At 60.9% G+C, this 43,303-nt stretch carries 59 protein-coding genes and 1 tRNA gene; 48 read left to right on the top strand and 12 right to left on the bottom strand.

The features are described 5' to 3' along the window. Positions 1-199: 199 nt before the first annotated feature. Positions 200-658, bottom strand: coding sequence for a DUF371 domain-containing protein (locus OK438_07360; protein ID MDA4125245.1), 459 nt, complete (start codon positions 656-658; stop codon positions 200-202). After that, on the bottom strand, positions 659-931 hold the full coding sequence (locus OK438_07355; protein MDA4125244.1) for a hypothetical protein: 273 nt from the start codon (positions 929-931) through the stop codon (positions 659-661). Between the two features lie 59 nt (positions 932-990). Between OK438_07355 and OK438_07350 the strand changes: the two genes are divergently transcribed. Together OK438_07350 and OK438_07345 are read left to right on the top strand one after the other, a co-directional pair. Beyond that, positions 991-1,242, top strand: coding sequence for a hypothetical protein (locus OK438_07350; protein MDA4125243.1), 252 nt, complete (start codon positions 991-993; stop codon positions 1,240-1,242). Then, on the top strand, positions 1,191-2,186 hold the full coding sequence (locus OK438_07345; GenBank protein ID MDA4125242.1) for an ornithine cyclodeaminase family protein: 996 nt from the start codon (positions 1,191-1,193) through the stop codon (positions 2,184-2,186). Before OK438_07350 ends, OK438_07345 begins: the two co-directional genes overlap by 52 nt. 7 nt (positions 2,187-2,193) lie before the next feature. Here the strand turns inward: OK438_07345 and thsB are convergent, their stop codons facing one another. After that, positions 2,194-3,831, bottom strand: a complete 1,638-nt coding sequence (gene thsB / locus OK438_07340) for a thermosome subunit beta (GenBank protein MDA4125241.1) — start codon at positions 3,829-3,831, stop codon at positions 2,194-2,196. A gap of 150 nt (positions 3,832-3,981) precedes the next feature. Here thsB and OK438_07335 point away from each other — a divergent pair, with 150 nt between their 5' ends. From OK438_07335 to OK438_07300, 8 genes are all read left to right on the top strand, one after another. Beyond that, positions 3,982-4,674, top strand: coding sequence for an aquaporin (locus OK438_07335; GenBank protein MDA4125240.1), 693 nt, complete (start codon positions 3,982-3,984; stop codon positions 4,672-4,674). 45 nt (positions 4,675-4,719) lie between these two features. Next, entirely contained in the window at positions 4,720-5,202 is a 483-nt protein-coding gene (locus tag OK438_07330; GenBank protein ID MDA4125239.1) for a GAF domain-containing protein, read from the top strand. Between the two features lie 64 nt (positions 5,203-5,266). After that, positions 5,267-6,043: a Fe-S cluster assembly ATPase SufC gene (gene sufC, locus OK438_07325; GenBank protein ID MDA4125238.1), complete on the top strand. Its 777-nt coding sequence runs from the start codon at positions 5,267-5,269 to the stop codon at positions 6,041-6,043. 50 nt (positions 6,044-6,093) lie between these two features. Then, complete coding sequence (gene sufB / locus OK438_07320) at positions 6,094-7,503, top strand: Fe-S cluster assembly protein SufB (protein MDA4125237.1); 1,410 nt, start codon at positions 6,094-6,096, stop codon at positions 7,501-7,503. Positions 7,504-7,530: 27 nt separating this feature from the next. Further along, positions 7,531-8,943, top strand: coding sequence for a Fe-S cluster assembly protein SufD (gene sufD, locus OK438_07315; GenBank protein ID MDA4125236.1), 1,413 nt, complete (start codon positions 7,531-7,533; stop codon positions 8,941-8,943). A 5-nt stretch (positions 8,944-8,948) separates the two neighbouring features. Continuing rightward, on the top strand, positions 8,949-9,257 hold the full coding sequence (locus tag OK438_07310) for a Rieske 2Fe-2S domain-containing protein (protein ID MDA4125235.1): 309 nt from the start codon (positions 8,949-8,951) through the stop codon (positions 9,255-9,257). Between the two features lie 18 nt (positions 9,258-9,275). Further along, entirely contained in the window at positions 9,276-10,514 is a 1,239-nt protein-coding gene (locus tag OK438_07305; protein MDA4125234.1) for a cysteine desulfurase, read from the top strand. Then, positions 10,511-10,918, top strand: a complete 408-nt coding sequence (locus OK438_07300; GenBank protein ID MDA4125233.1) for an SUF system NifU family Fe-S cluster assembly protein — start codon at positions 10,511-10,513, stop codon at positions 10,916-10,918. Before OK438_07305 ends, OK438_07300 begins: the two co-directional genes overlap by 4 nt. On the opposite strand, the gene OK438_07295 is transcribed toward OK438_07300, so the two are convergent. From OK438_07295 to OK438_07280, 4 genes are read right to left on the bottom strand one after another with little or no spacing between them, the layout of a single operon-like run. Next, the gene (locus OK438_07295) at positions 10,915-11,676 is read right to left on the bottom strand and encodes a succinate dehydrogenase iron-sulfur subunit (GenBank protein ID MDA4125232.1); all 762 of its coding nucleotides are present in this window, start codon (positions 11,674-11,676) and stop codon (positions 10,915-10,917) included. The genes OK438_07300 and OK438_07295 overlap by 4 nt on opposite strands. Further along, positions 11,673-12,026 (bottom strand): succinate dehydrogenase, encoded by a 354-nt coding sequence (locus OK438_07290; protein ID MDA4125231.1) that lies wholly within the window; start codon positions 12,024-12,026, stop codon positions 11,673-11,675. The genes OK438_07295 and OK438_07290 overlap by 4 nt, the downstream gene beginning before the upstream one ends. A 5-nt stretch (positions 12,027-12,031) precedes the next feature. After that, positions 12,032-12,490 (bottom strand): hypothetical protein, encoded by a 459-nt coding sequence (locus OK438_07285; protein ID MDA4125230.1) that lies wholly within the window; start codon positions 12,488-12,490, stop codon positions 12,032-12,034. A gap of 41 nt (positions 12,491-12,531) precedes the next feature. After that, positions 12,532-14,247: a succinate dehydrogenase/fumarate reductase flavoprotein subunit gene (locus OK438_07280; protein MDA4125229.1), complete on the bottom strand. Its 1,716-nt coding sequence runs from the start codon at positions 14,245-14,247 to the stop codon at positions 12,532-12,534. 438 nt (positions 14,248-14,685) lie between these two features. On the opposite strand from OK438_07280, the gene OK438_07275 reads away from it, so the two are divergent. The 27 genes from OK438_07275 (at position 14,686) to OK438_07145 (ending at position 31,273) form a co-directional block, all read left to right on the top strand. Next, a complete protein-coding gene (locus OK438_07275) occupies positions 14,686-15,147 on the top strand; it encodes a 50S ribosomal protein L22 (protein ID MDA4125228.1) in 462 nt (153 codons plus the stop codon). 3 nt (positions 15,148-15,150) lie between these two features. Next, the gene (locus tag OK438_07270; protein ID MDA4125227.1) at positions 15,151-15,825 is read left to right on the top strand and encodes a 30S ribosomal protein S3; all 675 of its coding nucleotides are present in this window, start codon (positions 15,151-15,153) and stop codon (positions 15,823-15,825) included. Then, the gene (gene rpmC / locus OK438_07265; GenBank protein MDA4125226.1) at positions 15,782-15,988 is read left to right on the top strand and encodes a 50S ribosomal protein L29; all 207 of its coding nucleotides are present in this window, start codon (positions 15,782-15,784) and stop codon (positions 15,986-15,988) included. The genes OK438_07270 and rpmC overlap by 44 nt, the downstream gene beginning before the upstream one ends. Next, positions 15,985-16,221: a ribonuclease P protein subunit gene (locus OK438_07260; protein MDA4125225.1), complete on the top strand. Its 237-nt coding sequence runs from the start codon at positions 15,985-15,987 to the stop codon at positions 16,219-16,221. Before rpmC ends, OK438_07260 begins: the two co-directional genes overlap by 4 nt. Next, positions 16,200-16,544: a 30S ribosomal protein S17 gene (locus OK438_07255; protein MDA4125224.1), complete on the top strand. Its 345-nt coding sequence runs from the start codon at positions 16,200-16,202 to the stop codon at positions 16,542-16,544. Before OK438_07260 ends, OK438_07255 begins: the two co-directional genes overlap by 22 nt. Next, complete coding sequence (locus OK438_07250) at positions 16,544-16,978, top strand: 50S ribosomal protein L14 (protein ID MDA4125223.1); 435 nt, start codon at positions 16,544-16,546, stop codon at positions 16,976-16,978. The genes OK438_07255 and OK438_07250 overlap by 1 nt, the downstream gene beginning before the upstream one ends. A 10-nt stretch (positions 16,979-16,988) precedes the next feature. Further along, on the top strand, positions 16,989-17,279 hold the full coding sequence (gene rplX, locus OK438_07245; GenBank protein ID MDA4125222.1) for a 50S ribosomal protein L24: 291 nt from the start codon (positions 16,989-16,991) through the stop codon (positions 17,277-17,279). After that, complete coding sequence (locus OK438_07240) at positions 17,280-18,008, top strand: hypothetical protein (GenBank protein MDA4125221.1); 729 nt, start codon at positions 17,280-17,282, stop codon at positions 18,006-18,008. Continuing rightward, entirely contained in the window at positions 18,005-18,532 is a 528-nt protein-coding gene (locus OK438_07235; GenBank protein ID MDA4125220.1) for a 50S ribosomal protein L5, read from the top strand. The genes OK438_07240 and OK438_07235 overlap by 4 nt, the downstream gene beginning before the upstream one ends. Next, the gene (locus OK438_07230) at positions 18,529-18,690 is read left to right on the top strand and encodes a 30S ribosomal protein S14 (GenBank protein ID MDA4125219.1); all 162 of its coding nucleotides are present in this window, start codon (positions 18,529-18,531) and stop codon (positions 18,688-18,690) included. Before OK438_07235 ends, OK438_07230 begins: the two co-directional genes overlap by 4 nt. Before the next feature lie 10 nt (positions 18,691-18,700). Next, entirely contained in the window at positions 18,701-19,093 is a 393-nt protein-coding gene (locus OK438_07225; protein ID MDA4125218.1) for a 30S ribosomal protein S8, read from the top strand. After that, positions 19,083-19,628, top strand: a complete 546-nt coding sequence (locus OK438_07220; GenBank protein MDA4125217.1) for a 50S ribosomal protein L6 — start codon at positions 19,083-19,085, stop codon at positions 19,626-19,628. The genes OK438_07225 and OK438_07220 overlap by 11 nt, the downstream gene beginning before the upstream one ends. Before the next feature lie 35 nt (positions 19,629-19,663). Then, a complete protein-coding gene (locus OK438_07215; GenBank protein MDA4125216.1) occupies positions 19,664-20,059 on the top strand; it encodes a 50S ribosomal protein L32e in 396 nt (131 codons plus the stop codon). Then, a complete protein-coding gene (locus OK438_07210; protein ID MDA4125215.1) occupies positions 20,043-20,477 on the top strand; it encodes a 50S ribosomal protein L19e in 435 nt (144 codons plus the stop codon). Before OK438_07215 ends, OK438_07210 begins: the two co-directional genes overlap by 17 nt. Further along, on the top strand, positions 20,477-21,058 hold the full coding sequence (locus OK438_07205; protein ID MDA4125214.1) for a 50S ribosomal protein L18: 582 nt from the start codon (positions 20,477-20,479) through the stop codon (positions 21,056-21,058). Before OK438_07210 ends, OK438_07205 begins: the two co-directional genes overlap by 1 nt. Then, complete coding sequence (locus tag OK438_07200; protein ID MDA4125213.1) at positions 21,058-21,687, top strand: 30S ribosomal protein S5; 630 nt, start codon at positions 21,058-21,060, stop codon at positions 21,685-21,687. The genes OK438_07205 and OK438_07200 overlap by 1 nt, the downstream gene beginning before the upstream one ends. Before the next feature lie 116 nt (positions 21,688-21,803). Further along, entirely contained in the window at positions 21,804-22,163 is a 360-nt protein-coding gene (locus tag OK438_07195; GenBank protein MDA4125212.1) for a 50S ribosomal protein L30, read from the top strand. 1 nt (position 22,164) lies between these two features. Next, the gene (locus OK438_07190) at positions 22,165-22,566 is read left to right on the top strand and encodes a 50S ribosomal protein L15 (GenBank protein MDA4125211.1); all 402 of its coding nucleotides are present in this window, start codon (positions 22,165-22,167) and stop codon (positions 22,564-22,566) included. 20 nt (positions 22,567-22,586) lie between these two features. Continuing rightward, a complete protein-coding gene (secY, locus tag OK438_07185; GenBank protein MDA4125210.1) occupies positions 22,587-24,014 on the top strand; it encodes a preprotein translocase subunit SecY in 1,428 nt (475 codons plus the stop codon). Positions 24,015-24,018: 4 nt separating this feature from the next. After that, positions 24,019-24,588, top strand: coding sequence for an adenylate kinase (locus tag OK438_07180; protein MDA4125209.1), 570 nt, complete (start codon positions 24,019-24,021; stop codon positions 24,586-24,588). Then, a complete protein-coding gene (locus OK438_07175) occupies positions 24,585-25,475 on the top strand; it encodes an EMC3/TMCO1 family protein (GenBank protein ID MDA4125208.1) in 891 nt (296 codons plus the stop codon). The genes OK438_07180 and OK438_07175 overlap by 4 nt, the downstream gene beginning before the upstream one ends. A 16-nt stretch (positions 25,476-25,491) precedes the next feature. Next, positions 25,492-26,052, top strand: a complete 561-nt coding sequence (locus OK438_07170; GenBank protein MDA4125207.1) for a cytidylate kinase family protein — start codon at positions 25,492-25,494, stop codon at positions 26,050-26,052. Continuing rightward, positions 26,030-27,043, top strand: a complete 1,014-nt coding sequence (locus OK438_07165; protein ID MDA4125206.1) for an RNA-guided pseudouridylation complex pseudouridine synthase subunit Cbf5 — start codon at positions 26,030-26,032, stop codon at positions 27,041-27,043. The genes OK438_07170 and OK438_07165 overlap by 23 nt, the downstream gene beginning before the upstream one ends. Before the next feature lie 81 nt (positions 27,044-27,124). After that, positions 27,125-27,245, top strand: a tRNA-Ser gene (locus OK438_07160). 63 nt (positions 27,246-27,308) lie between these two features. Next, positions 27,309-28,784, top strand: a complete 1,476-nt coding sequence (guaB, locus tag OK438_07155) for an IMP dehydrogenase (GenBank protein ID MDA4125205.1) — start codon at positions 27,309-27,311, stop codon at positions 28,782-28,784. A gap of 19 nt (positions 28,785-28,803) precedes the next feature. Beyond that, positions 28,804-30,000, top strand: coding sequence for an adenylosuccinate synthetase (locus tag OK438_07150; protein ID MDA4125204.1), 1,197 nt, complete (start codon positions 28,804-28,806; stop codon positions 29,998-30,000). After that, positions 29,990-31,273, top strand: coding sequence for a lyase family protein (locus OK438_07145; protein MDA4125203.1), 1,284 nt, complete (start codon positions 29,990-29,992; stop codon positions 31,271-31,273). The genes OK438_07150 and OK438_07145 overlap by 11 nt, the downstream gene beginning before the upstream one ends. On the opposite strand, the gene OK438_07140 is transcribed toward OK438_07145, so the two are convergent. Together OK438_07140 and glmS are read right to left on the bottom strand one after the other, a co-directional pair. Then, positions 31,263-32,282 (bottom strand): deoxyhypusine synthase, encoded by a 1,020-nt coding sequence (locus tag OK438_07140; GenBank protein MDA4125202.1) that lies wholly within the window; start codon positions 32,280-32,282, stop codon positions 31,263-31,265. The genes OK438_07145 and OK438_07140 overlap by 11 nt on opposite strands. A gap of 37 nt (positions 32,283-32,319) precedes the next feature. Next, positions 32,320-34,086, bottom strand: a complete 1,767-nt coding sequence (gene glmS, locus OK438_07135) for a glutamine--fructose-6-phosphate transaminase (isomerizing) (GenBank protein ID MDA4125201.1) — start codon at positions 34,084-34,086, stop codon at positions 32,320-32,322. A 151-nt stretch (positions 34,087-34,237) separates the two neighbouring features. On the opposite strand from glmS, the gene OK438_07130 reads away from it, so the two are divergent. Further along, positions 34,238-35,188, top strand: coding sequence for a helix-turn-helix domain-containing protein (locus OK438_07130; protein ID MDA4125200.1), 951 nt, complete (start codon positions 34,238-34,240; stop codon positions 35,186-35,188). A gap of 3 nt (positions 35,189-35,191) precedes the next feature. Here OK438_07130 and OK438_07125 read toward each other — a convergent pair whose 3' ends face one another. From OK438_07125 to OK438_07115, 3 genes are read right to left on the bottom strand one after another with little or no spacing between them, the layout of a single operon-like run. Then, entirely contained in the window at positions 35,192-35,599 is a 408-nt protein-coding gene (locus OK438_07125) for a 30S ribosomal protein S11 (GenBank protein MDA4125199.1), read from the bottom strand. 6 nt (positions 35,600-35,605) lie between these two features. Next, on the bottom strand, positions 35,606-36,175 hold the full coding sequence (locus tag OK438_07120; protein MDA4125198.1) for a 30S ribosomal protein S4: 570 nt from the start codon (positions 36,173-36,175) through the stop codon (positions 35,606-35,608). Between the two features lie 3 nt (positions 36,176-36,178). Continuing rightward, positions 36,179-36,682 carry a 30S ribosomal protein S13 gene (locus OK438_07115; protein ID MDA4125197.1) on the bottom strand — a complete coding sequence of 168 codons (504 nt, stop codon included), beginning with the start codon at positions 36,680-36,682 and terminating at the stop codon, positions 36,179-36,181. 191 nt (positions 36,683-36,873) lie between these two features. Between OK438_07115 and OK438_07110 the strand changes: the two genes are divergently transcribed. Genes OK438_07110 through OK438_07065 form a run of 10 tightly spaced genes read left to right on the top strand, consistent with a single transcriptional unit; the run spans position 36,874 to position 43,209 of the window. Then, positions 36,874-37,512 carry a DNA-directed RNA polymerase subunit D gene (locus OK438_07110; GenBank protein ID MDA4125196.1) on the top strand — a complete coding sequence of 213 codons (639 nt, stop codon included), beginning with the start codon at positions 36,874-36,876 and terminating at the stop codon, positions 37,510-37,512. Then, the gene (locus tag OK438_07105; GenBank protein MDA4125195.1) at positions 37,509-37,862 is read left to right on the top strand and encodes a 50S ribosomal protein L18e; all 354 of its coding nucleotides are present in this window, start codon (positions 37,509-37,511) and stop codon (positions 37,860-37,862) included. Before OK438_07110 ends, OK438_07105 begins: the two co-directional genes overlap by 4 nt. Continuing rightward, positions 37,852-38,292, top strand: a complete 441-nt coding sequence (locus OK438_07100; protein ID MDA4125194.1) for a 50S ribosomal protein L13 — start codon at positions 37,852-37,854, stop codon at positions 38,290-38,292. The genes OK438_07105 and OK438_07100 overlap by 11 nt, the downstream gene beginning before the upstream one ends. Beyond that, positions 38,280-38,726, top strand: coding sequence for a 30S ribosomal protein S9 (locus OK438_07095; protein MDA4125193.1), 447 nt, complete (start codon positions 38,280-38,282; stop codon positions 38,724-38,726). The genes OK438_07100 and OK438_07095 overlap by 13 nt, the downstream gene beginning before the upstream one ends. 6 nt (positions 38,727-38,732) lie before the next feature. Then, positions 38,733-38,945 (top strand): DNA-directed RNA polymerase subunit N, encoded by a 213-nt coding sequence (locus tag OK438_07090; protein ID MDA4125192.1) that lies wholly within the window; start codon positions 38,733-38,735, stop codon positions 38,943-38,945. A 16-nt stretch (positions 38,946-38,961) separates the two neighbouring features. Further along, entirely contained in the window at positions 38,962-39,630 is a 669-nt protein-coding gene (locus OK438_07085; GenBank protein MDA4125191.1) for a 30S ribosomal protein S2, read from the top strand. A gap of 33 nt (positions 39,631-39,663) precedes the next feature. Beyond that, complete coding sequence (amrB, locus tag OK438_07080; protein ID MDA4125190.1) at positions 39,664-40,506, top strand: AmmeMemoRadiSam system protein B; 843 nt, start codon at positions 39,664-39,666, stop codon at positions 40,504-40,506. Between the two features lie 2 nt (positions 40,507-40,508). Then, complete coding sequence (gene mvk, locus OK438_07075; GenBank protein ID MDA4125189.1) at positions 40,509-41,438, top strand: mevalonate kinase; 930 nt, start codon at positions 40,509-40,511, stop codon at positions 41,436-41,438. Between the two features lie 23 nt (positions 41,439-41,461). Then, positions 41,462-42,169, top strand: coding sequence for an isopentenyl phosphate kinase (locus tag OK438_07070; GenBank protein MDA4125188.1), 708 nt, complete (start codon positions 41,462-41,464; stop codon positions 42,167-42,169). A gap of 8 nt (positions 42,170-42,177) precedes the next feature. Next, complete coding sequence (locus tag OK438_07065) at positions 42,178-43,209, top strand: polyprenyl synthetase family protein (GenBank protein MDA4125187.1); 1,032 nt, start codon at positions 42,178-42,180, stop codon at positions 43,207-43,209. The last annotated feature ends 94 nt before the right edge of the window (positions 43,210-43,303 follow it).

Genomic DNA, 43,303 nt, shown 5'->3' with positions numbered 1-43,303 from the left:
TCGTTCGCCGATTCGTTCGCCCTGCCTTCGATGAACACGCCCCCCTTCCTCGAGTCGGTGATCTGCGCCTCGGTCTTCATGCAGGTCGTGTTGACAGAGATGCTGTCGTGGTAGGGGAGCCTGAGCTTCCAGTCCTTCAGGCCGTGGTACTTCACCAGCGCCTGCATGGTAAACGCAACAGCCCTGTAGGTGGCCAGGGTCAGCTCACCTGAATCTCCAACGCCCCAATTGTCCGGGGGTCCCTCAGGCACGCTACGAGCCTCGCCGGAATGTCCCTCGCCGCGGCCGCAGCACCCAACGCGATCGTCCTGTCGCTTGTGAACCGGCTCTTCCTAATCACAATGTCCCGTGGATGAGAAAGGGTAAGGCTCGGGTCTCCCTGGGCTGTGAACTGAAACCTCTCCTCTCCGGCCCGCAGGATGAATGTTACCTTCGACCCTCTGCGACGAATGGCCTGCTTGAAAGGTTCGCTGAGCCCTGCACACCCTTTGGAAGCACCTACCCCTATTATACAGTCTCCCCTCGGAGTGAGGTGCTCCTCAGTCGTAACTTCGATCGTGGTGGGATGAAGGGAGCTCACCATCGGGTGTCCCCTGAACAGGACTGTCTCCGTCTGAATTTCCACGGGGACGAACGCAGCTCGTTGTACTGGCTTCACCTACGCACCCCCCTGCGGTTGTATCCCGTTGCAGTGGGAGCACCTCACCCCGCCTATGGGCACTAGGGAGGTGCAGAAGACGCAGAACCTGTATCCATCGGGGGGGCGCACCTGGCCGCGCCCTTCGGGGAGCCAGAATGCGACGGCCGACATTATCCCACCTCCGACCACCATCGGGAATCCCCAGACCGAGAAGATTGGGAGTTCCAGAAAATAGAAGGCGGCCCCCGTAGCCATGACGAGGAGGCCTGAACCGAGCAGCGGCGGACGCATGCCATCGACTGGCAGGTGATGTCTTTATAGATTCGACAGTCCTTAGGCCCATTGTTTCCGTGACCACCGAATACGAGCGACTCCTCTCATCAATGGTCCTGGAGAGGAAGGCCAAACTAGCGGGGCTGACCGGGAAGAAGGGGAAGGCCAAGGAGTTGGCCGCGATGGTCTCAGACATCAGATCTATCGAGGTCGAACTCCAGCGGTATCAGCAGGGAATGGCGATCTTCAGGACGAAGAACCTGCCGAAGGTGGGCAGGTGGGGCAAGGCCGAGGCCGAAGAGAAGAAGGAAGAAACCCCAACCAGTTGACGCTGCTCCTCTCCGAGAGGGATGTCGAAGGCCTCCTCAAGATGGACGAGGTCGTCTTCAGCGTCGAGGAAGCGTTCCGACGCCAGTCCGAGGGGGAAGCCGAGAACTTCATGCGGACGCGGACCAAAGGAAGGGCATCGATCCTCAGCGTCATGCACGCCTCGCTTTCCTACCTGGGTAGGGGTGGGCTGAAGTGCTACACTTCGTCGAGGAAAGGGACCAGGTTCGCGTTCATACTCTTCGACTCTTCCGATTCCAAGCCCCTTGCAGTGATGGGGGCCGACGTCCTAGGCCGATACAGGACCGGCGCGGCCTCCGCAGTGGCCACCAAGCACCTCTACGGCAGGAGGTCAGCCCGGCTCGCCGTCTGCGGCTCGGGGAAGCAGGCGCTCACCCAGGTCCTTGCTCTGGCTTCGGTCGTCTCAGTCCACGAGGTAAGGGTCTGGAGCCCCACCAGAGAGCACCGAAAGTCCTTCGCTGAAGCCTTGGGAGCCCGCGGGTTTGACTCCACCGCCTTCGACTCCGCCGCAGAGGCCCTCGAAGGCGCGGACGTAGTGTCGGCAATCACCTCGTCGACCCAGCCTTTCATCGACGGGGTGTCGATCAGAAAAGTGTCCCACCTCAACATCTGCGGGTCGAACACCCCGGACCGCTTTGAGATCGCCCCCTCCGCACTGGGCGCCTTCGGCACCATAGTAGTCGACGACCTTGCCCAGGCAAAGGTCGAGTACGGAGACCTGATCCAGGGGGTGAAGGCAGGCACGACGGACTGGGGGAAGATGGTAGAGCTGAAGGATGTAGTGGGAGGAAGGATGAAACCCAGGGGAAAGACCTTGTTCAAGTCCGGGGGCGTCGCGCTCGAAGACGTGGCCGTGGGAAGCATGGTCTACGACAAGGCCGTGAAGACCGGCCGCTTCAGCAGCTTTGAATTCGAACTCGGCTGACCGGCGCCTAGCCCATCGGAGGCATGCCGCCCATTCCGCCGCCGCCTGGCGGCATCGGGGGCGCCCTCATCTTGCTGGCCGCGATTACGTCGTCAATCCTCAGGATCATCGAAGCCGCCTCGGTTGCCGCTCGGAGGATCTGAAGCTTCACCGCCAGGGGCTCCCAGATTGACTTTGCATACATGTCCGCCACCTTCCCGTTCATGGCGTCTACCCCGTACCACTTGCCCTCCTTTCCGTGCCTGGCCCTGAGGTCCACCTGAGTGTCAATTGCGTCCATCCCAGCGTTCTCGGCCAGAGTCATGGGGACCGACTCCATGGCATCGGCGAACTTCAGCGCGGCCAGCTGCTCTCTTCCGGACAACTTCTGTGCCCAAGCCCTCAGCTGGACTGAGACTTCTTCCTCGGGTGCCCCTCCGCCTGCGACTATCGCTGGAAGTTCCACAACGTCCTTCGTCACCATCAGGGCGTCGTGCAGCGCCCTCTCCGCCTCGTCGACTATTCGCTGAGTCCCGCCTCTCACGAGCACTGTGACCGCCTTCGGGTTCTTGCACCCCTCGATGAAGACCCACTTGTCATCCTCTATCTTCCTCTCTTCAACAGTCTTCGCGTATCCGAGGTCCTTCGCCGTAAGGTCGTCGAGGTTGGTGACCATCCTCGCTCCTGTAGCCTTCGCAAGCTTCGACATGTCGCTCTCCTTGACCCGCCTCACCGTCAGAATCCCTTGCTTTGCTAGGAAGTGCTGGGCCAGGTCGTCGATCCCCTTCTGGCAGATGAGCACGTTCGCCCCTGACTCCTTGACCTTCTGGACCATCCCCTTCAGGATGTTGCTCTCCTCGTCCATGAACTGCTGCATTTGTTCAGGGTCGTTGATCCTGATTTCTGCGGAGAACTCGGTCTTCTCTATCTCCAGGGCTGAGTTGATCAGAGCAATCTTTGCCTCTTCTATCTTCTTGGGCATTCCTGAGTGGACCACCTCTTTGTCCAGGACTATTCCCTTGATCAGCCGTGTGTCTGTAATGGAGCCTCCGGGCTTCTTCTCCACCTTGACGTTGTCGATGTCAACCTTGAACCCCTTCTCCGCCTTATCTGCGACGAGGAGGATGGCGTCCACGACCACGCCCGCGAGGTGAGGCGAGTCTTCGTTGACCAACTTCGTCAGCATGCTGGTGTTCGCTATCTTGAGCAGGTCCGCCCTGCTGGTCGGGTCGACCTTCTCAGCCATTTCTTCCAGGATGCTCTGGGCCTTCTCCGCTGCCCTGGAATACCCCTCCACTATCACCACGGGGTGAACGTCCTTGTCTATCAGGTCCTCAGCCTTCTCCAGGAGCGCCCCTGCGAAGACCACTGCAGACGTCGTCCCGTCTCCAACCTCGTTGTCAGTCGCCTTGCTTATCTCCACCATCATCTTCGCTGCCGGATGCTGGATGTCCAGTTCCTTCAGCATCGTGGCGCCGTCGTTGGTGATCGTGACGTCTCCCATCGAGTCGACCAGCATCTTGTCCATCCCCCTGGGTCCCAGTGAAGTCCTGACGACCTCGGCTATGAGCTTCGCGGCCGATATGTTGTTCCTTTGAGCCTCTCGACCTCTGGACTCGCCGGAGCCTTCCTTCAGAATGATTACTGGCTGGCCTGTGGCTGACATATGTCTCGCCTCGGTATACAACCACATGGTTATATGTGTTAGGGCGTCCGAGGCCTCTCTCGAACAGTCCGTCGCATCCTGGACGGAAGCCTGCCAGGAGCGCCCGCGCAAAGTCTTAAGAACGGTTCTTGAAGCGATTTTCCCCGGTCAATGTCCTCCGTCCCTCTCTCCAAGAAGGTCGCCGCAGAGTTCGTAGGCACCTTCGTCTTCATCATCGTCGGCGCAGGCTCCGCTATCGGCGCCTACTCCCTCGGGAAGCAGGATCCCGCATCCTCTCTCTTGGTTGCGGCCCTTGGAAACGGCCTGGGCCTTGCCATGGCAGTCTCCGCGACCATGGGCACCTCCGGTGGCGTCCTGAACCCCGCGGTCGCGCTCGGGCTCCTGGTGGGGAAGAAGCTGGCCCCCAGGGACCTTGTCCCGTACATCCTGGCCGAACTCGGGGGCGCCATCCTCGCCGGACTCGTGCTGGTAGGTTCCTTCCCGTCGCCGATCGGGTCTCCGGTCAACTGGGGGGCTCCCACCCTCAGCCAGATGCTGAGCTCCTGGCAGGGCATCGGGATCGAAGCTCTCCTGACGTTCATCCTGGTGATCGCAGTCTACGGGACGGCCGTCGACCCCAGGGCTCCCAAGATCGGCGGCCTTGGCATCGGGCTCGCGGTAATCGCAGATGTGCTCCTGGGGGGCAACCTGACAGGCGCGGCGATGAACCCGGCCAGGGCCATGGGCCCCATGATTGCCGGTGGATTCCTCCCGAGCTACTGGTACATCTACTGGGTCGGCCCGGTAATCGGCGCTCTGGCGGCGGGCCTCGTCTACGCTTTCGTCATTGAGAGCAGACAGTAGAGAGGGTCGGGAATAAATACGGCCTTCGAAAGGCGCTCTGATTCATTGAAGTCGTCCATGGTCAAGTTGACGAGAGAACAGGCTAGAGAGGTCCTGGGCAAGGTCGACGCCGCTCTAGGGGAGTCCAAGGGCCGCGAGGCGAGAGAGCGCGTCGCAAAGACTTTGAATTCAATTGTCCCGACATATTCCTGGGTCGGCATCTACGCTGTCGAGGGAAAGGACCTCGTCCTCGACGCCTGGGCAGGGCCAGCTGCGACCGAGCACACCCGCATACCAATCGGGAAGGGCATCTGTGGATTCGCCGCGAAAGCCGGGAGGACGGAGATAGTCTCGGACGTCAGCAAGGACCCGCGCTATCTTCAGTGCTTCCTCTCCACAAGGGCTGAGATAGTCGTCCCGATCTTCAACGGAACCAGCGTAGTGGGGGAGATAGACATCGACAGCGACCAGCTCGACGCCTTCTCCACCCTGGACAGGGAGCTGCTCGAGGCGGTCGCCAGGAAGACCAGCGAACGCTGGTCCGCATGAGACAGAGCGTATAACCTATGTTATACGTTTAAAAGGCAGATTTGCGGAGTTTCGATTCCAAACCATGAAGCTCGAAATCAAGGACCTTCACGCATCCGTGGAAGGAAAGGAGATCCTAAAGGGCGTGAACCTGACCGTCGCACAGGGAGAGACACACGCGCTGATGGGGCCCAACGGGTCGGGCAAGAGCACCCTCGCCTACACCCTCATGGGGCACCCGAAGTACCAGGTCACGTCCGGACAGATTCTCATCGACGGCGAGAGCATCGCCGGCCTTTCTCCCGACAAGCGGGTCAGGAAGGGGCTCTTCCTCGCGTTCCAGTATCCAGTCAGCGTTCAGGGAGTGAGCATGTTCTCGTTCCTCCGGGCCGCCTACAACAACTCGAGGCCTGCGGGTTCGGAGACTCCCACAATATTCGATTTCAAGGAAACCGTCGCCGAGAAGCTAAAGATGCTGAGCATGGACGAGTCATTCCTGACGCGGTATCTGAACGAAGGGTTCTCGGGGGGGGAGAAGAAGAGGGCGGAGATCCTACAGATGGCGCTGATGCAGCCGAAGTTCGCAGTCCTGGACGAGACGGACTCCGGGCTGGACATCGACGCCCTGAGGATCGTGGCCGAAGGCATCAACAAAGTCTCTGGCCCTGAAATGGGCACCCTGCTTATCACCCACTACCAGCGGATCCTGAAGTACGTCAAGCCGCAGTTCGTGCACGTCCTGCACCAGGGGAGGGTCATCAAGTCGGGGGGAGAAGAGCTGTCGCGTCTCCTCGAAGAGAAGGGGTACACCTGGATAGAGGGCTACGGTGGCGAGGAAGAAATCGCCCCGGCGACCCCATAACCCTTTTAACTGGGAAAATAACCTATGTTATATTCGAGTGTGAGACGTTAGTGCCCACCAAGGTAGACATCGTAACTGAAGATTACAAGGAGAAGTACGGTTTCAGCGACCCCATCGAGGAGTACGCGGTCAAGGGGGTCAAGGGGCTCAGCGAGAGGGTTGTCCAGGAGATAGTCCGCCTCCACGACGAGCCTGCCTGGATGGAGCAGACCAGGATGAAGGCACTCAAACACTTCCTTGACCGGAAGGCCCCCGCATGGGCGCCGGAGCTCGCCGACATCGACTACCAGGACTTCTACTACTACGCAAGGCCGACCAAGAAGGCTGCCGACTCCTGGGACCAGCTCCCGGCGTACATCAAGAACACCTACGACAAGCTGGGGATCGGAGAGGCGGAGAAGAAGTTCCTCGCGGGTGTGGGAGCCATCTACGAGAGCGAGGCCGTCTACCACAGCATCCAAGGAGAGCTTTCGAAGCAGGGGGTAGTATTCACCGACACCGTGACCGCCCTGAAGGAATATCCGGAAATCATGAAGAAGTACTTCGGCACCGTGGTCCCCTACCAGGACAACTACATCGCTGCCCTCCAGACTGCGGTGTGGAGCGCTGGAAGTTTCGTCTACGTCCCCGAAGGCGTCAAGGTCAGCATGCCTCTGCAGGCATACTTCAGGATAAACGAGCGGAACATGGGGCAGTTCGAACGGACCCTGATCGTCGGCGAGCCCTACAGCGAAGTCACCTACATGGAAGGGTGCAGCGCCCCGGTCTACTCGTCTCAATCTCTGCACTCGGCGATAGTCGAAATCATCGCCCAGAAGGGGTCGCTGGTGAAATACACGACGCTCCAGAACTGGTCGAGGGACGTCCTCAACCTCGTCACCAAGCGGGCCCACGCCTACGAAGACTCGACCGTCTCCTGGGTCGACTTCAACGGGGGCTCGAGGCTGACTAGGAAGTACCCGTCGATCTACCTGCTCGGACCGCGAGCCAAGGCCGACATCATCTCAGTGGCCTATGCAGGGGCCGGTCAGGTCCAGGACACAGGGGGCAAGGCCATCCATCTCGCCAGGGACACCACCTCCAAGATCATCTCGAGGTCAGTATCGAAGGACGGGGGGCACACGGCCTACAGGGGCCTCCTCCACATCGCGAAAGGGGCCAAGAACGTGAAATCGAGCGTGCGCTGCGACGCCCTGCTCATCGACGAGAGGAGCACGACAGCGACCTACCCGTACATGGAAATCCAGGAAGACGACGCGACAGTCACCCACGAGGCGAGCGTCGGAAAGGTCGGAGAGGAGCAGCTCTTCTACCTCATGGCCAGGGGAATCTCAGAGGGAGACGCCCTTAGCATGGTGGTAAATGGGTTCCTCGAACCGTTCGCCAAGGAGCTCCCAATGGCCTACGCCGTCGAGTTCAACCGCCTGATGTCCCTCGAAATGACGAACGCCGTAGGTTGAGGACCTGCGGTCGGGCATGATTCAGACATGTCGCAGACAGCATTGGGCTCTTTCGACGCTGACATGGTCAGGACGATCTCGGACTCTCTGAATGAACCCCGATGGCTGACCGACGCAAGGCTCGAAGCCTTCGCGGAGTTCGTGAAGCTTCCCCCCGAGAAGAACCCGCTCTACACGAAGTACGCCAGCATCTCTAGCTTCGACCTCGGGCAGTTCCGGCTTTCACCGGAGAAGACCCCTGTCGACTTCCGAAGTTTCTTCAGCGGCTTCCTCACTGGGAACGAGAGCAACATCCTCCTCCAGGGCAACGAGACCCAGGTCCACGCAGAGCTGGACGAGGAGACCTCCTCGAAGGGTGTGAAGCTCGTCTCAATACACGAGGCCCTCCAGACCGACGAACAGCTCGTCCGGAAGCTCTTCGAAAGCAGGCTCGTGAAGTCCGCAGCCGACAAGTTCGCAGCCTTCGTCAACGCCTTCTTCAACACCGGGACCTTCGTCCACGTCCCCCGGGACGTCGTCCAGGTCAAGCCCCTACGAAGGATGCTGCTGCTCGACTCTCCCAGGACCAGCATCATCGACCAGACATTCGTGGTCGCGGAAGAGGGATCTAAGCTCGTCTTCCTCGAGGAGCTCTATTCGAAGGGACCCTCCGGCCCTTCCCTGACTGCGTCGAACCTGGAGATCCGCGCAGGGCCCGGCTCCCATGTCGACTTCTCTTCCATCCAGCTCCTGGACCCTCAGGCCGTCCATGTCTCCAACCGCGCCATCGAGACAGCCAACGACTCCCGGGCGACGGTGAGCGCCCTCTCCCTCGGGGCTTCCGTCTCCCGCTCGAGGATGAACTTCCTCCTCAACGGTAGGGGTTCCCTGGCCGAGGGGTTCGAGATCTTCTTCACCGACTCGAAGCAGAGGTACGACTTCGAGACCAACCTCCTCCACAACTCCCCTGACACCACCGGCTCGACCCAGGCCCGGGGTGTCCTCAAGGGCGAATCCCAGACCATTTTCAAGGGCATGATCAAGATCGTCAAAGCGGCGAAGAACTCACGCTCCTACCTCGCGCACCACGCGATGATCCTCGAAAGGAGTGCGAGGTCCGACGCCATACCCGGACTCGAGATAGACAACAACGAGGTGAAGGCTACTCACTCCGCCTCCGTCGCCCAGATAGACGACGAGCAGCTGTTCTACCTCGAGGCAAGGGGCCTCCCTCCCGACGAAGCTAGGAAGATGGTCGTCCTCGGCTTCTTCGAGCCTGTCCTGTCGCGGGTCCCAATCGAACAGACGCGCGAGGGGGCCAGGTTCATGATCGAAGGCAAGTGGCAGGGTGAGAAGAGAAGACTCGTCGACAGGGAGACCCTCCTCGCCGCGACCGGAGAAACGACCCCCGAGGCAAAGCAGTCAGAAGACATCTTCGAGCGCCACTACAAGTATCGATGATCTTCATGGGAGAGTTCGTTCCCGCGATGAAGTCCTCCGACCTTGCCGAGGGCTCCATGGCCGGCCTGGACGTAATGGGGGTCCACGTCCTCCTCGCACGGATTGGGGGGGAAGTCTCGGCTGTGAGCGGCATCTGCACCCATGAAGAGACAGACCTTGGTCGGGGGTTCATGCTGGAGGACAGGGTCGTGTGCCCGCTGCACCTCTCTCAGTTCAGCCTGAAGACGGGCGAGGTCCAGAACCCGCCCGCGACCGTCCCCCTTCAGCGTTTCAATGTTAAAATAGAAGGCGAGACGATTTTCGTAGAGGTCTGAGAGGAGACAAGAAGTAATTTGCTCGAGACCGAGCCGCTCGATGTCGAAAGGATAAGGCAAGACTTCCCCATCCTTGGCAGGAAGGTTCACGGCAAGAGGCTGGTCTACCTCGACAACGCAGCGACCACTCAGAAACCGAAGCAGGTCATCGACGCGCTCGTAGACTACTACTCGCGGTACAACTCCAACGTCCACAGGTCCGTCCACACCCTTGGAGAAGAGGCGACGGCCGCCTACGAAGCTTCGAGAACGAAGGCGGCGCGCTTCATAGGAGCGTCCCCGAAGGAGCTTATCTTCACGAGGGGAACAACCGAGGCGACCAACCTCGTCAGGTTCGCCTGGGGGGAGAAGTATGTGAAGGAGGGCGACCTGCTGGTTACCACGCTTATGGAGCACCACAGCAACATCGTGCCCTGGCAGCTCCTCGCCAAGCACAGGGGAGCCACCCTGAAGTTCGTGGGTCTCCAGACTGACGGGACCCTGGACATCGCCACCTACGAAGAGCTCCTGAAGGAGTCCCCGAGGTTGGTGGCAGTCACACATTGCTCGAATGTCCTAGGCACGATAAACGATGTTGCGAAAATCTGCTCGATGGCGAAACGAGCAGGCGCGACCAGCATTGTGGACGGAGCACAAGCGGTCCCCCACATGCCCGTGGACGTTTCGTCGATAGGCTGCGATTTCTACGCCTACTCCGGCCATAAGATGCTTGGGCCCACGGGAATCGGCGCCCTCTTTGGCCGAGAGGAGCTGCTCCAGGAGATGGAGCCCTTTCAGGGAGGGGGAGAGATGATCCGGGAAGTCTTCCTGGACCATTCCACCTGGAATGACGTGCCCTACAAGTTCGAGGCAGGGACCGTCAACATTGCCGACTCGATCGGGCTCGGGGCGGCCATCGACTACCTAGCTGGGCTGGGGATGGGAAAGGTGAGGGAGCACGAACTCTCGCTTCTGAAGTACACGGCCGAGACGCTGTCAAAGCTCAAGGGTTTCCATGAATACGGTCCCTCTGATGTAAGTGTGCGAAGCGGCGTCGTCTCGTTCAACTTCGCGGACGTCCATCCACATGACCTCGCGACGATCCTCGACGAAGAGGGAATAGCCATACGCTCCGGGCACCACTGCGCTCAGCCGCTAATGAGGTGGCTCGACGTTGCGGCGACGAGCAGGGCGAGCTTCTACCTCTACAACTCCACCGACGACGTTGACGCCCTGAAGGGTGGCCTCGAGAAAGCCGGGAGGATCTTCAAGGTATGAGCAGCGCGGACATCTACAAGGAGCTCATACTGGACTACTACAGGCACCCGAAGAACTTCGGGAAGCTCGAGAAATACGATATCGATGCCCATGACACCAACCCACTCTGTGGGGATGAGGTGGACATGCAGATCAGGGTGGGCGAAGACAACAACATAGAAGATATCCGTTTCTCAGGCAAAGGATGCGCCATCAGCCAAGCCTCCGCCTCGATGCTGACAGAACTGGCGAAGGGGAAGCAGCTCGAATGGGTCAAGGAGGTCTCGAAGGAAGACATGCTGAAAATGCTCGGGAACCCGGAGCTGGGGCCTTCCAGGATCAAGTGCGCCCTCCTGGGAATGAAGGTCCTGAAGATGGGCGTCTACGGCTACCTCGGCAGCAAGCTCGACTTCACCGGGGACTAGGCCGAAGGCTTCCAGACCTTTGCACCCTCACCCGCCTTCCTGGGCGCCTTCGCTGCCATCACATGTCTCTTCAGAAGCTGGATTCCGAGCGCGGGGTCGACCCCCTTGGGGCAGACGGCCGAGCACGTGCCCGCGAAGTGGCACCTCCATACCCCGTGAGTCGTGTCGACGTTCTTGAGCCTCTCTTCTCCCCCCTCGTCCCTTTCGTCGGTGAGGTACCTGTACGCCTGAGCAAGGGCCTGGGGTCCGGGGAAAAGCGAGTCAGTCGACGCAGTGGGGCAGGACGAAGAGCACAGCCCACACTTGATGCAGTAGGTGAACTGGAGTATCTCCTCCAGTTTCTCAGGGCTCATCAGGTACTCGGCAGTCGGATTATCGACTTCTCCCTCGTCGGCCCTGATGATGTAGGGCCTGACCTCCTTATGTCTGTCGAAGAATGACTCTAGATCCGTGGCCAGGTCCCTGATAATGGGGAAGTTGTCCATCGGCTGGACTACGACCTGCTCGCCCTTCAGCTCCTCCACCTGCGTATAGCACGCCAGCCTCGCCTTCCCATCGATCTTCATCCCGCACGATCCGCAGGACGCCTGCCGGCACGAGAACCTCATGCCGATCGAATGGTCTTGGTAGTCCCTGGCATGGAGAAGAGCGTCCAGGACGGTCATCCCCTCCCTGAATGGGACCCTGTATTCAGCGAAGGTCGGTTTGCTGTCGACAGACGGATTGAATCTCTGCACTGCCAGCCTGACTTCCCTCATGCCCCAACCCCTCCCAAGACGGCAAGGATTATTGTCCGCGTCCCGTAGCCGACGAAGGCTACGATGGCGATCGCAGTCCCGATGTCGACCCATTTGCTCCAGGGTGCCGACTGGCGCCATTCGTGGAGCATTATCCTCACCCCGTTGAACCCGTGCACGAGCACAACGACGAGCAGCGCTTCCAAGAAGACTAGGTAGAATCCGTTCCTATAGATTGATAGAATGTTGGTGAACGATATGGCTGTGGCGTAGGGAGCCAGGACCCCCTGCATGAGGAGGTGTAAAGCAACGAGCAGAACGGCCGCGACCGCCGTCACATACTGTACCAGCATTAGCCTAGATTCTCTCATCCCAATCACTTGAAGAGGATCGAGGCTGCCAAGAGTGCGGCCAGTACTCCCATAACTACTGCCAGCCAAAAGATGGGCCTTTGAACGGACTTCAGCGTCTTGGGGGTGTATGGATAGTCTATCGCCGAAGGCTTCTTGAAGAACAAGCCGAACTCCGCCAGTATCAGCCTGATTCCGTTGATTCCATGAAAGGTCACCATGAGCACGACCAGTACGAGAATCAGATGGCCGAAGGAGTTTTCAACAATGTTCGAGATGAACGCCCAGCTCGACTGGCTAGGTCCGCCCCCGATAGGGCCGCCGACGAAGAAGCTCGTGTCTCCTAGATGCCCGATCACGTACAGGAGTACCGCAACCCCAGACAGCCTCTGGAAGACGTAAGCCCACCTCTCGAGATTATGTTGGTATGGACCGAGCCATCCGGCTACTCCCCTCTTGTTCTTCGCTCGCTCATTTTCATCCATTTCAGTCGACTCCATTCAAACTAGTCCACTCTTGCGGATTCTCAGTAATGCCTCTCCATCGGCTTGTATCTTGTAACCGTCACCGGCGAATACTCGAGGGCAGGCCCTGCATCCTTCTGGTATGCCAGTGTGTGCTTCAGCCAGTTCTTGTCGTCCCTCTTGGGAAAGTCCCTGCGCGAATGCGCCCCCCTCGACTCTGTTCTGGCCAAAGCGCAGCTTACGACGACCTCTGCGACGAGGAGCATGCCCTCGAGTTCCAGCACGTCGCTCAGGTTCGTGTTGTAGATGCGGCTCTTGTCTTCGCAGTGCAGGTACTCCTCCTTCTTCAACTCCCTAATCCCCTTGAGTGCTTCTGAGAGCCCCTCGCCTGTCCTGAAGACGAAGACGTTCTTGGCCATTAGCCTCTGCAGCTTGTCTCTCACTTCGTACGGGTTTGTGCCTCCCCGCCCGTGGAAGATCCCGTCGAAAATCCTCCCCGCCTCGATCATGATGGTTTCGTTCGAGGGCTGCGGAGTGCTCTTCCCCTCGACATACTTTGCGGCTTCCGCGCCCGTAATCTTCCCCCAGACCAGACACTCGGAGGTTGAGTTCGCTCCCAATCTATTGGCGCCGTTGATGCTGACGCACGCCGCTTCGCCCGCAGCCCAGAGCCCCTTGAGCCTCGTCGCTCCGTCTATGTTGGTGTCTATGCCTCCCATCACGTAGTGACATACTGGTCGGACGGGCAACGGCTTTTCGATGGGGTCGATGCCCTTGAACTTGATAGCTATTTCTCTTATTCCTGACAGCCTTGACTTGATCTTCTCGGCACCTATTGGTGCGAAGTCGAGATTCAGATAATCGAGCCCGGTCTTCTCGTCCTTGAACCCTCTTCCTTCTTCTATTTCTGTCATCATGCCTCTCGAGACGACGTCTCTCGAAGCGAGTTCGAGCTTCTCGGGTGCGTATTTCTTCATGAACCGATCACCGTCCTTGTTCAGCAGCAATCCTCCCTCGCCCCTGACTGCTTCCGTAATCAGTATGCCAGAGGGTATCAATCCGGAGGGATGAAACTGGATGAATTCCATGTCCTTCAACGGTATCCCCGCTCTATATGCTATGGCCATGCCGTCAGGGGTCGAGCTGTACGCGTATGTCGCGAAGCTGTACAGCCTCCCCGACCCGCCCGTTGCCATTATCCCAGCCTTGCCAAGAATCGCGGCGAAGTTCCCTGTCTTCCTCTCTATGGCAGTGATCCCCATGAACTGTCCCCCTTCGGCCAGGATGGATGTGGCGAACCATTCCTGGTAGAAAGTTATGTTGTCGTACTTCGTCGCAGTGTCGTACAGGGTCTGCATCTCGAAGAATCCCACCTTATCCTCTGCGAAGGTAGCTCTGGGATAGCTGTAGCCGCCGAAGTTTCTCTGCGCAATCCTCCCGTCCTCCCTTCTGGACCAGGGCATTCCCCAGTGCTCCAGTTGGTAAATCTCCTGCGGCATTAGGCTTACGAACCGGTCGACGGCGTCCTGGTCAGCGAGGTAGTCCGATCCCTTGACCGTATCGAAAGCGTGCGACTCGAGCGAGTCACCGAGCTCCGGGTAGAGGACCGCGGCCGTCCCTCCCTCCGCGCTGATGGAATGGGACCTCATCGCTTGCAACTTCGTCACGATAGCAATGTCAGCTTTGCCGCCGCTGACTCGCGCAGCTTCTATGGCGGCCCTCAGGCCCGCGAGTCCGGAACCGACGATCACGATATCGTGCTTTAGACTCTCGACCATCGGCGTTCGCCTGTTTCGCCCGCAATTCTAAACACTTAGCCTTTGCTTTTTCGAAGTCTGCTTGTCTCGGGATTGCTCCGGAAACGACGTCAGAGTCTCTGTTCCGATAGACTGAATCACAAACATGGTCAGAGAGTTGGCAGACTTTTGGCAGGAACGTTGGGGCAGGGCAACCCAGAACGCGCCCCGAGAGATCCTTCTGACGAGCCTCTCTCGGGGAAACTGGCCCGACCCTTATTTTCGGGACCAACCTCCTGGACCTGAGTTTCTCACCTCCTGACTCTCGGGAACATGTCTAGATTCGAGGTGGGCCGACAGTGCTGCGTTCCATCGCCCTCGCGCCCCAGACGGCCTTTTCCTGTTGGTTTGAAACCCCGTTTCACATGGATAAGCTTTTAACCGCTTCAGAAATCGGAAGTAGGTTACGAGAGGGATAAAGTGCCTCAATATGGCTACAGTTTCGAGGGTTTCGACCCCGCGGTCCACGTCAGGGCTAGCGGGAGAGAGGTCAACATATCCCCGAAGGCAGCCCGGGAGATAGCCGTCGCGATCAAAGGGATGACTGTCGCAAAGGCCATCGACCACCTAGAACTCGTCCAAAGCAAGAAGATGCCCATAGCCTTCCGACGCCACAAGCTCAAGGTAGGCCACAGAAGCGAGCTCCAAGGGTTCCCGACTGGCTCATACCCGGTGAAGGCAGCCAAGGCCTACCTCGACGTCCTCAGGAACCTCCAGGGCAACACTGAATTCAAGGGGCTCGACCCCGAGCGGATTTCGATAATCCACGCCTCTGCCTACGCTGGCAGGACCGTCAAGGACTTCGTCCCTAGGGCCTTCGGTCGGAGCTCCCCGAACTTCCACCAGCTGGTACACATCGAGCTCGTAGGAAAGGAAGTCTAGGCCATGTCAGTCCAACAGCAGACCTCGGTGAGGGCCATACTGACAACCAACAGGGCATTCGCAGAAATGGACGAATTCTTCGAGAAGGAGCTGAAGGAGGCTGGCTACGGAGGTCTGGAGGTGCAGAAGTCCCCGGTGGGGACGACCCTGAAGGTATACGTCGCGCGGCCGGGCCTGGCCATCGGCAGGAGGGGCACGGGCATCAAGGACCTGACAGACAAGGTCACCGCCAGGTTCAAGCTTGTAAACGCCCAGATAGCGGTAACTGAGATCGAGAACCCAGAGCTGAACGCGAGAATAATGGCATCGAGGATCGCCCAGATCGTCTCTCGGGGCACAGCCTTCAGGAGGGCAGCCCAGTGGTCGGTCAACAACATAATGGCCGCAGGGGCCGCAGGAGTGGAGATTTCGGTCGCAGGCAAGCTCCGGAGCGACAGGTCTCACGGAGAGAAGTACAGGGCTGGCATTGTCCCCAAGAGCGGGGAGACCGCCAAGCTTTCGGTAAGCGAGGCCACGACGGACGTGCTCCTGAAGCTCGGACTCTACGGAATCCAGGTCAAGATTGCGCTGAAGGGCGCCCTCCCCGAGGACTTCCAGTTCAAGGAGGACGTCAACGAAGAGGAAAAGAGAGAGGATGGCACAACTCAAAGCGAAGGAACTGAGGAAGCAGGACGCTGAGAAGCTGAGGCAGACGCTCTTCGACCTCAGGTCGGAGCTCGCCAAGGTGAGGGGCGGCGCGGAGCGCGGTCTCGTCAAGAAGGACGTTGGGAACATCCACAGGATCAGGAAGGACGTCGCCAAGGTGCTGACGGTCATGCACGAAAAGGGGGTTTCGGAATGAACGTGATAGGGGAAAGGCTGACCGTGCTGAAGTCAGCAGACCCGTCGAAGAGGGGCGTGTCTGGGCTTGTGGTCCTTGAGACGGCGCGCACCCTCGTACTCGACTCAGGCAAGAAGGCGGTTAGAATCGAGAAGGAAGGTTCCGCATTCCAGGTTTCAGGCTCGAAGACGGTCATCCTCGGCTCTGACATACGCGGGAGGCTCGAGGACAGATGGGGGTCCAAGCCGAGATGAGCACGGCCGGGCTGGAGGTCGCTGCGCCCAAGAAATCCTGCGAGGACGACAGGTGTCCCTTCCACGGCAGCCTCAAGGTCAGGGGACGGCTCCTGTCGGGCAAGGCAGTCTCGACGGCCGGCAAGGGATTCGTCGTAGTCCAGATGGCCTACCTCCACAAGATCGCAAAGTACAACAGAGGCGAAAGGCGGAGGAGCAGGATAAGCGCCCATCTCCCCCCCTGTCTCCAGGTGCAGGACGGCGACATGGTGACCATCGGCGAATGCAGGCCCCTTTCCAAGTCAATCTCGTTCGTCGTCGTTGAATCCAAGAGGGCTACCTGATGTCAACAAAATCTCGTGCAGTCTCCGCCAAGGGGGTCGAGGAGTTCAAGAACTACATCACAAAATCCATCCCGCTCAACGCGGTCATCACCTGCGCCGACAATACGGGGGCCAAGACCCTCAGGGTGATCATGGTTTCGAAGGCGAAGACGCGTCTCGCCAGATACCCCGCCGCCTCGGTGGGGGACAGCATCCTTTGCGTGGTGAAGAGGGGCCCGCCGGACCTCAGGAAGCAGGTCTTCGGGGCAGTGATAATCAGGCAGAAGTATCCAGTAAGAAGGGTGAGCGGCCAGAGGGTGGCCTTCGAGGACAATGCCGCAGTCATCGTCACGCCGGAGGGGGACCTGAAGGGCACGGACATCAAGGGTCCGGTCGCCAGCGAGGCCGCAGAGAAGTGGCCCAGAATCGCGAACCTCGCGTCGATAATCATCTGAGGTAGTGGAAATGAGATTCGGTTCTTTGCTTTCGAAAGACCTGCGGGAGAAGTACAAGCGGAAGACAGTCAGACCCAGGGAAGGGGACTCGGTCAGGATCGTCCGCGGCGAGTTCAAGGGCATCGAGGGGAAGGTCACGAAGGTCCTCCCTCGCGACGGGACCCTCAACGTCGAGGGGGTCACCAAGGAGAAGATGAAGGGAGGCACCTCTCCTGTGCCGATACACTCCTCCAACGTGGTGCTCACGTCGCTGATACTCACCGACACGACGCGCAAGAACAAAGTGGAGGCAGCGGTCTAGTTGGGAAAGAAGGGCGGAAAGAACAGGCTCAAGAGCGTCGCGGCTCCGCGCTCCTGGGACATTTCGAGGAAGGGGGACAGGTTCGTCTTCAAGCCGACCCCGGGGACATATCCCATCGATGCAGCCTATCCTCTCGGAGTGATCGTCAGGGACTTCGCTGCGCTCGCCACCCGCTCGAAGGAGATCAAGTACATCACGAAGACCGGGAAGGTGCTCGTCGACGGAGTGGAAAGGCACTCCCCGAGCTTCCCCGTGGGGCTCTTCAACCTGGTAAGCGTCCCCCTCGAGGACACGAACTTCAGGCTGGTTCCCTCGCCCAAGGGCCTCGTCCTCGCCAAAGTCAAGGGGGATGAAACCAACCGAAAGCTCTGCAGCGTTCACACTAAGACCAAGGTCAGGGGTGGACACGTCCAGTACGGGCTCCACGACGGCAGGTCGGTCCTCGACGACGGGCTCAACCTGGCGCCAGGGGACGCAGTCCTCCTGGAGGTCCCATCGCAGAAGGTCCTCGACAAGGTCAAGCTCGCCAAGGGCTCCCTCGGACTGGTCCTGTCCGGGGACAGGGCGGGCCAGCTGGGCAAGATAGTGGAAGTGAAGAAGGGGACGATTTCAAGGGAGAGAATGGTCAGGATATCCTTGGCCAGCGGAGACGCCGAGGTCCCTTCGAGACTGGTCTTCCCGGTCGGCACCGAGGCCCCGATGATCACCGTTGGAGCTGGGTCAGCATGAGCCAGGAGTCGGTCCAGGAGAACCCCATGAGGGCCATAAGGGTGGGGAAGATAGTGGTCAACATCGGCCTGGGCAAATCTGGAGAAGCCATCGAGAGGGGCAAGCGCGTGCTGGAGCAGGTCACCGGGCAGACTCCCAGTCAGAGGCGCGCCAAGAAATCCATCAGGGACTTCGGCATCCACAAAGGAGAGCCAATCGGAGTGGTGGTCACCACCAGGGGGACAGCGACTGCAGGGCTGATCAAGAAACTCCTCGTCGCGAGGGAGAACAAGCTCCCCGAGTCCTCGTTCGACCCCAAGGGATCTGTGTCCTTCGGCATCAAGGAGCACATTGAGATCCCAGGCATCAGATACGACCCTGCCATCGGCATCCTGGGGATGAACGTCTCCGTCCTCCTGGAGAGGCCGGGGTACAGAGTCTCACGGAGGACCAGGCGGACCTCCCGCGTGGGCAAGGCCCACCTCGTGTCGAAGGAGGAGTCGATGCAGTACTTCAGGGAACACTTCGGGGTCACGGTAATATGAAAGAGAGGCACACAAAGGTGAGGAAGTATGGCAAGGTCGCCCACTACTGCCGAAGGTGCGGCCAGTACGGGGCAGTTATCAGGTCCTACAACCTCGTCCTTTGCAGGCAGTGTTTCAGAGAAGTAGCGGAGAAGCTAGGCTTCAGGAAGTATGACTGAGGGATAAGAGATGGCAGCAACCAACGTCCTGTCAAACCTCTTCGCGAGCCTCCAGAACGCGGAGCTGAGGAACAAGCGAGAGTGCGTGGTCATCCCCGCTTCGAAGCTTGCGAGCGAGGTCCTGAAGGTCCTGCAGAAGAGGCGCTACCTAGGTGAATTCGAGCACATCGACGACGGAGTCGGTGGGAAGCTGAAGGTCCAGCTCCTCGGGCGGATAAACAGGTGCGGCGTCATCTCGCCACGCTTCGCCGTGAAGTCGGCCAAGCTGGTCGATTGGGAGCACAGGTACCTCCCGGCCGTGGGGGTCGGGACCCTGATTGTCTCAACGCCTCAGGGAGTGATGTCGCACGCAGAAGCCCAGGAAAAGAAGATCGGCGGGAGGCTTGTGGGATTTGTCTACTAGCCAGGTCGCGCAGCAGGCAGTCAAGATGCCCGAAGGCGTCAGCGTGAAGCTTGAAGAGAGGACGCTGACAGTCAAGGGGAAGCTGGGAGAGGCCAAGAAGCACTTCGACAAGGTCGGGGTGAACATCGGGGTTGAAGGGGACAGCGTGATCATATCTCCCTTCTCCAAGAAGAAGAAGGACAACGTCATCATCAACACAGTCGCGAGCCTGATCAACAACATGATCACGGGCGTGACCAAGGGGTACACCTACAAGCTCAAGGTGGTCTACGCCCACTTCCCGATCTCGGTAAAGGTCAAGGGGGACGAAATCCACGTGGAGAACTTCGTCGGCGAGCGCTCCCCCAGGATCGCCAAGATCGTCGGCAGCTGCAAGGCGTCGGTCGAAGGGGACGACGTCATCGTCAAGGGGGTCTCCCTCGAAGACGTGGGCCAGACGGCAGCCAACGTAGAGCTCGCGACCAAGGTGAAAAGGAAGGACTCGAGGATCTTCCTCGACGGACTCTATATCTACGTGAAGGAAGTGGGGCTCTAGCTTTGCCGAAGCAGAAGGTTTCAGAGGAGAACAGGCTGAAGGCCCTGGTCGCGAAGAGGAAGGAAGTCGCGGTCAACAGGCCGGAGTTCGTCAGACAGGAGAGCTGGCGCTACGTCCGGATCCACCCCGAGTGGAGGAAGCCCAAGGGGGTCGACAGCAAGATGAGACGCCAGGACAAGGGCTGGCCCGCCCTGGTGAGGGTAGGGTACAGGGGCCCCGTCCACGCCCGGGGGCTCCATCCAAGCGGGCACTTCGACGTGCTCGTCCAGAGGGTGTCCGAACTCGACGCCCTGGTCCCAGGAAGGGACGTCGCCAGGATCGGGGGCACCGTCGGCGCGAAGAAGAGGGAGCAGATCCTTGCGAGGGCCACCGAGCTCGGGCTCAGGGTCGTGAATCCGACAGGGTTGAGGATAATTGAATCTAAGAAGTAAGCGCAGGCTCGCCGCCTCCGTCATGGGCGTGGGACTGGACAGAGTGATCTTCGACGATGAATACTCAGACCTGATCCAGGACGCCATCACCCGCAGCACAATCCGCGGGCTGATCGGGTTCGGCGCGATCCACGCGGCCCCCGAGAAAGGTGTGTCGCGCGGAAGGTTCAGGGAAAGGTCGGCGAAGCTGAAGCGCGGCCGGGGCTCAGGCTCGACGGAAGGAAGCGCCCACGCGCGCAACCCGAGGAAGCAACAGTGGATCACCAAGGTGCGCGCCCTGAGATGGCGGCTGAAGGTCGCGAAGGACAGGAAGGAGTTGACCCAGGCGTCCTACAAGAAGCTCTACAAGCAGGTGAAGGGAGGACAGGTCAGGGGAGTCAAGCATCTCCTGGACCTGATGAAGGAGGCAAAGAAGTAATGTCCACCCACGTCCCATTGCTCCGCAGAAGGAGAGAGGGCGTCACCGACTACAGGTCGAGGAAGCGGGCGATCACCTCCAAGGGGGTCCTGCTGGTCGTGCGCATTTCGAACAAGAACGTCTCGGCACAGTTCGTGCAACCCACGGTCAAGGGAGACATGGTGGTCGCGTCCGCGCACTCGCGAGAGCTACCGCAGCTCGGCTGGCACGGATCGCTGAAGTCGACCCCTGCCTGCTACCTGCTCGGGATGGTCGCGGGCAAGAAGGCCCTGGCCAAGGGTGTGAAGGAGGCATTCCTCTACAACGGGCTTGACCCGTTCATCCGCGGGGGCAGGATGGTGGCCTTCGCCAAGGGGGTGGTCGACGCCGGAGTCAGCGTCCCCATCGGCGAGGAGGCGCTGCCGTCAGAGGAGAGGCTGTCCGGAAAGTCGATCTCGGAGTACGCGGCCAAGCTTTCGTCTGAATCCAAGGAGGCCTACGAGAAGACCTTCGCATCGCTCCTCAAGGCGGGCTTCAAGCCAGAGGACTACCCCAGCCACTTTGAGAAGACGAAGGCAGCGATCGCAGGGGAGAAGAAGTAATGTCATCCTTCGGCAGGGGAAGGCGTGAAGAGGAGGAGCAGGTGTGGGTGCCGAGGACGAAGCTGGGCAAACTGGTCAACGAAGGCAAGATCACGTCCCTGGAAGAGGTATTCAGGACAGGCCAGAGGGTGCGCGAAGCGGAGATAGTGAAAAAACTCCTCCCGGACCTCAGGAACGAGGTCGTAGGGGTCAGCGTAGTCCAGAAGCAGACCGACGCCGGGGAGCTGACGCGATTCTCAGCGGTCGTCGCAGTGGGGAACGGGGCCGGCTGGTTCGGGGTCGGCAAGGGCAAGGCCATGCAGACCCGGGATGCCATTGAGAAGGCGACGGTCCAGGCGCTTCTGAACATCATACCGGTGAAGCTCGGCTGCGGGAGCTGGGAGTGCAGGTGCGGAGGGACTCACTCTGTCCCCTACAGGATCAGAGGGAAGGCCGGGAGCGTGACTGTGCAGGCCATGCCGGGCCCGAGGGGACTAGGGCTCGTGGCCGGACCTGCCCTCAAGAACCTGCTTCAGCTTGCCGGCGTCAAGGACGCATGGATCCGGACCTTCGGCTCCACCAACACGATGTCCTCCCTGGCCAACGCAGTCTACGACGCCTTCCGGATGTCCCACGGGCTCAACGTATAGGGTGATTTGGAACGACACTTCTCCTCGTCCTGAACATACACGGAGCCATCAACTCCTCTGCGCCTGTCAGGAAGGCACTCGAAGGGCTGAAGGTCGTAAGGAAGTTCACCGCCTCGGTGGTCCCCGACGACGCTTCCACCCTGGGGATGCTCAGGCTCTGCAAGGACCACGTGGCCTGGGCCCCCGTGGACGCCGACCTGCTGGCGACCCTCCTGAAGAAGCGCGGGATGGTCAGCACGACCAAGGGCCTGGACGCCGCCGCTTTGAAGGCCCTGGGCTTCAAGAAGCCAGAAGACCTGGCGGAGAAGATGCTGAAGGAAGGGATGCGCCTCTCGGCAGTCGAAGGGATCAGGCCCTTCTTCCGGCTCGCCCCTCCGAGGGGGGGTTTCAAGCAGTCCATGAGGCGGCAGTACACGGAAAGGGGGATGCTGGGGAGCAACCCCAAGCTGGCAGACATTGTGAAGAGGATGGTCTAGCATGCCGACCAGAGTCCGGAAGAGCAGGCGCTATCGGGGCATGAGGACCCACGGCTACGGGCAGATAGGGCAGCATCGCCACTCCGGAAGCAGGGGGGGCCACGGCAACGCAGGCCTGCACAAGCACAAGTGGAGCTGGATGATCCAGAACGACCCCGACCACTTCGGCAGGGACCCGTTCCGGCCTCCAAGTTACTACCTGAAGCCGACCCATGTGATCAACGTCGGGGACCTCGACTCGCTCGCCAAGGGGAAGTCAGTGGACCTCTCCTCACTGGGCATACAGAAGCTGCTGGGCTCGGGAAGCGTCAAGGGCGCCTACGAGGTCAAGGTCGCCTCAATAACCAAGAATGCTCAGGCTAAAATAGAGGCCGCGGGCGGAAAGGTAGCACTCGAGGAGTAAGGCCTCTTCAATTGGCATCGATGCGCGAGTTCATCAAGAGCGTAGGGACTGTCCTTCCCGAGATTCCGAAGCCCGAACGCAAGCCTGGCCTCAACGAGCGGTTCATCTGGACTGGCCTGGCCCTAATCGCTTACCTTGTCATGGCCACGACCCCGCTCTTCGGCTTCGGTGGGCCAGGCCACCAGCAGGACCAGCTCGCGTTCCTGAGGGTCGTCTTCGCGTCCACCCAGGGGACCCTCATGGAACTGGGCATCGGGCCCATCGTCACGTCCGGTCTAATACTCCAACTCCTCGTCGGCAGCGACATCATCAAGCTCGACATGAGCAACCCCGCAGACAGGGCCATCTTCGGCTCATCGACGAAGTTCCTGACGTTCATCGTAATCGTTGGAGAGTCGCTGGCCTACATCCTGGGCGGGGCCCTCGGGGTCCTGACTGGCAACCAGGAGCTGGTCATCTTCGTCCAGCTCTTCATCGCGAGCGTGCTCGTCCTGCTCCTAGACGAGATGATTCAGAAGGGATGGGGGATCGGCAGCGGGGTCAGCCTCTTCATCCTCGCCGGCGTCTGCCAGACCGTCATGTGGTACACCTTCTCCCCCTTCACAGTCCGCGCCACATCTACGACGACGGAGATATTCGGCTTCATCCCCGCCCTCATCAGCTCATTCTTCACCCACACCCTCCCGGACATCGTGATCAGGGGGTACAGATACCCGAGCCTCTTGACCTTCACCCTCACCCTGGTCATGCTCCTCGTCCTAGTATACATCGAGGGCATCAGGGTCGAGCTCCCCATCACCTCCATCAAGTACAGGGGCTTCCAGGGAGTCTATCCAATCAAGCTCCTCTACGTCTCGAACATCCCCGTCATCCTGGTCTCTGCTCTCGGGGCGAACGTCACCTTTTTCACGAGGATCCTGTACAACTATGCCGGGAGTTCCAGCAACTCATGGTTGAACTACCTTGGCACCTGGCCCGCCCCGGTCAACGGTACCCAGTCCTCCTACCCGAACGGCGGGCTTGTGTACTACATCACCGCCCCCCAGGGGGTTAATGCGACCGTCGCAGACCCAATTCACTCCCTCATCTACCTCTTCTATCTCGTTGGAATGGCGGTCCTCTTCGCCAGGCTCTGGGTCGAAATAGGCGGCCTGAATCCGAGGGCCGTCGCCAAGAACCTGATGGACGCCAACGTCCAGGTCCCAGGGTTCCGCAGGACGGGGCTCTCGATCGAGCAGGTGCTGAACAGGTACATACCCACCCTGACCATCATAGGGGGAATTCTGATCGGCCTTGTCGCCGGCGTGTCAGACCTGTTCGGGGTCTTCGGCACAGGCATAGGCATCCTGCTGATGGTGGACATAGTGCTCCAGTACTACCAGATGCTCCTGAAGGAGCAGGTGGAAGAGATATCGCCGGCCCTTGCCGGGCTGATAGGGGCAGGGTAGACCGGTGTCCCTGAGGGTTGTGGTCGTCGGAATTGCCGGGGTCGGGAAGACGACCGTGGTGGAGAGGGTCAGGTCTCTTCTCAAGGGGGCCGAGCTCGTCACCTTCGGCACAGTCATGCTCGAGGAAGGGAAGAAGCGGAAGTGGATCAAGGACCGGGACGAGCTGCGGAAGCTTCCCGTCGTGAAGCAGAACCAGCTCCAGACTATGGCCGCCTCAAGGATCTCGAGGATGACCCACCCCTCGGTCCTGGTCGACACCCACCTCTTCATCAGGACGAAAGAGGGATTCTGGCCGGGGTTACCCTTCGACGTCGCGAGGGCACTCAAACCAACCCACCTGGTCCTGATCGAAGCGGCCCCGGAGGAGATCCTTTCTCGCAGGGCCACTGACACAAAGAGGTACAGGGACAAGATCGCGGTGGAGGAGGTCAAAGAGGAGCTGGAGCTTGCCCGCACCTTCCTTGCTGTGGTGTCGACCATCACCGGCGCGCCCATGTTCGCCTTCAGAAACTCCGCAGGGAAAGCCGATGCCACTGCGAGGAGAATCGCAGGGTTGTTGAGGGCGGCCAAATGACCCGTTCGCAGATGCACAGACAGGGCAGGACCCTTCCGTCGGACAGGGCCTCGAGCTCCTCCCTGGCCGCCATCATCCTCCTCCTGGTCGTGGCCCTGGGCTGGATTGCCCCAGTATTCGCCCAGACGACCGCCACTGTCACTACGACTGCCACCCAGGGCTCGGGCGCAGCCGCAGTTTCCCTGAGCCCATCTTCAGACAGCTCCAACGCCCTGGTCGAGGTCTCCGGGTCTGGCTTCCTGGCCGGCCGAAACGTAACGGTGATCTACGACGGCAACCAGGTCGCCTTCAGCGGGACCTGCAGGACTGATTCGACCGGCTTGATTCCGGGGTGCAACTTCCGGGTCCCAGCTTCGAGCTCCGGGGCCCACCACGTCCTCGTCACCGACGGCACCAACTCCGCCTCCTCCACCTTCACCGTCCCTTCGATATCGATCCCGGAGTCGACCTACCTCGTAACGCTGACCTCGGTCACCCTCGGCCTCGTGACGCAGCTGGCGACGCGCAGGCTCGTGGACCTCAACGCCGAAAGGCGGATGAAGGCTGAAGTCGCGGCCTTCAACAAGGAGAAGCGAGAAGCGACCCTGGCAAACGACAAGGCGAGGCTGGAGAAGATAAAGAAGAGAGAGCTTCCGATGAGGCAGGCCCAGACCAAGGTCTCCACCGCCAGGCTGAAGGTGACTGCTGTCACATTCGTCCCTCTGCTCGGAGTCTATTACCTGATGGCCAACTTCCTCGGCGGGTTCAACGTGGCGGTCGCGCACTCCCCGATCCCTATCCCCTTCCTGGTCGGTCCGACCGGGGCCATGGTCCTCTTCTGGTGGTATCTGATCAGCTCGTTCACCGCTTCGAGCCTGCTGACCAAGCTCCTGCACACCACAACCTAGGCTCACGGTCATTGCCATGAAAGCCATCATCATCTCAGGGATGCCCGCCGTAGGAAAGACAACTGTCTCGAAGATGGTTGCGGCCGACCTCGGGGTCCCGACCGTCGGGGGCGGGGACGTCCTCAAGGAGATGGCGGTTGAGGAGGGGTACACCCCTGGAGGAGAGGACTGGTGGGACAAGGGCGAGGGGATGAAGTTCCTGGAGGAGAGGAAGCGCTCGTCGGACTTCGATAGGGAGGTGGACGCGAGGCTCCTGCAGAAGGCGAAGAAGGGAGACGTGGTGATAACCAGCTACCCTCTGCCTTGGCTTTCGAAGGGCGGCCTGAAGGTGTGGCTGTCCGGGTCGGTCAGAAGCAGGGCGGCCAGGATGGCGAAGAGGGACCAAATCTCTCTGTCGAAGTGTATGAAGGTCCTCTCGGTCCGAGATTTCGAGAACTACAAGCTCTACAGAAAGATCTACCAGATCGAGTTCGGCAAAGACCTGAAGCCCTTCGACCTCGTCGTGGACACGGAACGCATAGACGAGTCCAGGGTGGCGCGGATAATCCTTGAGTATGTCAAAAGCAGAAGAGACTAGGTTCCGGTCTCCGAGGATGGTCGTCCTCGACGAGGAGGATGCCGACCCCGAACACGGCTGGGAACCCAGGTCCCGCCCCGTCGACGTGATGCTCCAGTACGGCCTCATCGCCCTCGACAAGCCCCGCGGTCCCACGAGCCACGAGGTGGTCGCCTGGGTCAGGAAGATGCTGGGCGTCGAGAAGGCGGGGCACAGCGGGACCCTCGACCCCCCGGTCTCGGGCCTCCTCCCCATCGGCCTGGGGCACGCCACCAAGGCCCTGAGCCTCCTCCTCGAGTTCCCGAAGGAGTACTGGGGCGTGCTGCGGATCCATTCTTCAGTCCCTGCGAAGAAACTCGGCGCAGTAGTGAAGGAGTTCACCGGGGAGATATTCCAGAGGCCCCCGCAGCGCTCCTCGGTCAGTAGGCAGGTCAGAAGCAGGACCATCTACGAGCTGAGCCTCGCCGAGGGCAAGGGAAACCTCCACCTGTTCCGCTGCCTCTGTCAGTCTGGGACCTACATCAGGAAGCTCGTCTACGACATGGGGGAGGTCCTGGAGGTCGGGGCCACCATGGTGGAACTCCGCAGGACCAAGGTGGGGCCCCTCGTGGAGAGCGACGGCTTCTCCAACCTGCACCAGCTGAGCGACGCCATGTACAAGCTCCGCAGCGGCGACGAATCCGGTCTGAGGTCCATCGTCAAGCCCATCGAGGATTCGCTGGGTTCGATTGACAGGATCGTGGTCCGCGACTCTGCGGTGGACGCCATTTGCCATGGCGCGCGCCTGGGGATCCCCGGAATCCTCTCCGTGTCCGAAGGGATTTCCAAGGACGACACCCTCGCGCTGATGTCTTCGAAGGGGGAGCTGGTCGCCATAGGGAAGGCTCTCCTCACGACGGAAGAGATGCGCTCCCTTCACAAGGGCCTGAGCTGCACCACCGAGCGGGTGATCATGAAGGCAGGCACCTACCCGAAGCTCTGGAAGAGCAAGGCCAAGCCGAAGGCAGCCTGAACAGCCGTCGCCTTCGCGTTTCCACCTGGCCTCTTCAATCGTCTTCACGGACATTTAAGCCGCGAATTCAGGGGGAGTTGTGCCGGGGTCGCCTAATCTGGTAGGGCGCAGACCTTAGTCAGCGTACGCCTGGAATCCAGAAGGGCAAGTGAGCCTGTCTCGCGAAAGCGGGATGTGGGTTCAAATCCCACTCCCGGCGCCATTCTCTTCGTGACATCTTGAAGCCCCGCAAACACTATTAACCCAATGAGCTTGGCGAAGTCAAGTGAAGGGTTCCGATCAGGAAGCGAGAATCGGCCTCACTTTCGACGATGTTCTTCTAGTTCCCAAATTCTCCAACGTAAAATCCAGGCGCGACGCGGACACGACCTCAAGGTTCACTCGCGAAATAGCGCTGAGCGTCCCCATTATCAGCGCCAACATGGACACAGTCACGGAGTCGGCCATGGCCATCGCAATGGCACGGGGAGGCGGAATCGGGGTCATCCACAGGTTCCTCCCCCTAGAAGTCCAGGTCTCCGAAGTGCTCAGGGTCAAGCGCTCGGAGAGCGTAGTCATCGAGGACCCGTTCACCCTCGGTCCTGAGAAGACGGTCAGGGACGCCTGGGACGCCATAGGAGAGCAGGACATCGGAGGCATCGTCATAGTCGACGAAAGAAGGAGGGTCCTCGGCCTGGTCACCAGGAGGGACATCACCCTCGAAGACCAGATGGACAGAAAGCTCAGGGACGTCATGACCCCGAGGAAGGACCTGGTCACTGCCGCCCGGGGGGTGTCCCTCGAAGCTGCCAGGAAGCTACTTCATTCTCACAAGATAGAGAAGCTCCCCCTCCTGGACAGGGCGGGCAGGCTGTCCGGCCTGATAACGTCGAAGGACATCATGAAGCGGAGGCAGTTCCCCTCGGCGACGAAGGATTCGAAGGGACGCCTCAGGGTGGCGGCGGCCATAGGCGTGAAGGGAGACCACATCAAGCGAGCCGAGAGGCTCCTCGAGGTGGGGGCAGATGCCCTGGTGGTGGACATCGCCCACGGGCACTCCACCTACGCCATCGACACTCTAAGGATGATCAGGAAAGAGTTCGGGGACGTCCAGGTCGTGGCCGGCAACGTAGCCACGACGAAGGGCGCACGCGACCTCATCAAAGCCGGTGCCGACGGCATCAAGGTGGGCGTGGGGTCGGGGTCCATCTGCGTGACGAGGGTGGTCACCGGGTCGGGTGTCCCCCAGCTCACTGCGATCATGGACAGCGCGAAGGCGGCACGCGAGTATGACGTCCCGGTGGTCGGGGACGGCGGGGTCAGGAACCCGGGAGACGTCACCAAGGCCCTGGCCGCAGGTGCCTCGACAGTCATGATAGGGAGCCTTTTCGCCGGCACGGAAGAGAGCCCGGGCCCGACCATACTCCGGGAGGGGGTCAGGTACAAGCTCACCCGGGGCATGGCATCGCTCACTGCCGGCGTGGACAGGCGCATCAGGGAAGGAGGAGCCCGCAGGTCCAATGATGCGGAGCTGATCGAAGAGGTGATCGAAGAAAGCGTCCCCGAGGGGGTCGAGGGCCTCATCCCCTACAAGGGGAGGGTGGACGAAGTGGTCAAGCAGCTCGTGGGTGGCCTCCGCTCGGGGATGAGCTACTCCGGGGCCCGCAACATAGGCGAGCTGCAGAGGAAGGCCGAATTCATGAGGATAACGGCGGCCGGCGTCAAGGAAAGCCTCCCCCATGACATCCAGAAGGTAGTCTGATACGGCCAACCTCTCCGTCGTGGGCCTTCAGTGGGGGGATGAAGGCAAGGGCAAGCTGGTGGACTACCTCGCGGGTGGGTTCGACGCCGTCGCCCGCTTCAACGGCGGTAGCAACGCCGGCCACACCGTCGTGATAGGAGACAGCAAGCACACCTTCCACCTCATCCCGTCCGGCGCCCTGAAAAGCAAGCAGCTCCTGATCGGGGCAGGGGTCGCCCTGGACCCAGCCATCCTCAAAGAGGAGCTCTCCCTCCTCCCCGACAAGGTCAGGGCCAGCCTGGTCGTCGACGGGCGTTGCACCCTGGTCTCTCCGCTTGACAGGCAGTACGACGCCTCCCTCGAGGAGCAGCGGGGCTCCGGGGCCATAGGGACCACAAAGCGCGGCATAGGCCCGGCCTACGCCCTCAGGGCCCTGCGCCTCGCTCCCCGCGTCTCCGACCTGATGGAGGGGTTCGACACCCGGGCCCTCTCCCAGTTCTACGGGCGCCTCGGCATCGATTCCGCCGGGCTGATCTCGTGGGTCGAGGAATCCAAACGACTCCTCTCGGGGCTGGTGGGGGACGTTTCTTCCCGCATCTCAGAAATCGGGAGGGGAGGTGGTTCCGTCCTCTTCGAGGCCTCCCAGGGGACCCTGCTCGACATCCTCCACGGCTCCTACCCCTTCGTCACGAGCTCGCACACGATCGTCAGCTACATCCCTGCTGCCCTGGGGATCCCCCCAGCCGAAGCAGGGGAGGCCCTCGGGGTGATGAAATGCTACACCACCCGGGTGGGCTCGGGCCCCTTCCCCACCGAGCTCAGCGACGCGACTTCCGAGCTGATCCGGTCCGCTGGGAACGAATACGGGGCCACCACGGGCAGGCCGCGGAGGGTCGGGTGGATCGACCTGGTCGCGCTCCGCTACGCCATCCGGCTGAACGGAGTCAAGAACGTCGCAATCTCGAAGCTCGACGTCCTCTCTCAGGTGAAGGACTTCAAGGTCTGCGTGGCCTACAAGGACCAGGGCTCGGAGACGACAGATTTCCAGCGCTCCCTCTCCCATCTTGAGAGCGTCGAACCCGTGCTCGAGTCCCCCCTCTCCCTCTACGGCGCGAAGTACGACCAGGGGCTCCCGGTCGAAGGGAAGAAGTTCGTGGACTACCTGGAGCGAGAGCTCGCGGTTACTGTCACCCTTGTCTCCCATGGTGAGGAGCGTTCGAGAACCATTGAGCTATGATGCGATCTCTCCGATAGACGGAAGATACCGACGCGAGGCTGAGCCCCTCGCCGCCTACTTCTCTGAAGGGGCCCTGAACCAGGAGCGGGTCAGCGTGGAGCTCGCGTACCTCTCCCTTCTGGTAAGGCTCGGCGTCGCGCCCAGAACCAGGGTCCCCAGGCTCAACGTCTCCTTGGAGAAGCTGAAAGCCATCGAAGGGCGGGTCGGCCACGACGTCAAGGCGGTCGAAGTCTACATCCGGGATTCGCTGAAGGACTCGGAGTCAGTCCGCCTCGGACCCTACGTCCACCTCGGGCTCACGAGCGAGGACACCAACAGCCTGGCCTTCGCCCTCTTGCTGAAGTCAGCATTACAGAAGGTCCTCATCCCGGCCTACTCCGCTCTCGCCCGAGAGCTCGCGGCCATGGCCAGGGACCAGGCGAGGACAGTCATGCTTGCCCGGACCCACGGCAGGCCTGCCGTCCCTACGACATTCGGGAAGGAGTTGGCAATCTTCGCGGTGCGGATTGCCGAGAGGGTCTCCCTCCTTTCTTCTCTGAGGCCCATGGCCAAGTTCTCCGGGGCGGTCGGCACCTTCGCATCCTTCTCTCTGATGGGCGCCAAGGACTGGCCAAGGGTCCTCGGCGAATTCGTTGCTAGCATGGGGGTAGAACCAGCCGCATACTCGACCCAGGTCGTCCCCGGAGAAAGGCTCTCGGACATCCTGCACTGCGTTGTGAACATCAACCAGCTGATCCTCTCCCTTTCCCGGGACCTCTGGCTCTACCAGGCCCTCGACTACGTCCACTTCACGCGCCCGGGCAAGGTCAGCTCCTCCACGATGCCACAGAAGGTGAACCCCGTCGACCTGGAAAACGCCGAAGGGCAGGTCGAGGTCTCCAACTCCCTTCTGACCATGATGGCCTACAGGCTCCAGCTCACCCGGATGCAGCGCGACCTCTCCGACTCAGTGATCAGGAGGATGGTGGGCCAGGCCCTTGCCCATTCGCTCGTCGCTTCCTCGAGGCTCAGCGCCTCCCTGGATTCGATGAAGGTCGAGGCCAAGTTCATGAGGCAGGAACTCCTTGGGCACCCAGAGGTCCTCGCCGAGGCCGAACAGGTCTCACTTCGCCTCCGAGGCGACGAATCAGGATACGAAAGGGTCAGTGCCGCAGTCAAGAAGGGGGTCTTCGTCCCTTTCCTGAAAGACCCAGAGTCCTACCTGGGGGAGGCCCCCAGGCTCGCCGAGGCCTGTCCGAAGGTCGTGTCCGACCTTCTGCGCCCTAGAGCTTGAAGACCCAGTCCAGGTCCGGCGGGTAGCTTCTCTTCTCGACCCTCTCGTTGAGGGCGTGGACCACGATCGGAAGCGCCAGGGTGATGTCCGAGTAGAGCGTCGCCTTCTTCGCACCGGCCGCTATCTTCCCCCAGCTGACCGCCTCTTCTAGGGTGCACCCGGACAGACCTCCCCACTGGGGGCTGTCGGCAGTGATCTGAATGGCGTACTCGTGGGGAGTCTCCTCCTTCCCTCCCTTGTCCAGGGACTTGATTATGGTAGAGAGCTGGATGGTGTCCTTGGGGACCCCTCCGCCCAGGTATACGACCCCCGTCCGCTTTGTCCTCTCCGCAATTTGCGCAAGCTCCTCCATGTCCTTGGTCTGGTCCAGCCTGATCAGCTTCCCCTTCTGTCTCCGGAGGAGGCTCAGGGCCACACCGTACCCGCTGTCGATGAGTCCCGGCGAATAGATTGGGACCCCCGCTTCGTAGGCAGCCGCGACTATGCTGTCTATTCCCTTCTTCGAAAGGTACTCGCCGAACTGGTGCAGGAACTCCCGGGTGGAGTAGATCTTGCGCTCGTCGAGTGTGTTCGCGAACTTGTAGATTGTGTTCTCGAGCTTGCGATACTGAAACTCGTCCGCGTATACGTCGTAGAACCTGTCGATCTTGAGCCTTAGGAGCTCCTCGTCGTCAGCCAGCCAGGTCCCCTGATAGTAGTGGTACCCGAGCGCCTCGAGGATGTCCTCGGAGATGTTCGCCCCGGTGCTTACAAGAACGTCGACGTATCTCTTCTCTATCAGCCATCTGATGATCTTCCACTGCCCTGTCGTGCTGAGCGAGCCGGTCAGCCCCAGGAATACGGTGAGGTCCTTCTGGCGCGCCATCTCCGCCCAGATGTTTGCCACCTCCCCGAGCTTCTTCCCCTGGAACCCAGTCTGAGCCATCTCGCGCAATAAACGGGAGATGCTCTTCTTGCCCACCTGAATCGTCGCGACCGGCTTCGAAAGGACTTCCTTCCTTGATACCACGTCAGTCGTGCCAGGAAATCTGCTTAATTCCTTTGCCTTACTTGACAGTGACGGACTTCGCGAGGTTGCGCGGGTAGTCCGGGTCGTTCCTCTTGGCGACCGCGAAATGATAGGCAAGGAGTTGCAGCGGAATCGCCTCCACCACTGGCGTGAACTTGGGCGGGACCTTCGGCACTTGAACGAAGTACCTGTAGACATCGTCCTTCACGTCCGATATCCCGATGACGTCGGCCCCCCTTGCCTTCAACTCCTCGGCCGCCGACAGGGAGTCAGCGTGGGCCTCCCCCGACGGGTTGATCACGACCACGGGGGTCCCTTTCTCGATGAGCGCCAGGGTCCCGTGCTTCAGCTCGCTGGCCGGCATCCCCTCTGCATGTATGTAGGAGAGCTCCTTCAGCTTTAGTGCCCCTTCCAGCGCGACCGGACTATTGTACCCCCGAGCGACGAAGTAAAAGTCCGACCTGTCCTTGTACCTTGCCACTAGTTCCTTGATCTGGTCCTCGCATTCGAGGGCCTTCTTCACCCCCTCCGAGAGATCCTGCACCCCGTTCGACCTCTTCTTGCCGAGGACAGCGTCCACCACTAGGTTCGCGACGACAACCTGTGCAGTGAAGCTCTTCGTGGCCGCTACCCCCACCTCGGGTCCGCAGTTCAGGAGCAGCACCAGGTCGCTCTCCCGGGCGAGTGTCGACCCGCCAGCGTTGACGATTGACAACACCTTCGCGCCCCTCTTCTTCGATACTTTCACCGCTTCCAGCAGGTCGGCTGTTTCACCGCTCTGCGAAATCGCGACAACCACCGACCCCCTGATCAGGAAGGCGGAGTTCTCGCGCAGCTCCCCTGCCACCACCGCGTCGCACCTTATGCCCGCTTCCTGGTTGAGCCTGAACTTCATCAGGAGTCCCGAGTGGTAGCTGGTCCCCGAGGCAACGATGAAGAGCGACTTCGCCCCCCTGATGGCCGCCGCGAACTCAGCTATCTTTCCAGCTTCCTGCACGGACGCGCTGACCACCGTCTGGGGCTGTTCGTGGATCTCCTTCAGGGTGTAGTGCGCGTAGTCAGCCTTCGAGAGGTCGGAAAGCTCCCAGGCGACCTGGGTGGGCTTGCGCCTGACCTCCCTTCCTCCTGGTCCCACAATCTTCACCCTGTCCTTCGTGATTTCCACCGCCTCGTGATTGTCGAGGAAGATGGTTCTGTCCGTGTGTTCGATGAATGCGAGGACGTCGCTTGCGATGAACATCTTCCCGTTCCCGATGCCAATGACCAGGGGCGCATCCTTTCTGGCCCCGATGATGACGTCTGGCCTATCCTGGAACATCACCGCTATCGCATACTGTCCCTTCAGCTTCTTGGTCGCTGTGACCGTGGCCGCAAGGGGGTCCTTGGCTTTCTTGTACTCGTCCTCGATAAGATGGGCGATCACCTCCGTGTCGGTCTCGCTCTTGAACGCGTGCCCCTTCGCCCCCAACCTCTTCTTCAGTGGAAGGTAGTTTTCGATGATTCCGTTGTGGATGACTGCCACCGTATCCCCGCAGGACGTCTGAGGGTGGGCGTTCCTGTCGGTGACGCCGCCGTGGGTAGCCCACCTGGTGTGGGCCATACCGATGCTCCCGCCTAGCTCGGAGAGCTTCTTGCGTCCCTCGATCTCGCTGATCCTCCCAGCTCCCTTCCTGACCCTGAGCTTGCCGTTGCCTATGGTCGCCATTCCGGCCGAGTCGTATCCCCTGTACTCCACCCTCCTCAATCCGTCAAGGAGTATCCCGGCGACAGGCTCCTCGGCCACGCAACCGATTATCCCGCACACGACCAACGAGGCGTCCGGGGCGGTATTAAGTCCCGACAAGGGCTTTAGTTTACCGTGCAGGGACTTCCTTGCACGCTTCGAACTGAAGCGCTCAAGACAGGAATCCCACCATGCAAAAACGTTTTTTAGTGGTCGCGGCCACGAAGGGTGGTTGCACAAGGAAGAATTCCTCTTCGACCCCGACGCGTCCGAGAGGACCGCCAAGCGAGTCCTCGTCTCAGAGCGGCCAGACGCCTTCAAGGCAGCGTCCGGGAAGTTCGGCCAAAGGATCCTTGTCCTACTCGCCTCTGGCCCCAGGTACCCTGCGGAGGTCGCCAGATCACTTAAGACGCATCACCAGACGGTCTACTACCACATGGGCAGGCTGGAGAGGGCAGGCCTGATAGTCCGCGTCGGCAGCCAATCGATTCGCGGAGGGGTGGCCAACCGCTTCGCCCTGGCTTCTGATGGCTATGCAGTGGAGTTCCCTGTGAAGGGGGAGCCGATTCCCACGCTGAAGTCCGCAAGGAGGTCCAAGTCCCTCGGGAACTTCTTCCAGGAATTCGTCATGGACGGCAGGCTCGACGGCTGGATAGTGGTGGGGTCTCCACTTCAGCACGGCGCGAGCGGGACCCAGGCGCGAGACGGGCACTACGCAGTCCAGCTGGGGTTCGCCCTAGGACAGTTCGTGTCCCTACCGACTGGCTTCCCGGTCAAGCTGGACGTGGACCTCAAGGCGGAGAAGCTGCTGGGGTCCAACCTCATCGTGGTCGGGGGGCCTAGGACAAACCTCGTCGCCGAGGAGCTCAACCCCTACCTCAGATTCCGGTTCAAGCAGGAGGGGTTCTGGAGTTCGATCGTCGACGAAAGGGGGAGGTCCTACAGCTCGGACCTCGACTGCGTGGTGGAGAAGGTCCGGAACCCTTGGAACAAGGAAGCGACCTGCGTCCTCGCGGCCGGCCTCACCGGGGCGGGCACCAAGGCCGCGATCATAGGCATCAGCAACCACGCCTCACTGCTCTTCGAGAAGTACAGGTCGGGCGAATACTCATGCCTGCTACGCGGGACCGACAAGGACGGAGACGGAAAAGTCGATTCTGTAGAAGTGCTGCGGCAGGCCTGAGGCCTAGGCCCTTCTTCCCCTGCGGCCGCCCTTCTTCCGAGTAGTGTCGTGAGGAATCGGTGTCACGTCTTCGATCCGCCCAATCCTGAAGCCTGCTCTGGCTATGGCTCTGATGGCTGCCTGGGCTCCGGGCCCGGGGGTCCTCGGCCCGGTTCCGCCGACGGCCCTGACCTTGATGTGGACAGCGTTGATCCCCTTCGTCTTCGCCACGTCCGCGGCAGCCGAGGCGCTCCGCATCGCAGCGTATGGGGACGATTCGAACCTGTCAGCCTTCACATGCCTGCCCCCGGACGAGAAGGAGATCGTCTCCGCCCCAGTCAGGTCGGTTATGTGGACTATCGTGTTGTTATAGGACGAATAGATATGGACTACACCCCAACGGTCATTTGCAATCTCCTCTTCTGATGCCAAACTCTATCACTCGGACGCCGCTGGCGTCTCAGTCACCGTCGCGGTCTTCTCCTCAACCTTCTCCTCGGCCGGAGGCTGGACTTCCGGAGCCGGCGCGGGCTCCCGACCCGAAACAAGGGAGATCCCTCCCTCCTCCCCGTGGCCCACCTCGTAGCCTGGAATCGTGATTATGCTCTTTCCAATCATGATATGACCGTGGACGATAAGCTGCCTCGAGTGCAGGGGCGAGACCGCCATCCCCTTCTTGAAGACCATGGTCTGCAGCCTCCTTGACAGGGAGTCCTCGACTGTGAGGCTCAGGATGTCGTCGAGGGTCGCGCCCTCGGAGACCAGACCCCGCCTGTGCAGGCTGTCGAGGAGCTTCTTCTCCTCCCTGAGCCTGACCTGTTCCGTCGCGGCCAGCAGCGTCCTGGCCTGCTTCCTGACCGAACTCAGCTGGGTCTGGGCCTTCCAAAGCTCTCTCTTGTTTCGTAGACCGTAGGTCCCAAGAAGGTACAGCTCCTGGGCCAGCTGGTCGGCCCTCCAGGGGCTCCTGGGCCTGCTGTACTGCTTCCGGGCCTTCTTCGGGTCTCCCAAGTCTTACTTCTCTTCCTTGTCTTTCTCTTTGCCGGCTTCCTTCGCGGCTGCGATGAGGGCTGCCTTCCTGACCCCCACCGTCCTCCCCTTCCTGCCGGTGGTCCGGGTCCTCTGGCCCCTCACCTTCAACCCCAGGCCATGCCTGATCCCCTTCCAGCTCTGGAGGTTCTTCTCACCGTCCACGTCCCCCTTGATTACGAAGTCCAGGTCCGAGCCCAGCAGCTGCTTCGTCTCCCCTGTGTACGGGTCCTTCCTCCTGTTGTAGTACCACTGGGGGAGCGAAGACGTCGAAACGCTCTGGATGGCCCGCTCTACCTCCTTCACCTGCTCCTCGGTCATAGTCCCCAGCCTGACCCTCGGGTCGATCTGAAGCCTCCTAGTGACGATGTTAGCGAAATTGAAGCCCACCCCCCTGAGGTCGGAAAGGGCCACGTTCAGCTTCTTGCTGCCGTCCAGGTCTCTCCCGGCCAGCCTGACCAAGTGCCTGAATTCGGCGGGGGTCGACATATTCTTGACCAGCCCACTGCTCTAAGGTTATAAGGTTTGGGCGCTCTCATGTGAAAAATCCGAAACCGAATCCGGTCGGGACGTCGCGGAATCCCCTCCGATGCCTCTAAAACTTTTTAACCTCAAGTCAATCGCGAAGTTCGAAACGCGACGCTTCATGGGCATGCATAGCAATCTAGTGGGTGTGGTCATTGGTTAAGGTAAAGGTGCTGGCAGACAGCGACGAGTCTGTGACCCTTCAGTTGGAGGGGATAGACCGGTCCTATGCCAACGCGGTCAGGCGGTTCTGCATCTCGGAGGTCCCTGCCATGGCCATCGACGACGTTGTGATCCTCGAGAACTCCTCCGTCCTCTACGACGAGATCCTGGCGCACAGGCTGGGGATGATTCCGATCAAGACCGACCTCGAGAGGTACAACCTTCCCGAGGACTGCGACTGCGGCAACCCCCTCGGATGCCACAAGTGCAGGGTACTCTTCGTGCTCGACGCCAAGGGGAAGGAAAAGGTCTCGATCGTCAACTCCGGGGACCTGGTCTCCGAAGACAGAGAGATCAGGCCGGTCAGCGAGACCATACCCCTGGTCAAGCTCGCCATGGGCCAGTCGGTGAAATTGGAAGCCTACGCCAGGCTGGGCAAGGGGAAGGAGCATGCGAAGTGGCAGCCCTGCACAGTGGCGGTCCTTACGGACGGCAAGACCGAAGGGACCTTCAACCTGATGGTCGAATCCGCCGGGGGCCTCCCGGCCAGGACGATCGTCCTCAAGGCCATCGAACTCCTCGAGAAGAAGCTCAAGGAAATCCAGGTCTCGGTCGGAGGTGCGGCTCAGTGACTTCCTCGAACCCGCTTCACAGGCATATCTCCGTGATGCTCGAGCGGGCGGGGAAGGAGTACAAAGCCCCAATATGGGAGACTGCTTCGCGAATGCTCTCGAGGCCGCACAGCACCACAGTCGAAGTGAACCTTGGACGGCTCTCCAGGCTCGCCGGCGAAGGGAGCGCCCTATTTGTCCCAGGCAAGGTCCTCGGCTCCGGGCTGGTCGACAAGAAGCTGGTCGTCGGCGCCTTCGCTTTCTCTGCGAGTGCGAAGGCCAAGCTCGAATCCTCCGGCGGTTCTGCCCTGACAGTCGAACAGTTCCTCAAGAAATACCCGAAGGGAAGCGGTGTCATGCTTGTCCAGTGAAAGCACGGTGTACGTGGACGCCACGAACCAGATCGCAGGGAGGCTCTCCTCCAAGGTCGCCAAGCTCCTGCTCAACGGCAAGAGGGTGATAGTCGTGAACGCAGAGAAGGCCCTGATTTCCGGCAGCCGCGAGTCTGTCGTCACGGAATGGCAGAAGAAGCTCGAGATCTCCAGTAGGGTGAACCCGATCTACGGGCCCTTCCACCCCCGAAGGCCCGACAACATCCTGAGAAGGATGGTCAGAGGGATGGTCCCAAGGAAGAAGCCGAAGGGCGCAGTTGCGATGAAGAGGCTCAGGGTCCACATCGGTGTCCCCGCAGGAGCGCAGGGGGCCAAGTACACAGTTTTTGAGGATTCGAAGGCGGCCCGCCCCATCCCCACCTACGTTACGATGAGGGAGCTGTCCAAGACGCTCGGGTGGAACGAGTAGACATGGTGAACCCCACTCCGAAGGTCCCGGTCAAGAAGGGCCCCAAGCTGTACTCCGGTGCGAGGAAGACGTCGAGGGCGACTGCCGCCATCAAGCTCGGCGCAGGGAGGGTCAGGGTCAACGGCATCCCGGTCGAGATGTGGGAGCCAGAGGTTGCGAGACTGCATCTCATGGGCCCTGTCGCTGTCGTCGGAGAACTCCGGGAGAAGTACGACGTGGACGTGAGCGTCTCGGGGGGAGGCTTCATGGGACAGGCTGACGCGGCGGCGATGGCAATCGCGCGGGCATATGTCGACCAGGTCAGAGGAAACGAATTCAGGGACAAGATGAATGCATACAATAAATACCTGCTATCGGGTGACCCGCGACAAGCGGAACCGAAGAAGTTTGGCGGCCCAGGTGCTAGACGCAAACGGCAAAAATCGTATAGGTAACCAGAAATGATGATACCAATCCGATGCTTCACATGCGGCAACCAGATCGGGGACAAGTTCGCCTCCTTCCAGTCCAGGGTCAAGGACGGGGAAGACCCGGCCAAGGTGCTCGACGCCCTGGGGCTCAAGAGGTACTGCTGCCGCCGCATGCTCATTTCCTCCGTCGACGTGATCGACCAGGTCCTCCCGTTCTTCAGCAGGAAGGCAGACCTGCAGTAGGCCTGGGGGACTCACAATGTCACAGTTCGAAGACGACGAAGCTGGGTCGCCGGACAAGATGGTCGCTCCGGGGCTCAGCGAGAAGGCGCTCATCGCGACTGGAATCCGCATCGGGACCCCGGTCCGGACCAAGACCATGGAGATCTTCACCACCCGCCCGAGGCCCGACGGCCTCCACATGATCGACGACGCCAAGACCTTCGAGAGGATCGACATCGCTGGAAAGTTCATCGCCCACGCCGGCGCCCAGAACACCGTGGTCTACACCAGCCGAGAGCACGCGTCGGTCGCCGTCGAGAAGTTCTGCGAGCTGACAGGTGCCATGGCTCGGATAGGCAGGTTCATGCCCGGCACCTTCACCAACCCTCTCTACCCCGGGCACCTCGACGCGGAACTCGTCGTGGTCGCTGACCCTATGTCGGACACCCAGGCGATAGTCGAGGCAGGGAGCCAGGGGGTCCCGATCATCGCGATCTGCGACACTGACAACATAACCGACGACATCGACCTGGTGATACCCGGCAACAACAGGGGCCGAAAGGCCATAGCCGCCATCTTCTGGATGCTCGCACGGGCCACCCTCGTACACGCGGGGCAGCTGAACGCCGACCAGCCCATGAAGTACTCCATCGAGGACTTCGAGACGAAGATCGAAGAAGAACCAGAACAAGAGATTCTCGAGTAGACTTATCCGCCTCCCAGCGGCGGCGGCCTGCCGTTGGCCGTAAGGAAACCTGCCGTCGCGGGTTCATTCTATCCTTCTAAGAAGTCTGAGCTTTCAGCCATGATAGGGGACTGCTACCTCCACCCCCTCGGTCCGGGCAGACTCCCCCCGGCCCCGGCCGGCAGGGCGAAGGTGGTCGCAGTCGTGTCACCTCACGCCGGCTACGAGTACTCGGGACCGGTGGCCGCCCACAGCTTCCTGCACGTCTCTTCGCTCAGTGACCCGAACCTCATAGTGGTGGTGGCCCCAAACCACTACGGAATCGGGAGCGGTGTGTCGACCTTCAGGGAGGGCGAGTGGGAGACCCCCCTTGGAAGGATGAAGGTCGACTCGGAATCGGCTGCGCAATTGGCCCGGTCGTCGGAGGCGGTGGCATTCGACCCGGAGGCCCAGCGGCTCGAGCATTCCCTTGAGGTCCAGCTCCCCTTCCTCCAGGAGATCTACGGGGATTCCGTCCCCTTTCTCCCCATATCGCTCCTGTTCCAGGACCCAGACACCGCCAAGGAGGTCGCCTCCGCCATCGTCAACGTAGTTGGGGGAAGGAAGGCGGTCCTGGTGGCGTCCTCGGACCTAACCCACTACGAGCCGGCAGACGTCGCAAGGAAGAAGGACGCCGAGCTCCTCGATTCGATCGTGAGGATGGACTCCGAGGCGTTCTACGCCACCCTCGAGCGGCTCCAGGTCACCGCCTGCGGCTACGGCCCCATCGCGACCGTGATGGAGGCCTCCCTTGCACTCGGACTCCGCAGGGGCGAGCTCTTGAAGTACGCAAGCAGCGGCGACACCACGGGGGACAACAGCCAAGTGGTCGGCTACGGGTCCCTCAGGTTCGTGTAGCCATGAAATCCATCGCTGAGGCCCCCTCCAAGGCAATCATAACGGGAGAACACTTCGTCGTCCACGGCGCCTGGGCCCTCGCTGCCGCCCTCCCGAAGAAGGTGAGGGTCGAGGTGCGCGAATCCAGCGCCTTCAGGGTCGTCTCGGACAGGTTCCAGGGGGCAGGCGCCCGGGCCCTGACGCCCGTCTCTGCCCTGGTCGAGGCCATGGCCCGCGAGTTCTCCTTCAGTCCGGCGCTCAAGGTGTCGATCGCTTCGCAGATACCGGAGGGGGCAGGGCTTGGCTCATCTGCCTCCACCATGGTCGCCGTAGCGTCCGCACTCGCACGCTTTCGCTCTCTGAAGCTCGGCCCCGGGGAGCTCGTCCGACTTTCCATGGTCGGGGAGCAGGAGATCCACGGCAGACCCTCGGGGGTCGACCCTGCCATCTGCGCCCTCGGCGGCGTCATCCTCTTCAGACGCGGGAAGGCCCCGAAGAAGGTGGCATTCAAGGGAACTAGGACCCTGTTGGTTTCATTTTCTGGCAAGAGGCGAAGCACGAAGAGGCAGATCTCCCGGGTCTCGAGCGTGAAGGAGTCCTTCCCCAGCCTCTTCGACGGCCTGACCGAGGCCGCCAGCGAGGTCAGCTTGATGGCTGCAGGAAGGCTGGCCGCGGGGGACATCAAGGGGCTGGGGAGGCTCCTGAACTTCAACCACGCAGTCCTTTCGACCCTGGGGGTTTCGAACGAGTCTCTCGACAGGCTGGTGGACCTCTCGCTCTCCTTGGGCAGCTACGGCGCCAAGCTGACGGGGGCAGGAGGGGGCGGAAGCGTCGTTTCAGTGGCGCCCGAAGGAAAGGAAAAAAGGATAATCTCGGGGCTAAAGGCGCGGGGTTTTGAGACCTTCAGAGCGGTAGTTCCCACGGGGGGCGTCAAGAGCTGGCTAGAACAGTAGTAGTCAAACTGGGGGGCTCGGTCATCACGGACAAGTCCAAGCCCTTCTCATACAGGCCCGACGTCGTCTCCGCCCTCGCCGAGGAGATAGCCTCGTCGGGCGAGGATGCCGTCCTCGTCCACGGTGGAGGGTCCTTCGGTCATGTGGTCGCGAAGCAGAGCGGCCTCTCCTCCGACGCCGCTGGTTCCAGCGCCGCGGGGGTGTCAAAGACCAGGGCGGCCATGTACGAACTGAACGCCCTCGTCTGCAAGACCATGGTCGAGTACAAGCTCAACCCCTACGCGTTCTCTCCCTTCGACGCAGTCGCCAGGTCCGGGAAGGCCAAGTTCGCCCAGTGGCTGCGAGGACTCCTGAAGGCGGGGATGACCCCGGTGACCTTCGGAGACGTCGTTCCGTCCCCGGGAGGCTTCAAGGTGCTGTCGGGGGACCTCATGGTCCTCGACCTGGTCAGGGTGCTCAAACCGGATAGGTGCGTCTTCTCTCTCGACGTCGACGGCGTGTACGAAGAAAACACCAGGGTCATCATCCCCGAGCTCACCCCATCGAAGATCCGGAAGATGCAGGTCCCGACCGGGGACGACGCCACCGGGGGGATAAGGCTCAAGCTGGAGGTCGCCGCCAGGGCGGCCTCTCTGGGGGCCAAGGTCTGCTTCGTCTCCGGCTACAGGCGCAACGAGTTCTCCAAGGCGCTCAAGGGACTCGATTTCTACGGGACAGTAGTCAGGTCCTGAGCCAGGCCTTGTCCGACCTTCAGGAGGAAATGAAGCGAGTGAAGGCAGCGGTCGACCGGCTGATCCTCGACCAGATCCTGCCGGAGTCGAGCCCGATCAGGGAGGTGGACCTGCTCTACAAGATGATGCGGGACTATCCCTCGCGCCCGGCGAAGGGGATGAGGCCCTTCCTCTGCGTCACCACCTGCAGGGCCGGGGGAGGGACCGAGGGGGACGCCCTGCTGACCGCCGCCTGCATCGAACTCTTCCAGAACTGGATTCTGATTCACGACGACATCGAGGACGGGTCGGAGCTCAGAAGGGGCCAGCCCTCGCTCCACAAGAAGTACTCCGAGGCCCTCGCGCTCAACACCGGGGACGCCCTCCACGCCCGGATGTGGGAGGCGCTCGCCCTCAACAAGGTGAAGCTCGGCCACGAGGCCGCTGTCACGGTCATCGAGGAGTTCTCGCGGATGGTCAACGCGACCACCGAGGGGCAGCACATGGAGCTGGGCTGGGTGCAGAACAGGAGGTGGGACCTGAAGGAGTCGGACTACTATGAGATGTGCACGAGGAAGACCTCGTGGTACACGGTCGCGAGCCCCTGCAGGCTGGGCGCGATAGTCGCCGGCTCTGACGACGTTGTCCTGGACAAGCTCAAGGATTTCGGCCTGAAGCTCGGGGTCGCATTCCAGATCCAGGACGACGCATTGAACCTGGTCGGAGACCAGGAGAAGTACGGGAAGGCGAAATCTGACGACGTCCTCGAGGGGAAGAGGACCCTGATCCTCCTGCACCTCCTCGGGAGCGTCTCTCCCTCCGAGAGGAAGAAGATAATCGCCATAATGAACAAGCAGAGGGCCGACAAGACCCCCGACGACATCGCCTACATCCTCTCCCTGGTGGAAAGCCACGACGCCGTGGGCTACGCCCGGAAGAGGGCCTACGAGCTGATGAAGGAGGCCGTGGGGACACTGAAGAGCATCAGGTGGACGGGCGACAAGGACGCCGCTGCGCTCCTCGAGCAGTTCGCCCGCTTCGCAGTAGAGCGGGAATGGTAGACAAGAAGCCGCAGCTGTCCGAGAAGGTCCTTTCCTCCATCGAGGAAGGGGCCTTGCTGAACGCCACAAAGCACGGTGGAAAGGCAGAGGTCGG

The organism is Nitrososphaerota archaeon (assembly GCA_027887005.1).
Lineage (GTDB): Archaea > Thermoproteota > Nitrososphaeria > Nitrososphaerales > Gagatemarchaeaceae > UBA183.
This window is presented reverse-complemented; position numbering and strand designations above follow the sequence as displayed.

Coding starts and splice junctions, on each gene's coding strand:
- OK438_07355 (MDA4125244.1), bottom strand. CDS start 931: ATGCGTCCGCCGCTGCTCGGTTCAGGCCTCCTCGTCATGGCTACGGGG.
- thsB (MDA4125241.1), bottom strand. CDS start 3,831: ATGTCAGCCACAGGCCAGCCAGTAATCATTCTGAAGGAAGGCTCCGGC.
- OK438_07335 (MDA4125240.1), top strand. CDS start 3,982: ATGTCCTCCGTCCCTCTCTCCAAGAAGGTCGCCGCAGAGTTCGTAGGC.
- sufC (MDA4125238.1), top strand. CDS start 5,267: ATGAAGCTCGAAATCAAGGACCTTCACGCATCCGTGGAAGGAAAGGAG.
- sufD (MDA4125236.1), top strand. CDS start 7,531: ATGTCGCAGACAGCATTGGGCTCTTTCGACGCTGACATGGTCAGGACG.
- OK438_07310 (MDA4125235.1), top strand. CDS start 8,949: ATGGGAGAGTTCGTTCCCGCGATGAAGTCCTCCGACCTTGCCGAGGGC.
- OK438_07300 (MDA4125233.1), top strand. CDS start 10,511: ATGAGCAGCGCGGACATCTACAAGGAGCTCATACTGGACTACTACAGG.
- OK438_07295 (MDA4125232.1), bottom strand. CDS start 11,676: ATGAGGGAAGTCAGGCTGGCAGTGCAGAGATTCAATCCGTCTGTCGAC.
- OK438_07290 (MDA4125231.1), bottom strand. CDS start 12,026: ATGAGAGAATCTAGGCTAATGCTGGTACAGTATGTGACGGCGGTCGCG.
- OK438_07285 (MDA4125230.1), bottom strand. CDS start 12,490: ATGGATGAAAATGAGCGAGCGAAGAACAAGAGGGGAGTAGCCGGATGG.
- OK438_07280 (MDA4125229.1), bottom strand. CDS start 14,247: ATGGTCGAGAGTCTAAAGCACGATATCGTGATCGTCGGTTCCGGACTC.
- OK438_07270 (MDA4125227.1), top strand. CDS start 15,151: ATGTCAGTCCAACAGCAGACCTCGGTGAGGGCCATACTGACAACCAAC.
- rpmC (MDA4125226.1), top strand. CDS start 15,782: ATGGCACAACTCAAAGCGAAGGAACTGAGGAAGCAGGACGCTGAGAAG.
- OK438_07260 (MDA4125225.1), top strand. CDS start 15,985: ATGAACGTGATAGGGGAAAGGCTGACCGTGCTGAAGTCAGCAGACCCG.
- OK438_07255 (MDA4125224.1), top strand. CDS start 16,200: ATGGGGGTCCAAGCCGAGATGAGCACGGCCGGGCTGGAGGTCGCTGCG.
- OK438_07250 (MDA4125223.1), top strand. CDS start 16,544: ATGTCAACAAAATCTCGTGCAGTCTCCGCCAAGGGGGTCGAGGAGTTC.
- rplX (MDA4125222.1), top strand. CDS start 16,989: ATGAGATTCGGTTCTTTGCTTTCGAAAGACCTGCGGGAGAAGTACAAG.
- OK438_07235 (MDA4125220.1), top strand. CDS start 18,005: ATGAGCCAGGAGTCGGTCCAGGAGAACCCCATGAGGGCCATAAGGGTG.
- OK438_07230 (MDA4125219.1), top strand. CDS start 18,529: ATGAAAGAGAGGCACACAAAGGTGAGGAAGTATGGCAAGGTCGCCCAC.
- OK438_07225 (MDA4125218.1), top strand. CDS start 18,701: ATGGCAGCAACCAACGTCCTGTCAAACCTCTTCGCGAGCCTCCAGAAC.
- OK438_07205 (MDA4125214.1), top strand. CDS start 20,477: ATGTCCACCCACGTCCCATTGCTCCGCAGAAGGAGAGAGGGCGTCACC.
- OK438_07200 (MDA4125213.1), top strand. CDS start 21,058: ATGTCATCCTTCGGCAGGGGAAGGCGTGAAGAGGAGGAGCAGGTGTGG.
- OK438_07190 (MDA4125211.1), top strand. CDS start 22,165: ATGCCGACCAGAGTCCGGAAGAGCAGGCGCTATCGGGGCATGAGGACC.
- secY (MDA4125210.1), top strand. CDS start 22,587: ATGCGCGAGTTCATCAAGAGCGTAGGGACTGTCCTTCCCGAGATTCCG.
- OK438_07175 (MDA4125208.1), top strand. CDS start 24,585: ATGACCCGTTCGCAGATGCACAGACAGGGCAGGACCCTTCCGTCGGAC.
- OK438_07170 (MDA4125207.1), top strand. CDS start 25,492: ATGAAAGCCATCATCATCTCAGGGATGCCCGCCGTAGGAAAGACAACT.
- OK438_07165 (MDA4125206.1), top strand. CDS start 26,030: ATGTCAAAAGCAGAAGAGACTAGGTTCCGGTCTCCGAGGATGGTCGTC.
- OK438_07115 (MDA4125197.1), bottom strand. CDS start 36,682: ATGTCGACCCCCGCCGAATTCAGGCACTTGGTCAGGCTGGCCGGGAGA.
- OK438_07090 (MDA4125192.1), top strand. CDS start 38,733: ATGATGATACCAATCCGATGCTTCACATGCGGCAACCAGATCGGGGAC.
- OK438_07085 (MDA4125191.1), top strand. CDS start 38,962: ATGTCACAGTTCGAAGACGACGAAGCTGGGTCGCCGGACAAGATGGTC.
- mvk (MDA4125189.1), top strand. CDS start 40,509: ATGAAATCCATCGCTGAGGCCCCCTCCAAGGCAATCATAACGGGAGAA.